At 34.3% G+C, this 57,671-nt stretch carries 52 protein-coding genes, 5 pseudogenes and 4 other annotated features (2 of these 61 cut by a window edge); of the genes and pseudogenes, 16 read left to right on the top strand and 41 right to left on the bottom strand.

Translation table 11 applies throughout. The features are described 5' to 3' along the window. From JFU23_RS26555 to JFU23_RS26525, 8 genes and pseudogenes are all read right to left on the bottom strand, one after another. Positions 1-595 (bottom strand): annotated as a pseudogene (locus tag JFU23_RS26555) (aminoglycoside phosphotransferase family protein); it reaches 264 nt to the left of the window's first position. An 11-nt stretch (positions 596-606) separates the two neighbouring features. Then, positions 607-755: pseudogene (locus JFU23_RS31370) on the bottom strand (VOC family protein); the annotation flags it as partial. A 43-nt stretch (positions 756-798) separates the two neighbouring features. Continuing rightward, positions 799-1,434: an HAD family hydrolase gene (locus JFU23_RS26550; protein ID WP_201033113.1), complete on the bottom strand. Its 636-nt coding sequence runs from the start codon at positions 1,432-1,434 to the stop codon at positions 799-801. Between the two features lie 156 nt (positions 1,435-1,590). Next, positions 1,591-2,748 carry an RNA-guided endonuclease InsQ/TnpB family protein gene (locus tag JFU23_RS26545; RefSeq protein ID WP_201033112.1) on the bottom strand — a complete coding sequence of 386 codons (1,158 nt, stop codon included), beginning with the start codon at positions 2,746-2,748 and terminating at the stop codon, positions 1,591-1,593. Further along, positions 2,745-3,011: a hypothetical protein gene (locus JFU23_RS30290; RefSeq protein ID WP_201062928.1), complete on the bottom strand. Its 267-nt coding sequence runs from the start codon at positions 3,009-3,011 to the stop codon at positions 2,745-2,747. Before JFU23_RS30290 ends, JFU23_RS26545 begins: the two co-directional genes overlap by 4 nt. A gap of 142 nt (positions 3,012-3,153) precedes the next feature. Beyond that, positions 3,154-3,741 (bottom strand): YpjP family protein, encoded by a 588-nt coding sequence (locus tag JFU23_RS26535; RefSeq protein WP_002031682.1) that lies wholly within the window; start codon positions 3,739-3,741, stop codon positions 3,154-3,156. Positions 3,742-4,023: 282 nt separating this feature from the next. Continuing rightward, positions 4,024-5,223: an ABC transporter permease gene (locus JFU23_RS26530; RefSeq protein ID WP_201033110.1), complete on the bottom strand. Its 1,200-nt coding sequence runs from the start codon at positions 5,221-5,223 to the stop codon at positions 4,024-4,026. After that, complete coding sequence (locus JFU23_RS26525) at positions 5,216-5,926, bottom strand: ABC transporter ATP-binding protein (RefSeq protein ID WP_201033109.1); 711 nt, start codon at positions 5,924-5,926, stop codon at positions 5,216-5,218. Before JFU23_RS26525 ends, JFU23_RS26530 begins: the two co-directional genes overlap by 8 nt. A gap of 166 nt (positions 5,927-6,092) precedes the next feature. Here JFU23_RS26525 and JFU23_RS26520 point away from each other — a divergent pair, with 166 nt between their 5' ends. Together JFU23_RS26520 and JFU23_RS26515 are read left to right on the top strand one after the other, a co-directional pair. Further along, positions 6,093-6,524 (top strand): GNAT family N-acetyltransferase, encoded by a 432-nt coding sequence (locus tag JFU23_RS26520; protein ID WP_201033108.1) that lies wholly within the window; start codon positions 6,093-6,095, stop codon positions 6,522-6,524. 29 nt (positions 6,525-6,553) lie between these two features. Further along, positions 6,554-7,081 (top strand): HAD-IIIA family hydrolase, encoded by a 528-nt coding sequence (locus tag JFU23_RS26515; protein ID WP_201033107.1) that lies wholly within the window; start codon positions 6,554-6,556, stop codon positions 7,079-7,081. Between the two features lie 55 nt (positions 7,082-7,136). Here JFU23_RS26515 and JFU23_RS26510 read toward each other — a convergent pair whose 3' ends face one another. The 6 genes from JFU23_RS26510 to JFU23_RS26485 all read right to left on the bottom strand — a co-directional run bounded on the left by JFU23_RS26510 (position 7,137) and on the right by JFU23_RS26485 (position 12,745). Next, positions 7,137-7,577, bottom strand: coding sequence for a GNAT family N-acetyltransferase (locus tag JFU23_RS26510; RefSeq protein ID WP_016094139.1), 441 nt, complete (start codon positions 7,575-7,577; stop codon positions 7,137-7,139). Next, the gene (locus JFU23_RS26505; protein WP_201033106.1) at positions 7,574-8,047 is read right to left on the bottom strand and encodes an SAM-dependent methyltransferase; all 474 of its coding nucleotides are present in this window, start codon (positions 8,045-8,047) and stop codon (positions 7,574-7,576) included. The genes JFU23_RS26510 and JFU23_RS26505 overlap by 4 nt, the downstream gene beginning before the upstream one ends. An 88-nt stretch (positions 8,048-8,135) precedes the next feature. Then, a complete protein-coding gene (locus JFU23_RS26500; RefSeq protein ID WP_002065165.1) occupies positions 8,136-8,834 on the bottom strand; it encodes an aspartate/glutamate racemase family protein in 699 nt (232 codons plus the stop codon). 146 nt (positions 8,835-8,980) lie between these two features. After that, on the bottom strand, positions 8,981-10,183 hold the full coding sequence (locus JFU23_RS26495) for an iron-containing alcohol dehydrogenase (RefSeq protein ID WP_201033317.1): 1,203 nt from the start codon (positions 10,181-10,183) through the stop codon (positions 8,981-8,983). An 87-nt stretch (positions 10,184-10,270) separates the two neighbouring features. Next, positions 10,271-11,710, bottom strand: a complete 1,440-nt coding sequence (locus JFU23_RS26490) for a GntP family permease (protein ID WP_002065163.1) — start codon at positions 11,708-11,710, stop codon at positions 10,271-10,273. Between the two features lie 369 nt (positions 11,711-12,079). After that, positions 12,080-12,745 carry an HAD family hydrolase gene (locus tag JFU23_RS26485; RefSeq protein ID WP_201033105.1) on the bottom strand — a complete coding sequence of 222 codons (666 nt, stop codon included), beginning with the start codon at positions 12,743-12,745 and terminating at the stop codon, positions 12,080-12,082. A 191-nt stretch (positions 12,746-12,936) separates the two neighbouring features. Between JFU23_RS26485 and JFU23_RS26480 the strand changes: the two genes are divergently transcribed. Together JFU23_RS26480 and JFU23_RS26475 are read left to right on the top strand one after the other, a co-directional pair. Beyond that, positions 12,937-13,734: a lipid II flippase family protein gene (locus tag JFU23_RS26480; protein ID WP_002141610.1), complete on the top strand. Its 798-nt coding sequence runs from the start codon at positions 12,937-12,939 to the stop codon at positions 13,732-13,734. A gap of 24 nt (positions 13,735-13,758) precedes the next feature. Then, positions 13,759-14,334 (top strand): nucleotidyltransferase family protein, encoded by a 576-nt coding sequence (locus JFU23_RS26475; RefSeq protein WP_201033104.1) that lies wholly within the window; start codon positions 13,759-13,761, stop codon positions 14,332-14,334. Between the two features lie 39 nt (positions 14,335-14,373). Here the strand turns inward: JFU23_RS26475 and JFU23_RS26470 are convergent, their stop codons facing one another. The 3 genes and pseudogenes from JFU23_RS26470 to aspS all read right to left on the bottom strand — a co-directional run bounded on the left by JFU23_RS26470 (position 14,374) and on the right by aspS (position 18,496). Continuing rightward, complete coding sequence (locus JFU23_RS26470) at positions 14,374-15,288, bottom strand: alpha/beta fold hydrolase (protein WP_201033103.1); 915 nt, start codon at positions 15,286-15,288, stop codon at positions 14,374-14,376. 36 nt (positions 15,289-15,324) lie between these two features. Continuing rightward, positions 15,325-16,664, bottom strand: a pseudogene (locus JFU23_RS26465) (sodium-dependent transporter). Between the two features lie 116 nt (positions 16,665-16,780). Then, positions 16,781-17,029 (bottom strand) — a binding site (T-box leader). Positions 17,030-17,197: 168 nt separating this feature from the next. Then, positions 17,198-18,496, bottom strand: a complete 1,299-nt coding sequence (aspS, locus tag JFU23_RS26460; protein WP_201033102.1) for an aspartate--tRNA(Asn) ligase — start codon at positions 18,494-18,496, stop codon at positions 17,198-17,200. Between the two features lie 105 nt (positions 18,497-18,601). Beyond that, positions 18,602-18,813 (bottom strand) — a binding site (T-box leader). Between the two features lie 252 nt (positions 18,814-19,065). Between aspS and JFU23_RS26455 the strand changes: the two genes are divergently transcribed. Further along, entirely contained in the window at positions 19,066-19,545 is a 480-nt protein-coding gene (locus tag JFU23_RS26455; RefSeq protein ID WP_201033101.1) for a hypothetical protein, read from the top strand. Positions 19,546-19,649: 104 nt separating this feature from the next. On the opposite strand, the gene JFU23_RS26450 is transcribed toward JFU23_RS26455, so the two are convergent. Continuing rightward, entirely contained in the window at positions 19,650-21,161 is a 1,512-nt protein-coding gene (locus JFU23_RS26450) for a M36 family metallopeptidase (RefSeq protein WP_201033100.1), read from the bottom strand. Positions 21,162-21,488: 327 nt separating this feature from the next. Between JFU23_RS26450 and JFU23_RS26445 the strand changes: the two genes are divergently transcribed. Further along, the gene (locus tag JFU23_RS26445) at positions 21,489-22,073 is read left to right on the top strand and encodes a TetR/AcrR family transcriptional regulator (RefSeq protein ID WP_201033099.1); all 585 of its coding nucleotides are present in this window, start codon (positions 21,489-21,491) and stop codon (positions 22,071-22,073) included. Position 22,074: 1 nt separating this feature from the next. Then, a complete protein-coding gene (locus tag JFU23_RS26440) occupies positions 22,075-23,160 on the top strand; it encodes a DUF418 domain-containing protein (protein WP_137058518.1) in 1,086 nt (361 codons plus the stop codon). A 52-nt stretch (positions 23,161-23,212) separates the two neighbouring features. On the opposite strand, the gene ileS is transcribed toward JFU23_RS26440, so the two are convergent. The 10 genes from ileS to JFU23_RS26390 all read right to left on the bottom strand — a co-directional run bounded on the left by ileS (position 23,213) and on the right by JFU23_RS26390 (position 38,023). Then, the gene (gene ileS, locus JFU23_RS26435; RefSeq protein ID WP_201033098.1) at positions 23,213-26,314 is read right to left on the bottom strand and encodes an isoleucine--tRNA ligase; all 3,102 of its coding nucleotides are present in this window, start codon (positions 26,312-26,314) and stop codon (positions 23,213-23,215) included. A gap of 54 nt (positions 26,315-26,368) precedes the next feature. After that, positions 26,369-26,607, bottom strand: a binding site (T-box leader). A 98-nt stretch (positions 26,608-26,705) separates the two neighbouring features. Continuing rightward, positions 26,706-30,908 carry a bacteriocin-processing peptidase family protein gene (locus JFU23_RS26430; RefSeq protein ID WP_201033097.1) on the bottom strand — a complete coding sequence of 1,401 codons (4,203 nt, stop codon included), beginning with the start codon at positions 30,906-30,908 and terminating at the stop codon, positions 26,706-26,708. Between the two features lie 418 nt (positions 30,909-31,326). After that, positions 31,327-32,205, bottom strand: a complete 879-nt coding sequence (locus tag JFU23_RS26425) for a class I SAM-dependent methyltransferase (protein ID WP_201033096.1) — start codon at positions 32,203-32,205, stop codon at positions 31,327-31,329. A 222-nt stretch (positions 32,206-32,427) separates the two neighbouring features. Then, positions 32,428-32,646 (bottom strand): hypothetical protein, encoded by a 219-nt coding sequence (locus JFU23_RS26420; protein WP_201033095.1) that lies wholly within the window; start codon positions 32,644-32,646, stop codon positions 32,428-32,430. A gap of 29 nt (positions 32,647-32,675) precedes the next feature. Beyond that, entirely contained in the window at positions 32,676-33,005 is a 330-nt protein-coding gene (locus tag JFU23_RS26415) for a DUF2085 domain-containing protein (RefSeq protein WP_085310836.1), read from the bottom strand. Between the two features lie 171 nt (positions 33,006-33,176). Then, entirely contained in the window at positions 33,177-34,865 is a 1,689-nt protein-coding gene (argS, locus tag JFU23_RS26410; protein WP_201033094.1) for an arginine--tRNA ligase, read from the bottom strand. Positions 34,866-34,910: 45 nt separating this feature from the next. After that, positions 34,911-35,125 (bottom strand) — a binding site (T-box leader). A 40-nt stretch (positions 35,126-35,165) separates the two neighbouring features. Further along, a complete protein-coding gene (locus JFU23_RS26405) occupies positions 35,166-35,942 on the bottom strand; it encodes a class I SAM-dependent methyltransferase (protein ID WP_137057478.1) in 777 nt (258 codons plus the stop codon). Positions 35,943-35,991: 49 nt separating this feature from the next. Continuing rightward, entirely contained in the window at positions 35,992-36,426 is a 435-nt protein-coding gene (locus tag JFU23_RS26400) for a BrxA/BrxB family bacilliredoxin (RefSeq protein WP_025149348.1), read from the bottom strand. Positions 36,427-36,508: 82 nt separating this feature from the next. After that, positions 36,509-36,892 (bottom strand): thiol-disulfide oxidoreductase DCC family protein, encoded by a 384-nt coding sequence (locus JFU23_RS26395; protein ID WP_085310828.1) that lies wholly within the window; start codon positions 36,890-36,892, stop codon positions 36,509-36,511. A 3-nt stretch (positions 36,893-36,895) separates the two neighbouring features. Then, complete coding sequence (locus JFU23_RS26390; RefSeq protein ID WP_137057477.1) at positions 36,896-38,023, bottom strand: conserved virulence factor C family protein; 1,128 nt, start codon at positions 38,021-38,023, stop codon at positions 36,896-36,898. 258 nt (positions 38,024-38,281) lie between these two features. Here JFU23_RS26390 and JFU23_RS26385 point away from each other — a divergent pair, with 258 nt between their 5' ends. The 3 genes and pseudogenes from JFU23_RS26385 to JFU23_RS26375 all read left to right on the top strand — a co-directional run bounded on the left by JFU23_RS26385 (position 38,282) and on the right by JFU23_RS26375 (position 40,550). Next, positions 38,282-39,415, top strand: coding sequence for an FAD-dependent monooxygenase (locus JFU23_RS26385; protein ID WP_201033093.1), 1,134 nt, complete (start codon positions 38,282-38,284; stop codon positions 39,413-39,415). Between the two features lie 28 nt (positions 39,416-39,443). Then, a complete protein-coding gene (locus JFU23_RS26380; RefSeq protein WP_235661789.1) occupies positions 39,444-39,884 on the top strand; it encodes a hypothetical protein in 441 nt (146 codons plus the stop codon). Positions 39,885-39,960: 76 nt separating this feature from the next. Next, positions 39,961-40,550, top strand: a pseudogene (locus tag JFU23_RS26375) (TetR/AcrR family transcriptional regulator). 49 nt (positions 40,551-40,599) lie between these two features. On the opposite strand, the gene JFU23_RS26370 reads toward JFU23_RS26375, so the two are convergent. The 5 genes from JFU23_RS26370 to JFU23_RS26350 form a co-directional block, all read right to left on the bottom strand. Continuing rightward, the gene (locus JFU23_RS26370) at positions 40,600-40,938 is read right to left on the bottom strand and encodes a single-stranded DNA-binding protein (protein ID WP_085310818.1); all 339 of its coding nucleotides are present in this window, start codon (positions 40,936-40,938) and stop codon (positions 40,600-40,602) included. A gap of 161 nt (positions 40,939-41,099) precedes the next feature. Beyond that, on the bottom strand, positions 41,100-41,354 hold the full coding sequence (locus tag JFU23_RS26365; protein ID WP_201033092.1) for a DUF4318 domain-containing protein: 255 nt from the start codon (positions 41,352-41,354) through the stop codon (positions 41,100-41,102). Between the two features lie 93 nt (positions 41,355-41,447). Continuing rightward, positions 41,448-42,179, bottom strand: coding sequence for a Bax inhibitor-1/YccA family protein (locus JFU23_RS26360; RefSeq protein WP_016126856.1), 732 nt, complete (start codon positions 42,177-42,179; stop codon positions 41,448-41,450). Positions 42,180-42,254: 75 nt separating this feature from the next. Further along, positions 42,255-44,150 (bottom strand): ABC-F family ATP-binding cassette domain-containing protein, encoded by a 1,896-nt coding sequence (locus tag JFU23_RS26355; protein ID WP_201033091.1) that lies wholly within the window; start codon positions 44,148-44,150, stop codon positions 42,255-42,257. Then, positions 44,147-44,794 (bottom strand): HD domain-containing protein, encoded by a 648-nt coding sequence (locus JFU23_RS26350; RefSeq protein ID WP_201033090.1) that lies wholly within the window; start codon positions 44,792-44,794, stop codon positions 44,147-44,149. Before JFU23_RS26350 ends, JFU23_RS26355 begins: the two co-directional genes overlap by 4 nt. Positions 44,795-44,903: 109 nt before the next feature. Here JFU23_RS26350 and JFU23_RS26345 point away from each other — a divergent pair, with 109 nt between their 5' ends. After that, positions 44,904-45,581, top strand: a complete 678-nt coding sequence (locus JFU23_RS26345) for a hypothetical protein (protein ID WP_085310810.1) — start codon at positions 44,904-44,906, stop codon at positions 45,579-45,581. A gap of 220 nt (positions 45,582-45,801) precedes the next feature. On the opposite strand, the gene JFU23_RS26340 is transcribed toward JFU23_RS26345, so the two are convergent. Next, the gene (locus JFU23_RS26340) at positions 45,802-46,317 is read right to left on the bottom strand and encodes a DUF3231 family protein (protein WP_201033089.1); all 516 of its coding nucleotides are present in this window, start codon (positions 46,315-46,317) and stop codon (positions 45,802-45,804) included. A gap of 344 nt (positions 46,318-46,661) precedes the next feature. Here JFU23_RS26340 and JFU23_RS26335 point away from each other — a divergent pair, with 344 nt between their 5' ends. Continuing rightward, a complete protein-coding gene (locus tag JFU23_RS26335; RefSeq protein ID WP_201033088.1) occupies positions 46,662-46,967 on the top strand; it encodes a WGxxGxxG family protein in 306 nt (101 codons plus the stop codon). A gap of 720 nt (positions 46,968-47,687) precedes the next feature. Here the strand turns inward: JFU23_RS26335 and JFU23_RS26330 are convergent. From JFU23_RS26330 to JFU23_RS26315, 4 genes are all read right to left on the bottom strand, one after another. Beyond that, complete coding sequence (locus tag JFU23_RS26330) at positions 47,688-48,641, bottom strand: nucleoside 2-deoxyribosyltransferase (RefSeq protein WP_201033316.1); 954 nt, start codon at positions 48,639-48,641, stop codon at positions 47,688-47,690. Between the two features lie 195 nt (positions 48,642-48,836). Further along, positions 48,837-49,379: a site-specific integrase gene (locus JFU23_RS26325; protein WP_201033087.1), complete on the bottom strand. Its 543-nt coding sequence runs from the start codon at positions 49,377-49,379 to the stop codon at positions 48,837-48,839. Further along, complete coding sequence (locus JFU23_RS26320; protein ID WP_201033086.1) at positions 49,376-49,846, bottom strand: ArpU family phage packaging/lysis transcriptional regulator; 471 nt, start codon at positions 49,844-49,846, stop codon at positions 49,376-49,378. Before JFU23_RS26320 ends, JFU23_RS26325 begins: the two co-directional genes overlap by 4 nt. 201 nt (positions 49,847-50,047) lie before the next feature. Continuing rightward, positions 50,048-50,650: a DUF6944 family repetitive protein gene (locus JFU23_RS26315; RefSeq protein ID WP_201033085.1), complete on the bottom strand. Its 603-nt coding sequence runs from the start codon at positions 50,648-50,650 to the stop codon at positions 50,048-50,050. Between the two features lie 390 nt (positions 50,651-51,040). On the opposite strand from JFU23_RS26315, the gene JFU23_RS26310 reads away from it, so the two are divergent. The 3 genes from JFU23_RS26310 (at position 51,041) to JFU23_RS26300 (ending at position 54,643) form a co-directional block, all read left to right on the top strand. Beyond that, a complete protein-coding gene (locus tag JFU23_RS26310) occupies positions 51,041-51,325 on the top strand; it encodes a DUF4183 domain-containing protein (protein WP_137058269.1) in 285 nt (94 codons plus the stop codon). Between the two features lie 1,581 nt (positions 51,326-52,906). Next, entirely contained in the window at positions 52,907-53,482 is a 576-nt protein-coding gene (locus JFU23_RS26305; RefSeq protein ID WP_201033084.1) for an exosporium leader peptide-containing protein, read from the top strand. 294 nt (positions 53,483-53,776) lie between these two features. Next, the gene (locus JFU23_RS26300) at positions 53,777-54,643 is read left to right on the top strand and encodes an exosporium protein D (RefSeq protein WP_201033083.1); all 867 of its coding nucleotides are present in this window, start codon (positions 53,777-53,779) and stop codon (positions 54,641-54,643) included. Positions 54,644-54,762: 119 nt separating this feature from the next. Here the strand turns inward: JFU23_RS26300 and JFU23_RS26295 are convergent, their stop codons facing one another. Continuing rightward, positions 54,763-54,939 (bottom strand): DUF3954 domain-containing protein, encoded by a 177-nt coding sequence (locus JFU23_RS26295; protein ID WP_307838480.1) that lies wholly within the window; start codon positions 54,937-54,939, stop codon positions 54,763-54,765. A gap of 35 nt (positions 54,940-54,974) precedes the next feature. Between JFU23_RS26295 and JFU23_RS26290 the strand changes: the two are divergent. Beyond that, a pseudogene (locus JFU23_RS26290) lies at positions 54,975-55,652 on the top strand (site-specific integrase); the annotation flags it as partial. A gap of 360 nt (positions 55,653-56,012) precedes the next feature. Here the strand turns inward: JFU23_RS26290 and JFU23_RS26285 are convergent. Next, a complete protein-coding gene (locus tag JFU23_RS26285) occupies positions 56,013-56,288 on the bottom strand; it encodes a stage V sporulation protein S (RefSeq protein ID WP_002035358.1) in 276 nt (91 codons plus the stop codon). 324 nt (positions 56,289-56,612) lie between these two features. Next, a protein-coding gene (locus JFU23_RS26280) for a lipase family alpha/beta hydrolase (protein ID WP_374191761.1) crosses the window boundary here: on the bottom strand, positions 56,613-57,671 show its 3' portion. Its footprint extends 552 nt past the window's final position; only the last 1,059 of its 1,611 coding nucleotides appear in the window; its start codon lies off the right edge, out of view; its stop codon occupies positions 56,613-56,615.

The raw sequence follows: 57,671 nt of genomic DNA, 5'->3' as shown, positions 1-57,671 counted from the left end.
TGCTATTTTTACGAAATCATGAAGTGGGTCGCCCCAGTCGTAGCCATTAAAATCAACAACACCTACATATTTCGCATCACGTACAATTATATTTTCTAAATGAAAATCATCGTGTTGAAATCGATTTGGGCGGTTCTTTAAATATTTTTCATTTTCATCTATAAACTTTATGATTTCATCATCATTTTTAATTTGTATTCCGCATGTTTTATATGCCTCTACATATTTTTGATGTTTTTTCATTGCTCTTTCATACCATGGGAGTATATCCTTAGGAGCTTCATGTGTATGCATTTTTGCTAAGTCTTTTCCTGCTGCTATACCAATATCATATTGTTCTCTTGGCGTATATGTAGGCAATAGCTTCTTAGCATCTTCTCCTTCTAAATATGAAAAAATACTATAACATAAATCTTCTTCCTCCAATATACCGAGTTCAATTGGTCTTTGAGCCTGTCCGTAATAAATATTTTTTATCATCACTAGTCGTAATAATATATTTTTTATCAGGTGAGAAACCTTTAGAGATTTCTTCAATATTTGCAGCATCTTTTACTATTTGTATATTGTTTTTCCACGTTGTAATTATCTTCATGTCTATTCTCCTTACATTTCTGTATTCGGTGTATACGCACCCTCTACAATAAAGCCCTTCGGGTTATAAAAGTCTATTGTATAGTAACATCCGAATAATGATTCATTTCAATTGGACCACGTATAACCTTCACCTTATTGCCAGTAAGAAACTTTGCTACCCAAAATTCAATATGATGAATACCTGCTCAAAGTTTATTTATATTAAGAATGTGCCGCCTGTACTACTTGCACAATTTCCCCTGGCGTATTAACCATATAATCTGGCGCGTCTCCTTTTACTGTCTCAATTACGTCATACCCCCACGAAACCCAAATGACATTCACACCAGCTTTTTTACAAGCTACAATATCACGTTGTTCATCACCGACATACAACATATCTTGTTCTGTTAGCTTTTTCGACTTTAAAAATCTTTTAATCATTTTATCTTTACCAAACAAATTTTTAGAACAATACACTTCTTGAATATTTTCTATGCCATTACTATGTAAAAATGCCCTAATATGCTCTTCTGAGTTCGAAGATATAACCGCAATCCCGTAGCCTTTTTTATGTAATTCATCTAATACATCCTTCATCCCATGGAATAAAACGAGATCTTTTATGGCAGGCTGATATAATTTATAAAACTCCAGCGCTAATATCGGTAGTTTATACAGTGGTACATCGAGTTGCTTACATCTCTCTGGCATCGTTAATTTACGTAAATACTCAATTTCTTCTTCCCTTACCGTTTTATATCCGTGCTTTTCAGCAAGTTGATTATAAATCGGTACAAATATATTTTGTGAATCTACTAATGTGCCATCAAAGTCAAAAACAATGTATTTTTGCATTCCCCTACTGCTACTAAAAATATAGACAAATGTACATTCTTAGAGTATTCCTGCTTCTACGTGTCCTGTCTCGCCACTAACTCGCTACTACAGTTTGCTGTAACACTCCACAGGCGTAAATTCCGATGTAGCCCACCGTACATATATACAATTTATTTACGTTAGTATTGTATATTTTTTTGCTTGTAAAAGATTGATCGCTGCGTTCAAATCTCTATCCATAACATTGCCACATTCACATTCATAAACTCGGTCAGATAGTTTTAAATCTGCTTTTTTTTTGCTACAACATGAGCACAACTTTGACGAGGGATAAAACCGGTCTACTTGACGTAATTCAATTCCATATTCCTCACATTTAGTCAAAAGCCACGTTTTAAAAGCATAAAAAGACTGCTTGGCAATTGTTTTAGATAGATGTTTATTCTTTAGCATACCTTTCACATTCAAATCTTCCACTGTAATAAACGTTGGCTTGGTTTTCACCACAGCATTTACAACAGACTTTACATACGCTAATCGAATATTTGCTAGCCTGGCATGTAGTTTTTGCACCCTAAGAATATTTTTATCTATATTCGCTCTTTTGTTAGTAGTAGATTGTTCACCTCTCTTTTTTATATTTTCAAATTTATGTGATAAAGAGCGTTGTTCACGTTTTAACCGTTTTTCTATCTTTTTTACTTGTACTGTTTTATTTATATTTTTGTGAATTTTCCCATCGCTACGTACAGCGAAATCCTTCACCCCTAAGTCAATCCCTAAACCTGTTGAATTAAGCGTTGGCTTCGCTTTTGTTTCATGCAATTCGCAAAGCACAGATACAAAGTATCTTCCTGCTCTTTTACCTATCGTTCCGCTTTTTACAACCGCATCTTTTGGGATATATCCATACTCTTTTAATCTCATCCATCCAATCGTAGGGGTTTTTACTCTATGTCTTTCCACTGTCCAATCTGTTTTATTGTTTTTAGGGAAATAACATTTTACATCTTCATTTTTCTTTTTCTTGAAGCGTGGAAACTTAGACAAACCGTTAAAAAACTTCTTAAAAGCTTTATCTCCATTCATAATGGCTTGTTTTACCGCTTTACTTGATACTTCTTTTATCCACTGGTCGCACTCTTTTGTATGAATGTTGTTTAGCCATTTAGAAAATTCATAGCCACTAAGAAACTTCCCCTCGGATTCATATATCTCTTTATTTTTAGATAGATATAGATTATAAACATACCTGCACACTCCAATCGTTTGATGGATCTTGGTTATTTGTTCATTTGTCGGTTTAATCTCTATTAGATATGCTTTTTTCATAGCTCTTCATCCTCCGACATTTTCTTTTTGTATTCCCTCAATCCATATATACTACGACTACATACATGAATGATAGATATCAAATACTGAGCAAGTTCTTCTTGTGGAGACAACTTTTCATTAGTAACAATGATAACTTCGACTCCCATCTTATGAAGAAACCTCTCAAACCGGGCGTAACCAAAACGAACAAACCTATCTTCGTGTGCGATGATGATGGTTGAAACATTTCTCTCCATGCAGTCATCAAGCTTATATTTCACTACGTATGTCCACTTTTCCCTATGTTTTCACTTACTGTTGTTTCCTCCCTTTTCTTCTTTTTTCCTAAACATATGTTATTCAACAACATAAATGTCGTATCCTTTCATTAAGAAAAAAAGAACAAGATTTCTCTCGTTCTTTTTAAGACAACCATTTCGGCGGTACATTCGTATTCCAATAAATATTTCCTAACTCATGGTGTCCTGAATATCCATCATCAAAACGATGATAGTGGAAATTAAAATAATATCCATCTTGCGGTGGATGATCTCTCCTCACATGAAATCGCAGTAAGTCATTTCCTGATTTCGTGTCATAAACATGAAAAATCTTTTCATTATTTCCGCCAGCCGGTCTTTGAGAAATCGCTAATGATTGCAAAGATTCTTCTGGCACATCATTTGCAAGTTCCGCAATTGCCTCTTCAATTTTAGGTAATACAACATCTTTAAATTCATCTTCAATTACAGGCCCAATTTTAGAGCCGAATTTTTGCATAGATTGCTTCTCTGCTTCTTGCATCGCATAGTTAACAAAAGTATCGGTGGTTAACCTATCATTTGTTTCTTCATATGTATAGGACGTACTCTCCAAATTTTGTTGCCCAGCTGTGCTCGTAGGCTTGTCCGCAGCTTTGGCATTATCAAGTAATATGGAAGGAGGCGTCACTAAACCAAACGTAAATACGGTAATTAATGCGACTAAGGTTTTTCTAAACCAATTTGGCATTTATGTTCCCTCCCCTTTCACTCATTATATTTTATATAACGGTTGTTTCTTCTATTATACAAAATGATTGTAATTTTTGCACTTTACAATTTTGTTAACGTTCACATATTTTTCACTTGAATATGAAATTGTAAGATTTCATACACTATAAATACAACAACAATGAGGGGGCAATCAGATGACTTTAGATGTCGTGTACTCCGCCGCAAGCATACTCCTTTTAGTATATTTTATTTACCAGTGTGTTACAGACTAGAAAAAGAGCCGCTTCCAGCTCTTTTTCTATGGTAAAAATACAATCCAACCAATGAACACTATAAAAATAACTCCAATAATTACTGCTGGTAATAAATAAAACTGAGAAAGGATGACCGTCCCGTATATGAATACGACTGGAAGGAGCAAATAACGATCCGCCTTCCACCTTAATAATAGTAATTCTCCTTCATCACAATATAAATGTAGAAACATTTTCTTCGTAAATTCATCCCAATAATCACGCGCATAGCGAGAAATAGCAACTATAGCAAATACAAGAATAATAGCTGTTATCCACTGCGGAGTCACGATAATACCTACAGTACTTATACATACAATTTGAACATAAAACATTAAAGCACTACTTGTACGCAAAAATTCTTTTAAAAAAGCTTCTACAATACGCGAATCAGAATTTTTTCCTAATATCTTTTTAGACCGAGGGAACATCCACGGTTTTTTATTCGAACTACTTGGCTTAGCTGCATGACCACCAACTTGCATAATCCCTACAGTCCAGCGCATACTTTCTTCTTTTTCTTTCTCAACTTCTTTAAAAAAGAATTTTTTATAATTCATCTTTTCTTTTACTAAGACTACAGTAAGTACAGCTACTAGGCCGGTAAATAATATGAAATACAATGGATTTTTAAAAATGAAAAATACACTGATTCCAAAATAGACTAAACTTAAAGAAAATATAACATCTTTTATAATCAATAAAACCCATCGTTTCCCCACACGTACATTTATGAATCTCGTCAACAACGATAGCATAAATCGAAAAACAGTAAAGAACATCCAGAACAGTACGATTTGTATAATTGTCGCTCCCGTACTTTTCATCAGTATAGGCAGCATAATGAATAATACAATTGCGTTCGTTATTGCAATCCGAATTAACGTATATACCATGCCAAGCTTCATTAATTTTCGCATATGATTTGGGTACGAAATTAAAAATAAACTATCTGCTTGTTCAAAAAATGAGCGAACTCCTCTTGAAAATGTGACAAAATAAAACGCGAGTAAACCTAACCCAAAATAAATGGTCTCTTCCATCGATAATTCTTTCATCCATAGTGAACGATAATAGATCCCCGCAAATATAAGTGCTGGAATAATAATATATAATGCGACTGTCCAATCTGTTACAGAACGAATCGCTTTCCATTTTCTTTGCAATTCATGACGTAACCTTTTATTAAACTGTTGTTTAATCATGTTGTTCCCGCCTTACAATTGCATCGAAACAATCTAACAGTGTACTTCCTGGCATTTCTGCTAACGATTGGATCGCCTCTAAATGCCCATCTGCTACTAATGTACCTTGCGAAATGAGTAAAAATCTTTCACAAATTCTTTCAGCTGTATCCAGTACGTGCGTACAAAGTAAAATTCCGGCTCCTCGCTCTTTTTCTTTATATAAGTAGTTCAAGAATTCTTTCGTAGCTACTGGATCTAAACCAATAAAAGGCTCATCAATAATATAAAAATCTGGCTCTGTTAAAAATGCTAATATAAGCATCGATTTTTGTTTCATACCTTTTGAAAACTTTGATATGTATTCGTGTATATGTTTTTCCATTCGAAACGTATGTAATAATTCCCTTGCTTTGTCCTCCCAATTTCCTACTTTACTTCCACGAGCAGCCATTAACAATTCAATATGCTCCCATAAAGTTAAATAATCATAATAAGTGGGATGCTCCGGTACATAGGCATATGGATTTTTCTTTTCACCAAACGAAATTTCACCATCCATATTGACAAGCAAACCGAGTATCGATTTAATTGTCGTACTCTTTCCTGCACCATTTGCACCAATAAGAGCCACTAACTCTCCTTTTTCAATTGCAAATGCAATATCATGAACTGTCTTTTCACCAATTTCATATCCGGCTGAGCGGATATTCACTTCTAGCATACATTCCCCTTCTTTCCATTTACAATACAATCAAGGAAAATGATAACATATCCCTCCTAATATAGTATTATATCATTTCTAAAATATTTGTTTCGGTAGCAGGAAAAAACATACTTTAACAGAATATTTAATGTTTGAAGATTTTAAAGTAAATGGGGTTGATCATATGTCAGTTCAAATTCGTGAAGCGACTATAGATGATATAGATTCACTTTGTTCTCTTACAAAAGAATTAAAAGGATCCTCTATCTCTAATGAAGATATGAATAATCGTTTACAATTCGTAAAAATGAGCCCTTTTGATTTTTTATATGTTTATGAGGAAGAGAATACTATTTTTGGATTACTAGGATTTCGTATACGTGAAAATTTAGAAGATGTAACTCGTTATGGAGAGATTTCAATTATTAGTGTTGATTCTACAATACGTCGTAAAGGTATTGGACAAGTGTTAATGGACTACGCAGAACAATTAGCAAAAGAGCATAACTGTATTGGTACTTGGCTTGTTAGTGGAATGAACCGAAAAGAAGCACACCCCTTCTATGAAAAATTGGGCTATGAAGTGAATGGGTATCGATTTGTAAAACATTTTTAAACTACTGGTACAAAGAAAGGACTATAACTATGAAAAACATTGAAGCAATATTCATTGATCGTGACGGAACAATTGGCGGTGATACTACAATACATTATCCAGGTTCTTTCACCTTATTTCCTTTTACAAAGGAATCTTTACAAAAGTTAAAAGCTCAAAATATTAAACTATTCTCTTTTACGAATCAACCAGGTATCGCGGATGGAAAAGCAACTGCGAATGATTTTACGAAAGAATTAAAAGAGTTTGGTTTTGATGATATTTACCTTTGTCCTCATAGACATGGTGATGGATGTGAATGTCGAAAACCGAGCGCAGGTATGCTCCTGCAAGCAGCGGAAAAACATGGGCTTGATTTAACAAAATGCGCTGTAATCGGTGATCGCTGGACGGATATTGTTGCTGGGGCAAAAGTAAATGCAACGACTATATTAGTTCAAACTGGCGCTGGATATGATGCTTTACATACATTCCGAGATAAATGGGCACATATTGAACCAAATTACATCGCAGAAAACTTTGAAGACGCTACAAATTGGATTTTAAATCATCAATAAAAAAATTAAATGAGACGTCTTCACTTTGAAAACGTCTCATTTAACTATATATATTTCAAAAAGTTAATTCATAATGGAAATAACGATTATCTCTTAAATATCCATTTTCAGCATATAATCGTTGTGCTGATAAATTATCAATCTCTGTTTGTAATTTTACACCTTTTGCACCATTTTCTAATGCAAATTCTTTTGCAGCTTCTAACAATTTTTTACCTGTTCCGGCTCCGCGCTTCGCCTTTTGTACAAACAGATCATTTAAAATCCATAACTCTTTCATCGAAATAGAAGAAAATGATGGATATAGTTGCGTGAACCCGATATATTCTCCCTCTTCAACTGCCACGAAAATAATGGATTCTTTTCTCTCGATTCGATTTCGTAAAAATACTTTTGCTCCTTCAATATCGGAATCTTGTCGATAAAATACGCGATAGTTATTAAAAACAGATGCTAGTCCATCTAAATCTGCAATTGTTGCCTCATATATTCTCATTTTGTTTTATTCCCCTTCCAATACTGTTTCATAATATCCGTTACCCATTTAGGCTGTAGAATTTCTTCTTTCGGCATAAACTCTTTCATTATCGGCTTTATATCCAATATAGGGGTGCCATCAATAGCATCTAACCCCTCAACAATAATTGATTTACCTTCTCTTTTGACCACCTTTACAATTGTAGCTCCTATGCGATTCGGACGATTTTTCCCGCGCTGTGCAAAAATGCCTACTTTAGGATAATCATTATTATTTCTAGGATGTCTAGCAAAATATTGAATTTGTTCATCAGTTACTTTATGAAAATAAAAGAAAACTTCAATATGAGAAAAATCTTCAATCCCTTGTATACTTTCCTCTGTATACATATCAGTTAAAGTAATATAAGATTTTACTTCTCCCCACTCATCATCTTTTATTTCCTTTCTTTCATTATGTACAAATGCGATTGGCTGAAATGAAAACATCCGCATTCCCCCTTAAATGTAACCACTTACATTATAAAATATTTTCTGAATGTTTTCCAGACAAATGAGTTAAGTTTACATAATATAATTACAATCTATTATCTAAAGCGAAATTGACTGCTTCAATCGCATGTATATGCGTTGTATCAAATATCGGAACTGATATGTCTTCCTGCTTTATTAATAACCCTATTTCTGTACACCCTAATATTATTCCTTGCGCCCCTTTTTGCACTAACTCTTCTATAACTCTTTTATAATACTCTCTAGATTGAGATGTTATCTTTCCTAAACATAATTCTTTGTATATTACTTCATTTATTTTTTCTCTATCTTTTCCTAATGGTACTATTACTTTTATATCATTCTCTTCTATACGTGATTTATAGAAATCTTGCTCCATCGTATATTTTGTTCCAAGCAGACCAACCGATTGAATACCTTTTCTATTTATTTCTTTTGCAGTTGCATCCGCAATATGTAGTACTGGAATGTTAATATTCTCCTTTATTTTCTCAACTACTTTATGCATTGTATTTGTGCAAATGATTATAAAGTCTGCTCCTCCTTTCTGCAATGAATACGCCGTATTCCCTAATACTTCTCCTGCTCCATCCCAATCTCCGCTAGACTGGAATCGTTCAATCTCTTCAAAATTCACACTATTAATCAGACATTTTGCTGAATGTAATCCACCTAATCTACTTTTTATTTCTTCATTTAAAATTCGATAATATTCTGAAGTTGATTCCCAACTCATACCACCTATAAGACCTATCGTTTTCATAGTAAACACCTACCTAAACTATTTTTATAAAACTAATAACAATATTTTATTATGTATATTATACACAATAAAACAAGACTTTAAATTTATAATATAAAGTCTTGTTTTAACTATTTCCAAGGAAATTTTATTATAATATTCTGAAATTAAAACCCTGATGTTTTTATAGAATCTTCATATTGATAATTAAAACACTCTCGATACAACTGTTTGATTTCATCATAAGAAGGAACTCGTGGATTATTTCCTGGGCTACCACTTGCAATTGCATCTTTCGCCATTTTAGAAATAGCATTTTCAAATTCAACTTCGTCAATTCCGTATTCTCTTAAATTAGGAATACGAAGATCAAAACAAAGTTTCTTAATTTCAGCAATCGTGTAGTTCGCTACTTCTTCATCAGAATGAGAATACAAATCTTTGTTTAAGCTACGTCCTACTTCTGCTAACCTTTTTATTGCACTCATTTTTGTAAACTCTAAAACTGTAGGTAATAGTATTGCATTCGATATTCCATGTGGTACATGGAATAATGCTCCCACTGGACGGGACATACCATGCACTAATGTAACAGATGCATTTGAAAAAGCAATCCCAGCTTGTAATGAAGCAATCATCATTGCTTCCCTTGCTTCCATATTATCTCCATCTTCATATGCAATACGTAAATATTTCATAATACTTTCAATAGCCGAAAGAGCAAGTACATCTGTAAGTGGTTGTGAATATTTAGAAATATATGCTTCAATTGCATGGCATAATGCATCTATACCTGTCGCTGCCGTAATATGAGGTGGTACCGAACTTGTTAATATCGGGTCAATAATCGCTACTTGCGGGGTAAAACTCGGATGCTTCATCATCATTTTCACATCTGTTTTTTTATTCGTAATTACTGCTACACTTGTTACTTCTGACCCAGTACCTGAAGTTGTTGGAATTGCAATGAGTGGTAGTGGATCATTTTCTATTTCAACATCTTTTTGGACGTAATATTCAATTGCTCCACCATTAGTATGTAACACCGCTACTGCTTTCGCAGCATCAATACAACTTCCACCACCAATACCGATAATAAAATCACACTTTCCTTCTTTACAAATCATTAACGCTTCTAATACGTGTAAATTTGTAGGCTCAGCATTCACTTTGTTATATGTAATAACAGTAATACCTTTCTTATTTAGCTGTTTTATGCACCTTTCAACATACCCTAATTTCTCCATAATTGTATCAGTAACTATAAAAGCTCTTTTCCCAAACTTCTTTGATTGTTCCCCCAGATTTTCAATTGAATTTCTTCCATATAGTACAGACTTCGGCATACGAAACTCAGCAACTTCTTGCAAGTACTCCACCCCTTCTTCCCCTTATTAATGTTTTAGTTTATAAAATATCAACTAAATAAATCTTTACAATTCATATAGTATCTATTTTTAATAAATTCCTGTAATAGTATAGAATGCGATAACTAAAAACACAGCGAGCGTTTTCAAAACTGTAATAGCAAATATATCTTTATATGACTGTTTATGTGTTAAACCTGTTACTGTAAGAATAGTAATAATAGCCCCGTTATGTGGTAATGTATCCATTCCTCCTGATGCCATTGATACGATACGGTGCATAACTTCTAATGGAATATCAAATTGATTGGCTGCTGCAATAAATTTATCACCCATCGCACTTAAAACAATCCCCATTCCTCCTGATGCAGAACCTGTAATACCAGCTAAAATATTCGTCGTTACCGCTCCATTCACTAAAGGATTTGTGAACGTTGCAGAAATGCCGTCTCTCATAATTGCAAAGCCTGGAAGTGCTGCAATGACACCACCAAAACCAAATTCTGCTCCTGTATTCATTGTTGCAAGTAGCGCACCACCAATACTTGTATTCAATCCAGCTTGAAATCCTGTTACTACCCGTTTCCAATATAATAAAAGAGTTGTTAAAATTCCTATTATAAGTGCCAATTCTACAGACCATATTCCAACTACCGCACTCAATTCTACTTTTCCAAATGCTTTCATACCAATTGCTGAAAAGTCAAAACCGTTCGGATACCACTTCGGTATCATAATAGTAAACACTTTATTCATTACACCTACTAAAATAAGTGGTATAAAAGCAATAAGTTGTTGTGCCCTCGTAATTTCTAAACTATTTAACAGCGGTATTTCTTTCTGCTCTAATTCCAAAGATGCTGCCATTTCAGTATTCCCATCGTTAAAACCAAAATACCCTTCACCTGCTGCTTTTGCCTTCTTACGCCTACTCTCTAAATATAATAAACCTAACGTGAGAACAAAAATTGCCCCCACAATACCAAGTATCGGTGCAGCATAAATGTCCGTTTTAAAAAATGTTGTAGGTATTACATTTTGAATTTGTGGTGATCCAGGAAGCGCATCCATTGTAAATGTTACTGCTCCAAGGACAATCGTTCCAGGTATTAAGCGTTTTGGAATATTAGCTTGTCGAAAAAGCTTAGCTGCAAACGGAAATATAGCAAATACCACTACATATACACTAACACCACTATACGTTAAAATAGCACCCATTAAAACAATCGCTAAAATCGTACGTTTTTCTCCAACCAACTCTACAATCGTCTTTGCAATAGAATCAGCAATTCCTGACATTTCTACTACTTTCCCAAAAATTGCTCCAAGTAAAAACACCGGGAAATATAGTTTAATAAACCCTACCATTTTCTCCATAAAAATATTAGAAAAGAAAGGTAATACAAAACTAGGTTCTGTCAAAAATACCGCAAACAATGCAAAAATCGGTGCAAATAAAATAACAGAAAACCCTCTATACGCTACAAACATAAGTAAGCTAAGTGCTAATAATATAATAACTAGCTCCAATTATACCTCTCCTTTAAACTGAAAATTCAATCTTTTAACAACGAACTTTTACTCGTATTTCGAACCCTTTTATTTCATGACATTCCGCCTCTTTTTATCCCGATATTTGCGAGCAGTAAGACTCCCACCTTAAAATTCAGCAAATGTGCAGAAGCTAGGCGGGATTTCAACTGCTCGTAACAGCCCGATTGGTGAGGGCTGATAATCAGTGCCTGATGGACAAAACTTCCACTAATTAAAGTTTTACTTTATTACAAATCTTTCATGCTAAAATTGTCTAATTATAGTATTCGATTACATATGTAAAATCCCTTTAAACAAAAACGATTTCATCGTCATATGTTATAAAGGGATTTCTAGGTTCTATTTCTATAGTTTTATCGTACTATTCTCTATACAAAATCTTTGTAACTCTTCGACATCTTTCACTATATGAATCGCCCCAGCATCACTCAATTCAATCTCACTACCATATCCATACAATACACCTATTGAAGCAATTCCGTTACTGTTCGCACCGATTACGTCATGCTTTCTATCACCAATCATCACCATTTTTTCTTTTTTGAGTTCTTCATTTGTTTGTAAAATATGAGCAATTATTTCTTCCTTTTTTATTCTTGTCCCATCTAAATTACTCCCAACAATCTCTTCAAAAAAAGATGTTAACTGAAAGTGCTCTATTACTTGTTTCGCAAATACAGTAGGCTTTGAAGTTGCTACAAACAAACGATTGCCAGCATCCTTTAATTCTTGCAATAGGGCTGTAATTCCATCGTATACTTTATTCTCTAATAAACCACTTTGCTTTAAATATTCCCGAGAGTAAAACACCGCTCGTTCTACTTCTATTTCATTCATATTATATCTATCTGCAAAAGATTGTTGAATTGGTGGACCGATAAATGAATCTAACTCACTTATATTCACTTCTTCAATCCCCATTTTTTCTAACACGTATAGAACAGCATTGATTATCCCTTCTTTCGGATCAGTTAATGTTCCATCTAAATCAAATAGAAATGTTGTATACATATTTAATTCCCCCACTGATTTTATATGTACCCCATTAAGGCCATGCTCCTACTTATCCCTTTACTATACTATCATCATCTAACTTTTCAGAAAATTACTTTTTCTAACCCTTATACTTTCAGTTACAAAATCACAAAAGATATGATAAAGTAAAAAAGTTACAATTATTTTAATAGAAACTGGTGAAACAAATGTCAATTACATTAATTTTTATAATGGCTTTCACAATTGTCATCCACGCAGTCGAAACTAGTTCTTATAGTATTCGATTAGCTGGTGTTCGTTTAAAAAAGATTGTCGTTGCCTTATCTGTCGTAGGAATGGTATTACTTATTTCAAGAACGTCAAATTTACTACAAGCCTTTTTAATTGGCGGGATTGTCGATGACGCAAAACGAGATGCTTCTATTAATTTAGAGCATACTATACGACTTGTACTATTATCTGCTTCCATCGGTACATTACTTGCGATTATTCTTTATCCAACTTTGACAAAACTATTTGGATATGTCATTCAAAACTTTGAAACAGATGGTTCTTTCATTCGAATGATGAAAACAAATAACATTCAAAAATTAAAGTACACAAAAAAATATGTGCGCTTTCCAAGATTTGAAATGATTCATAGATTGCGTATCGGTGGTATCCCAAAGCGTATTATGCTTATTAACATGTTTGCTACTGCAATTTATACAGCAGGTGTTCTTTCTGCCCTTTATGCTTCTTTTCTAAATCCAGATTACGCAACAAATGCAAGTACAGCTTCTGGCCTTGTGAATGGTTTTGCTACAATTTTATTAACAGTGTTACTCGATCCACGTATAGCACTTTTGACAGAACGTGCTTTACAATCAGAAAATGGCGCTGAATCTATGAGTAAAATGTATGGTTGGCTAATGATTTCTAGACTTCTCGGCACCTTATTAGCACAACTTTTATTTGTACCAGGTGCTCACTGGATTTTATGGATTATTGAGCTGATGCATTAATCTACTAGGAAGGTGTATTTATCAATGAATATAAAAACAGAGCAAGATTTAATTCACTTAATAGAAAACGACGAATGGATGATGAATGTATTACAATTGGCAAAATCACTAGAGCTACCTGATTGGTGGATTTGCGCTGGGTTTGTCCGTTCTAAAATTTGGGATACTTTATATAACTACGAAGTAAGAACGGCTACGCCAGATGTCGATGTCATTTATTATGATCCATTACATAAAGATGAGGCGTACGAACAATCATTAAAACAGAAGCTGGCGAATATGGATGCCTCTATCCCTTGGTCAGTAAAAAATCAAACTCGCATGCATGTAGTGAATGGAATGCCACCATACTCTTCTTCTGTTGATGCTATTTCTAAATTTCCTGAAACAGCAACCGCTTTAGGAGTTACGCTTGACGAGCAAAACAATGTCATATTAACAGCTCCATGTGGAATTGAAGATGTACTTTCATTACAAGTGAAACCTACACCTCATTTTCTGGAAACGAAAGAACGAATACATATGTACAACAAAAGAGTTAATCAAAAGAAATGGCAAAGTAAATGGCCTAATATTACAATCACTTATCCAGAAATTTAAAATAGAGCGCTTCGCATTATACGAAGCGCTCTTTCTTTTTTAGTTCAAAAAATGAATGACTGTTTCAGCAAATCGATCAGCTTCCTCATAATGTGGTGTATGGCCACTCTCTTCGAATATGATATGCTTCCCATTTCGAGCATCTTTATTAAATGTTTCAATTTGTTTTTCACACGTTACTACATCATATTTTCCTACAATTAATAACATTGGATTTTGTATATCTTTTATTTTAGATAATAATGACGTATGACATGCTCCCTCTAATTTTAATCTATCAAAATGAATTTTGGAGCGATTTGAAAATACTTCCCACTCTTCATCACTATATAAACTATCGTCTGTCTCATCTTTTTTATAATTGTAAATCTCCATTCTTTTTTCTTCTAATTCAGCACTTAATCTTATATAAGCTTCTAACAACTCTTCTGAACTAGCATTATTAGATAAATAAGCAAAGCAGTCTTCTGCTGCCGCTTCTTTTCCATAATTTGTTAATAACGTTCCTGTCCTTTGTAATAGAGCCCTACTTGTTAATGCAAAATCGAAAGTCGGACCTTCAAATATTATTTTCTCTATTGAATTTGGATACGCCCTTGCATATAACAATGCTACATATCCACCGAAAGAGTGCCCGATTACAGACCATTTCTCAATTTGTAGTAGTTTTCTTATTTCCTCACAGTCTTCAACTAAATCATTTAATCCAAAAGATTCTTCCTCAGTAATTCCTTCTGATCGACAAACTCCTCTTTGATCTATCATAATTACATATAAGGAATCTTTTAATCGTTCCGCTTGATGAAATGAAAAATCATAACAGCTTTCACCTGGACCACCGTGTAAAAATAATACTGGTTTATTTTTAGGACTTCCATGTGTTTCAACGTATAGCTTTTTCCCTCTAATGTTCATATATTTCCCAACTTCAATCAAATTCGTTTTTATGATCATCACCTTCTTTTTTACCGAATATTATAACATTTAATATTAAATAATCCCTATTACATTTAAAAAGACAATAATTATTGCAAGTGGTGCTACAAACCGAAGTAAAAATGCCCAGCAAGTAAATACTTTCTTTCCGTAATTTCCACCTACAAAAAATTCAGCTTCTAGCACTTTCTTTTCCATCTTGAATGATACGAAAATACTAATGAATAGCGCTCCAAGCGGCATTAATATATTACTAGATAAGAAGTCTACTGCATCAAAAATATTCTTCCCAAAAATCGTAATATCACTCCATACTCCAAATGATAAGGCCGATGGTATACCTACTAGAAAAATGCAGAAACCGATGATCCATGAAAGTTTAGCTCTTCTTTCTTGTTCACCATTTGCTAATGCTGAAACAACCGTCTCTAGTAGAGAAAATGCCGAGGTTAATGTGGCAAATGTAAATAGCGCAAGAAATACAGTTAAGAACAATCCTCCGAATGGAATTTGGCTAAATACAGATGGCAATACAATAAATAGTAAGCCCGGCCCCTCTGTCGGCTCCATTCCTAATGAAAATACTGCTGGAAATATAGCAAGACCTGCAAATAAAGAAACGAATAAATTCAATCCGACAATCGTAACTGCTGATTTTGGTAAACTTTCTTTTTTATTTAAATACGAGCTATACGTAACCATAATCGAAATCCCTATACTAATCGCAAAGAATGATTGGCCCATTGCGAATAAAATACTTTCTGAAGTAATCTTCGAGAAATCTGGTTGTAAGAAAAACTTCACGCCTTGCATCGCATTATCCAGTGTTAATGAACGAATAATAAGAGCGACAAATAAAACAAACAATGCTGGTAGCATATATTTACTTGCTTTTTCAATTCCATTTTGTACACCTTTTGATACAACCCATATCGTAATGAACATAAAAGCGAAATGTCCAGTAATAGCCCAAAGCGGATTTCCAATTGTTTCAGTAAATAACGAACCGTAATTTTGTCCCGGAGTAATAAGTTGTCCAGTTACTCCTCTGAATAAATAAATTAGTACCCATCCACCTACAACACTATAAAATGAAAGTAATATAAAACAAGTTCCAACGCCAAGACGTCCAATCCAGTGCCATCCTGTATTTGGTGCGATACTTTTAAATGCTCCAACTGCTTGTTTCTGTGTACTGCGTCCAATCATAAATTCAGCTATAAGTAGCGGTAGTCCAATTAATACAGTAAATAATATAAAAATTAAAAAGAATGCTCCTCCCCGCTCTTCCCAGCGATATAAGGAAATTTCCATATTGCGCCAAGTCCAATTGCTGATCCTGCTGCTGCCATTATAAAACCTAATTTCGAAGTCCATTGCTCCGTCTGTTTCATCCTATTTTCCTCCTGTTAAAATCATTTTATATTAATAAATAAATATTATTGATCAATCTGAATAAAACCTCCATTTCTTTTTCTATAAAATAAAAAAATGGCCCAACGTCTCTATATAAAGAGACGCTAAGCCATTTACTTAACGCGGTACCACCCTTATTGATTCCATTATGAATCCACCTTAGTAGTAATCGTTTGATTACAAACCTAATATCGAAGGTTAACCGTTAAGATTTACTAAGAATGTGATTCCGTTCCACCTTACTGCTCCTAGGCGAGTTCAGGATGTCATTTGACTATGTCGCACCAACCCATAGCTCTCTGCACAAATACATGACCTTACTACTCCTATTCAACACATTTTAATATTTAGAATATATTTTCTTTTGAAATTAATATGAAGTATATCGGTTATATTTATAACTGTCAAGGGATATATTATTTTTTTGTCGAAAAGGATTTTTATAAACTTTCAATGTAAAAATGAAAGAACAGTAAAAAAGCATCTTCGCGATAATCGCGAAGATGCTTTTTTATGGTATAAGACGTGTACAATCTCTCGGAAAAGCACTCGCCTCTCGGACGTTTGTTAATTCTAAAAGTTTATATACAACCCTTTCTAATCCTATCCCAAAACCACCATGTGGTGGACAACCGTATCGGAATGTATTTAAATAAGATTGAAATTTCTCTGGATGTAATCCTTTTTCTTTAAAAGAAGCAAGTAACATGTCATAGTTATGAATTCGCTGTGCACCTGATGTAATTTCTAATCCTTTATATAATAAATCGAATGAATCAGTAATAGTTGGATTTTCTTTATTCGGTATCGTATACATCGGTCGCGCTTCTTTCGGATAATGTGTAATGAATACAAATTCACTATTATATGTTTCCTTCACATATTTCCCTAATAACTTTTCACCTTCTGTATCTAAATCCCCTTCAGGAGATTCTTTCCGATACTTCATTTTCAAAATTTCTTGCGCTTCTGCCAATGTGATTTTAGGAATTTCTGTAATGACAGGTACTTCTATTTGTAGTAGCTGTAATTCTTTTTCACAGTTTTTTGCTACTTGTTGAAACATATATCGTAAAACATCCGTTTCTAATTGCATCACTTCATGAAAATCATGAATAAATCCGAGTTCTACGTCTAACGATATATATTCATTTAAATGTCGTGACGAGTTATGATGTTCAGCCCGGTACACAGGAGCAATTTCAAAAACACGTTCGAGTCCTCCCGCTACCATCATTTGTTTATAAAACTGTGGTGATTGAGCTAAATACGCTTCTTTTTGGAAATATGGAAGCTTAAAAACATTCGCTCCTCCTTCTGCCCCTTGCGAGACAATTTTCGGAGTAAATATACGTGTGAAATCGTTCTCTATTAGAAATTCACTAAAACTTTGAACGAGTGTAGATTTTACTTTAAATATCGCCGCGATTCGCTCATGTCTTAACGATAATACTCGCTCATTCAACAGTTGATCTAGGCCAACTTGTAACTTTTTTTTATTTATTTCAAATGGGAGTGATTCTGCTCCATTTAGTACTTTCACTTCATGTGCAAGTACTTCAACACCTAATTCTGTTTTCGGTGTCTCTACTATTTCTCCAATTATTTGGACGACACTTTCAACATCAACTTTGTATCCGGCTAACTCGTTTTCTAATACACATTGAATAACTCCCGTTCGGTCCCTTAATAATAAAAAACTAACATTCCCTAGATGACGAATCTTTTTTACCCATCCTTGTAGTAATACAACCTTCCCGCCATGTTCCGTACATTCTCGTGTGAGTGAACGCTTCATTATTTGATCCATTACATTTCCCTCCAATAGTTTTATTTTTATTTACATTATTGTTGTCATCGTCATCATCCACAGTCACTCACCTCCTTTCAAAGAATACAAAAATCCGCCCCTATAAATAGGGACGGATTTTTCCGCGGTACCACCCAAATTGTCATAATGACCATCTTAGCCCTGATAACGGTAGGTACCGTTTGCTTTTACTAATTATCACGTTCAAAGCAACACTCACAGGTGTCTTTCCATCATGCGGTATCGCAATCTTCCCAGCAACCGATTGCTCTCTGTAGACCCTTGCATCATGTACTTTTCCTAATCATCACTTTTTATATTTACAGAGTATTCTATCTCTTTTTTCTAAAACGCAAGCCCTTTTAGAAAAATATTGCGATTTCTCACTAACCAGACCCCTTCTAAAGATATGTAACATGAACATTGAACTCTATACAATTATCATTTGACAGCTTAGAAATGTTTTATCCTTCTCAAATTCTTTCAATCGAACTTATTTTTCCATTTTATTACATAAACCACGCATTTCCCACGCATATTATTATTAAAGTTTTATCGGAGGTGTACATATGAAAAAAACAATTAGTTTCTTTCTCCTACTATTATGCTTAGTTGTAGTTAATGAAGCATATGCCTATTCACCAAAATCTTTACCAATCTCTCAAAATTCTGATCAATGGCAAGTAAATATTGATGAAGTAAAAAGAACGAGTGAAAAATTGTTACAACCAAAAAAAGGTGTATTTCAAACATATCATTTCTCTGTAAAAAATCTTGGGAAAAGTGAAGTGTATAATGTACAAGTTGAAGTTTTTCGGAATGAACCAAATATGAAAACAAAATATGAACTCTTTTCCCTAAAAGAAAGTCGTCTAGCGGGCGGAAAAACTGGATTTGAACACGCTAATTTTCCAGTTTCTACAAAAGCGGATAAGGTTGACGTGATCATTACGTGGCAAGAACATCCTTTCCGCTCCATGAGAAACGGTCAAAAAGTTGAATCTAGAAAATTTAAAGAGCATTTTGTTTTTAAAGAAGCAGTAAAGTGAACTTATCGGTATATGTACATTATTACCGCTACCAATAAATTTTCCAGTACCAGTTCTTAAGCAAATAAAAAAGTCGTGGCTTTTAAACGCCACGACTTTTTATATTAATTCGTACTAATCCCTCTCGCTGCCCAAATACGATCAATTTCAGTCGCGTGTTGTCCGCCGTATAAAAGAGCATCCGCTTGCTTAATTGCTTTCGCTCCATCACGGAATTTCGCATTTGGCGTTAATGACCAATGTGATTGTAAAATAATTTTTGTTGCTACATCACGTCCAAAAGATTGCGCCATTTCGTATTGACCTTGAGCCCAAATTTCCCCATCATTATGCACTTCATTCGTTATATCTTTCGGGTATACTTTATTCGTATCTAATCGGCGTAAGCACGTCGGATCTGAACTAGAATAAGCAGCCGCATCCCATTCTCCAATACATGCTTTCCCGTATCCTGTTGTCGATACTGCATCTTCATAAGTAGCACCTAAGAAGTCTCCAAATCCTTCTCCCATCGCTCCACCTTCTGGTGAACTTCCGAAGCCTGGCACTTGATTATCTTGAATAGAATGTCCATATTCATGCGCGATAATGCCCGCATCTTCTGCATCATCTACTCCGCCAGTACCGAAAGTTAAAGCTTTCGTTGATGGTGAATAAAATGAGTTATCATCAGTTGTACCATTTACATTCACTTTAATAGAACGATTATTAATATTGTTAATGCCTAATCCTTGAATGTAACGCTGTAATGTATCAATATGATAATATGACATAACATCTTCAAAACTATCATTTGCACGTGTAAAATTAAATTGTAAGTTTGTAGATTTCGTCTTCGCTTTTGAAGAAATCGTAACATACTCACCAATTAAAAATCCTGTACCATCTAAACCTTTTAACGTAACAGTTTTCAATTGATTCGTTAATGCTGTTGAATCTGCATCATTATTATCTTTTAACCCTGCTAAACTTCCACTAGATACGACAGGGTTAGGTAAAAATACTTTTCCTGTTCCTTCTGCTTTTCGGTTTATATCAACCTTTTTAATTAACTTTCCATTTTCCGCATCAATGAATGTTTCCCATGCACCGAATGGATTATTAGAATGGACTACCACTTTATATACAGGAATAGCGACTCCCTCTTCAACAATATATCCGAATTCTTTTTCTGTAGGAGCCCATAAGTTTTGCTCACTTTCTCCTCCAACATACGCCATCGATTTTTGTTCTGCATCTTTTTCACTAATTTTTTTCGTAACTTCCTTCACACCTGTAACAGGCTGATAATCAGAAACCGCAAGTAAGCCTTTTCCCTCTCCGTTAAGAGTAACTGTAATTTGTTTTGAAAATACAGGCGCACCATTGACCACTTGTTGGAACCTAACATATGAAGCTACTGATGTTTCTGTTGTAGAAATATATTGCAAGTCTGAAAGGTCTGCCTTCAATCCATATTCCGTAGCATGTCCTTTTAAATATTCAATTGCTTTTTTCTGTGGTGAATAAGCTTCTAGCTTTACTTGCTGTTGTTTTTCCAATGCCGAAACCGTAGAAATCGTCCCCATTACTAATGGCACAGTCATTGCCATTGCCACCATTTTTTTGTTTAACATAAAACCACTCCCCCTAATAAATTGAATCCTTTACCCCATTCCTATAAAGCTATTACTGTCCACAAGTAACGAGATAAATTGAATCTACGAGTAATTCTATACGAGCAATTCTATTACCTTCACATTTATGGTGAGTGAAATTTTCTCAATAATTATGTATAAAATGAGAACAATACTTTAGAAATATATTTATTTCCCACTTCGATTAACTATATTTCACCAAAATAATGTATTGAAAAATAGGTTATTTTTTACCTAACGGTAGGTTGAAAAAGACCTTGATGAATGATACACTTTAATTAACCTTTTTTATTGGGAGGATTTATTATGAGTAAAAGTGAAGAAACACTCTCTTCCATAGTCGAAGCAAGTTATCGACTATTTGCCGGTCACGGCATTGCCAAAACGACCTATACAATGATTGCTGAAGAAGTTGGTATTGCCAAGCCATCTATTTATTATTACTTTAAATCTAAAGATGCATTAATTGAAAGTATTTTTAATGAATTATGTGCAGCGATGCAGTTCTCCTCATTCTTTCATACAGAAGAATTTACGAAAGAGAATTTCATTGAGAAATGTGTTGAAATTGGCTTTAAAATGATAGACGAACAACAGAAAGATCCTTATTTTAATCGTGTATTACAAGAATATGTATTACTATCTTCAAGAAACGATATGTACAAAGATCGATTACTAACTGTACAAACAGAATATTTAAACGGATTTGAATCACTCCTAACAAAAGCAAATGAACTTCAACTCATTCAAAATAAAAGTCTAGTTTCAAAAGCTCATATGTTAGCATTAGTTCTTGATAATATTGGGAATTTTATGATGTTACATTTAGATATGGATTATAAACAAATATGGATTGAAGCTGTAAATAGCATTTTTGAAAGCAGGGATTGAAGTGAATACAAAAAAGCGCATTATCGGCTTAGATTTTGCTAGAGCGTGGGCAATGTTTGGAATGTTACTAGTTAATTTCATGGTGATAACAGGGGCGGAAGGAAATGGACCTCCTCTGTTAAAAACCTTTATGACACTTTTTGAAGGTAGAGCTTCTGCCTTGTTTGTTATACTTGCTGGGATTGGCATAACTTTAATGACTAAATCATCTGTTGCTAGCCAAGAGAAAATAAAAATCAATACCAGCCGAATATTGATTTGGAAACGATCACTATTCTTATTTATTTTAGGGTTATTATTGTATGTAATGGAATGGACGGGTGATATTTTACACTACTACGGCGTTTACCTTTTCATCGCTGCATTACTAATTACTGTACGAAGAACTATACTAATATGGCTTTCTATCATTATTTTACTTGCTGCACAATATCTCCAACTTACTTTCAACGCCTTCGAAGGATGGGGAGGCACAATCCCATTTATAAACTATATAGACTTTTGGACCTTAACAGGTTTTCTTCGCAACTTATTTTTTAATGGCTATCACCCTATTTTCCCATGGTTTTCTTTCTTCTTAATCGGTATGATAATTGGCAGGTTAGATCTTCATAATAGGAAAATTAGACATTGGTTGTTCTTACTGGGTTTAACAGTAACCGTAATTATAGAGCTATTATCAAAAGGGTTAACACACCTTTTTATCCCATACATTGGTGAAGCAGCCTCTACATTTTTGTTTAACACAGGACCCATTTTACCCAATATATTATACGTCGCATCCGCTACAGGATCTGCTATTGCTATATTAATAATTTGCCTCTACATTGCTGAAAAATATGAAAATAATTGGTTTGTTACTTCCATTATACAAACAGGACAATTAACATTAACGCATTATGTAAGTCATGTATTTATCGGTATTGGCGCATTGATTGTATTAAATCGTATGGAACATCAAACACTACTTTTCGTTTTATTATTTGCTACTGCATTTTTCATTTTCAGTATTTTATTTAGCGTATTATGGCGAAGGAACTTTTCTAGAGGACCTATCGAATGGATTATGCGGAAAATAACTGATTAATTTATCTTCATACAAAAAAGGAAGTTGGAATGATTCCAACTTCCTTTTTTCTTTAATTAGCCGCGTTTAATTTAATTCGGATCTTTGTCTCACCTAAAGAAAGTTCATCGTCCTCATTCGTTAAGTGACCAAATGTAAATTGCTTGACGAGTAAGTTTTCTTCCAATAAATCTTTATGATTCGTTAACGTTTGCTGTAGTTCTTCTTCTGTATCAAGAATTACATCCACTCGTAAATTAACTGGTAAATTCAACTGCTTACGATATTCTTGAACTGCACGAATAAATTCACGTGCTACTCCTTCTTGTAACAATTCTTCCGTTACATTCGTATCTAACATTACCGTATATTGACCGTTAGTCGTATTTGAAAATCCTGATTTCGCAACTTTCTCTACTAATACATCTTCAGCTGTTACAACTACTTCTTCTCCTAGTGCTACTTCGTAAACTGCTCTTTCTGTAGATACAAAGTGTTGTACTTCTTCTTTTGATAATTGTTTTAGCCAGCCATTTACTGCATTCACACTTTTACCAAACTTCGGCCCAGCCGTTTTAAAATTCAGCTTTAATTGATAGGACGTGTATTTCGTTTCATCGAGTTCAACATGGAACGCTTTTACATTTAGCTCATCCATGATGATATCACGATAAGATTCCCAATCCATATCATTTTCATTATGCGCTAGTAATACAAGTTCTGCTAACGGCTGTTTTACTTTTAATGAATGTTGATTACGATTACTTCTTCCAAGTTCAACAACTTGTAAAACAGCATCCATTTCTGCTTCTAACCCAGGCTGGATAAGTGATTCGTTTACAACCGGATAATCTGCTAAATGAACGCTTCTTCCTTCTAAATTCAGATGAATATCCTCAGCTACAAACGGTGTAAATGGTGCGATTAATTTACTAATTGTTACAAGCACTTCATGAAGTGTTTCATACGCAGCTGCTTTTTCAGGATTCATACCAGATTCCCAAAAACGATTGCGTGAACGTCTTACATACCAGTTACTCACTTCATCTACAAGAGCAGCAATTTCACGAGCTGCATTTGTGAATTGATAATCATCAAGTGCAGTTCTTACCTTTCTTGTTGTGCTATGCAATCTTGATAATACCCATTCATCCAATTTCGTTCGCTTTACATCATAGGTTTCATTCGGATTATACTCATCTAAATTTGCATATAAAACGTAGAAGCTATATACATTGACTAACGTATCTACAAATTTAGATTTTGCTTCCAGTACTGTTCTTTCAGAAAAACGCTTCGCATTCCACGGAGCACTGTCAACAAGTAGAGCCCATCTTAAAGCATCTGCACCAAACTGATTTACTAAATCAACTGGATCTAGTGCATTTCCTTTACTTTTAGACATTTTCTGTCCTTCCTCGTCTAGAACATGCCCTAGTGATAACACTCGTTTATAAGGTACTTTTCCTGTATATAGTGCTGATACTGCTAATAAACTATAAAACCAGCCGCGTGTTTGATCAATGCCTTCTGCAATAACATCCGCTGGAAACTGTTCTTCAAATAACTCTTTATTTTCAAATGGATAATGATATTGTGCAAACGGCATGGAACCACTATCAAACCAAACATCGATTACTTCTGGTGTACGATTCATTGTACTTCCGCATTTTTCGCAGCAAACTTGCACTTCATCTACATATGGCTTATGCAATTCTAAATCTTCAGGTGTTTCTTTCGTACTATGCTTTCTTAATTCAGCAATACTTTTCGGTGAAAATTGATGATCGCAGCTTTCACATTCCCACACGTTTAACGGTGTTCCCCAATATCTATTCCGGCTAATATTCCAGTCCACCATGTTTTCTAAAAACTTACCAAAGCGTCCGTGCTTCATATGGTCTGGATACCACGTAACAGAATCATTATTCTGTAAAAATGTTTCTTTAATCTCAGTTGTTCGGATTAACCAGCTTTCTCCTGCATAATAAAGTAATGGTGAATCACAGCGCCAACAGTGCGGATAGCTATGCTCATATTTTTCTTTATGATATAGCAAACCTTCTTTAGCTAAATAACGAACGATATCAACGTCACATTCTTTTACAAACTTTCCTTTTAAGAAGGGTACTGCTTCTGTATACTCACCTTTCTCATCTACAACATGTAAGAACGACAATCCTTCACTTTGAACGACTTTATAATCGTCCTCCCCATATGCTGGAGCGATATGAACGAGTCCTGTACCACTATCTGCAGTTACAAAATCTGCTGCAATTACGTGGTACCCATTTGTAACTTCCTTCATCGAAAACGGTGCTGTATAAGATGTGTTTACTAATTCTTCGCCTTTATGAACGGATAATACTTCATAGTTTTCTTTTAGTACTTCTTGTACACGCTCTTTCGCAACAATGTATACATACCCTTCTTGTTTCGCTTTAACGTATTCCATATTTGGATGTACGGCAAGTGCAACATTCGCTGGAAGTGTCCACGGCGTTGTCGTCCATCCAAGGAAATATTCATTTTCACTATCTTTTACTTTAAACTTAACCGTTGCGCTTAAATCTTTAACCGTTTTGTACCCTTGTGCAACTTCATGTGAACTAAGCGATGTTTGACAGCTTGGACAGTATGGAGAAACTCTATGTCCTTTATATAACAAACCTTTTTCATGAATCGTCCCTAAAATATTCCATACACTTTCGATATATGGATTCTCTAGAGTAACGTATGGATCATCCATATCTACCCAATATCCAATGCTCTCCGTAAATTCACGCCACTGCTTCTCATATGTGAATACACTCTCTTTACACTTTTGAATAAATGGCTCAATGCCGTACTCTTCAATCTCATGCTTACCTGAAATACCAAGTTGTTTTTCAACGCCTAATTCTACAGGTAATCCATGTGTATCCCAGCCAGCTTTTCTTAACACTTTATATCCAGCCATCGTTTTATATCTTGCTACTAAATCTTTAATTGCCCGACCAAGTGCATGGCCGACGTGTGGTAAACCGTTCGCCGTTGGTGGTCCTTCATAAAACACAAACGATTGTGCGCCTTCTCTATTCTGAATTGATTGTTCAAAAATGCCCTGTTCGTTCCACTGCTTACGAATACGTGCTTCTCTCCCTACAGCCGACTCTTTTACATCTACTTTCTTCATCTACAATCACTCCTTTGAATGTTTTAAAAGCACACAAAAAACCCGCCCCTATGAAGTAGGGACGGGTTTACCCGCGTTACCACCCTAATTCTATTAGCTTTTCACTAATAGCACTTAGCAACGTACTAATATACGCGTTCTTTGTAACGGTAGACATCCGTCCGAGCTTACTTTATTCAGCCACGGCTCCTCGGAGATGATTTTCAAATAACGTCTGCACACCGACTTTCAGCAATACACCGGCTCTCTGGAGAACAGCTCACTATTTTACTCTTTCTCGTCTTCAGATTTGTATACTTTATTAAAAGTTATTTTATGCCATTAAACAATTAATTGTCAACTAATTCGAAATATATTTTTATTTATACCTTTTTTCTCTATTCTTATACAATTACTTTTCAAATTCTCGCAATCCTGCTAAATCTTCATCTTCCTCTGCAAGTTCAGCGAAAAATCCTGTTTCATCTTCACGAAGCACAATTTCAAGTTCATCTCTTGCCTCTTCATTTCTGTTTAATGATGTTAAATAACAAGCATGATCGTATCTTGCTAGCAAGTCAGTAGCATCAATTGCTAATATTTCACTTGTTATTTTTTCTGCCTTTGTCGTTTGCCCAGCTCTATGATACGAAGATGCTAAAGCAAGAAGAATTGCTGTTTCATTTGGATGATGTACAGACGCGTCTTCTAATAACTGAATCGAGTCCTCAATTCTCTCTTGACTTTGATATATTTCTGCTAAAGCAAGGAATCCTCTACTTACAAATGGTGTTTTCTCAATTAATTGCAAGTAAATTTTTTCGGCTTTTCTTTCTTCGCCTAGCTTACATAATACATTCGCTTGTAAAAGAAGTGTATCATAATCATCCGGTAGCTCGCGAACCATTTGTTTCGTTAATTCAAAAGCATCCCGTAACATATCTTCTTCTTCACACTCAATGAAAAGATTTACAAGTTGCTTCGCTACATCATAATCCCACTTATTTTCTAACGATGTTTGTAAAACCTCTATAGCTTCTTTATTCATCGCCGCATTCTCATAAAATATTGCGAAACGCTGCGCTGCCATACTATTTTTCGGATTTAACTTTAAGGAGATTTCAAATAAATCGATAACAACTGTAATCATTGAAATTTCCTTCGCACGATTTTTCATTCGATAAAATGCTCTTGTAAATATAGATTTTTTCGGTTGCTCATTTTGCTGTCTTTCTACTAATCTTTCGGCAACCGCAGTAGCTGCATACATAAACGCTGTACTTCTTTCTGCTTTTTTCACCTTTAACGTATGAAGTACGTCTCGTATTTGGGATAATTTTTTATGTTGCTCCATTGCTTTTACGTACACACCAAAAATACGTTCACTTTCCAAATCTTTATGCATTACTTTCAGCGCAACTTCGATTGCTTCTGCACTCTGCTTTTTAACTAGCAATTTCGCATAATGATATAGTACTTCCACATGCGCTTCATCTATTTTCATTGCGCATTCGATATATTCTTTTTCTTTATCTATGTCATTCATCGCGCCAAACACGTATGCAATCGCATCTAAACGCCATGTTTCAGGAACTTCTTCCTCCAATTTTTCTAGTTCAACTAGCAATTCTTCCTGAAGATTCATTTCTACTGAAAGCTGCGCTAAATATTCCATATTTATATGCATTGGTTCTTCTTTCATCGCCTGGACCATATGATTTTGTTCTTTGGAACGATTCTCTTCTTTTTCGTATATTTCAGCAAGCTGCAAATGTACACCTAAGAAGTTCTTATCCATTTCTAAACATGTTTCATACGCATGCTTTGCTTCTTGAAATTGCCCTAACGCCATGAATGTTTCACCGATACGGAAATACGGCAATGAATCTTGTTTTTTCTTAAGTGCATCATTATACCGTTTTATCGCCTGATCATACTGTCCAATAGATTCATATAAAACACCTGCGTAACAACCGTATTCAATTACATCCTCTTTTTCTTTTTCTAACGTTCTTAAAAATGCTATACCTCGTTGCACAAAAGCTGTGTCTTTTATTCGATTTACATACTCATCCAACACACTCGCTATATTAGCGTATACGCTTCGTATACCGTTCTCTAATTTAGAAAGTGCAAGTTTTAACTCTTTTTCATCCTCACCTAATGCCATTTCAGCATCCCATAACACCATACCAGCATTCATAAGGAAATCTTGATTGTCTTCAAATTGCTTATTAATACTGACAATATAGTTTTTTGCATCCTTATATTGTTCCTTTGCCATATAAACTTGAATTAAACCGAAATGAGAATATACATCTTCATTATTTTCTTCTAAAGAACGCTTATATATAGTTTCCGCTTCTTCAAGTTCATCATTTTGAAAATGAAAATCTCCTAAACGAACATATAAAGACGCCTGATCTTCACAATTTTGAATTCCTTGTAATAGAATTTCCTTCGTATTTTTCTCATCATCCAAATCCGATTCATAGATTTCCGAAAGCTTCGTATATAAATAGGCTGCTGTTTTATCTAATTGAATCGCCACTTTAAGTCCTTTTACCGCCAAATACACTTTCCCTAAATACTGAGCACATCTTGCACGTTCATACCATATGTGCGCTTCATATTTATATTCTTTTAATAAATCATTAAAGAATCCATATGCTTCTTCATATCGTTCTAAATCTATTAAAATTAAACCGTGATTTACAAGTGTAAACCTTTCTGGACTACGTTCTATAGCTGTTAGAGAATACTCGAGCCCCTTTTCGGATTGATCCATATACATGTATGATAATGCTAAGAAACTCCACGCAACTGGTTGATCTGCATCCAATTGTAATGATGAACGAAAACTAGCAATCGATTCTGCATAATTATCTTGCTCAAAAGAATAACGTCCATTTATAAAATGATACAACGCTTGATTGCTTTTCTTCTCCACACTTTGAAGCATCTGTCCTGCTTTTTCCATATCCTGCAGACGAATAAAACACTGTGCACTATGCAATTTCACAAAGTCAGAGCTCGGAAACTTTTTCATTAATTTTTCTATACAAAACTGAATAAAATCTTTATCTACTTCAGCATCTAAATGTTTAATCGTATATAACCAAGTGTTTGGATTTTCACTTGTTTCTTTTAAAAATAGTACTAACTTTTCAATTCCCTCTTTATCTTGCTCACCTAAATGATCTGTAAGAGAAAAGATTGTTTTATAATAAGTGTGTTCTTCCTCATTTAAAAATGAAAGTTGTTCCATTCTATCTTTTGGTATAAACGTAATAGCTAAACAATCTGTATAACGATATTTTTCTTGCAACTTATCATATTCCACAAGAATCGGTTCCAAGAAATTCGGATCTTGAATATAAAAAGCTTGCAGTACATCGTCATAACCAGAAAGCACTTGTACATGGGAAGCGTGCTCAATATCTATACTTAATAAAACGGGAATACCTTGATTGAGTAATCTCTTATAATTTTCCTCATTCCCTTGAAAATAACGATATTCGTAACCTTGCTCTTCTATATATGTAACTGTATCTGAAAACTTAGAACCTGTTACATCAAAAATATGTTGTGCAATTTCATCTTGCGTACGTTTTTCTCCCCATACCCCTAACATCATTTCCAAACTTGTCGGAACGCAATAGTTATCCTTTTGTACAACCGGAACTATCGGTAAACGCACCTTTTTTCCATCAGGATTTTTTTCTATATGATGATATAGAGAATTTTTCAAACTCTTTTCACTTTTCAATAGTGCTTGCAAATCGTGAATATTATTCATTTTATAAAATGCTTCTGCACGTAAATGTATAAAATAAGTTGTATATGCATGATGCGGAAGCATATGATTAATTTTATCTATTACCGCTAACATTTCTTCATAGCGCTCTAAATCTAATAAATATTTTACTTTTTCAAAATAGAAATATGGTACTTGAGGAAACTTTGCAATCGCATCATTAATGAGTTGTAACGCTCGCTGCTGTTCACCTTTATATGCATATAACTGCGCCAATAAGTACGTAGCTAACTCTTCACAATCTTTATGCTGCTGACCGGATAAAAGTTGTTCCTCTGCCTTCTCCCACTCACCAGTCTGTATATATAAGTAACCCCATTTGTCAAAAACTGCACGCGTACTATGCTTTTCCGCCTTTTGCATATAGGCATAGGCCTCTTCATTTCGCTTCATATCTAGCAAACATCTAACTAACGTAAAGTATGCTTTCGTTAAAACATCCGCATCAGTTTCCTCTTCATTTACCTTTTCCAAAGAATCTTTTAACAATTGTTCAGCATCAAGGATTTTACGCTCATCAATTAATTCATCACAATATAAAGAGAGCGTTCTCATATTTGGGAATTTTTTATAAGTATAACGAATTAAAAAGGAGCTATATTGATGCATCAAACCTTCATCAGCAAGACGAATTAATGTATCAAACTCCTTAGGTGACGAGACGTTAGAAAGCCAGTTCTTCACGTATGATAACTTATTCGTTTCTTTTATATGCGCAATTTCATTATTTATCTCATGTAATCCATCTAGGAATCTCTTTTCTTTCAAACAAATCTCTAATTGCTTAAAATCTAGCATGCATTCACCTCAAATTATTATTTATACTGCCATTTGCAAGCAGTATTCTAACCTACTTGCTTAGATTTTACACATCATATAGTATGCATTCAACTAAAACCTCATATAATGAACGATATTATTTAATATTATTCAAGTTTATAACTAAATATCTTAAAAACGATACTTTTTCTCGTTATTTTGTTTAATTTGATGAAATAACATATATTATTCGAAGATGGGTTTTATCTTCTTTTTTGAGGCTTCATTCAGTGGATGAAATTATATTAACGATTTCCTGAATATATATCGTAACTTACAATATATCAACGATTTGATAAGATATATCGATTTACCGGCAAGCCTTGATAATAATGGCAACCTATCCATATTAGAAATGTAGCAATTCTCCTTCTCCCTTACTTTTCTAATATGATATTTACTTCTTTATTTCACCAAATGTAATTTTCATATTCGGAGCATATACTAAAGATGCATGTATATGAAACATTTCAAAAAATCGTAGTTCTGCTTCATATTGAGCGAGTGCTTCAGCAAATGTTAAGCCCCGACTCATTAAACAATCTATAAATTGTTGTTTTTCACCTGGATTACTAGCAATCCCCTCTTCTTTTAGAGAATTATATAATCCTTGCTTATCATTTTGATTTAAATTAGGATCTAAAAAATTCACTTTATCACTTACTCTACATTCAATATTTTTAACACCTAATTCACTTAAATACATTGGTATTTTCATGCCAATATTGCCATCTTTACCACTTCTGTGTGCATCTTCTTCAAATAACTTCTGCAAAACACCAAGCTGGATAATTTTCGATTGAATTACTCCATCTAGCATGTATGAAGACATATTAGAAATCCAATTCGGCTCAAAACATATTATCTTTCCTCCCTCCTTAATTGAATTTATCATTTTTTGCAACATCGTTTTGGGCGAATTCATATGTAATAAGAAAGCATGACTGACAGCTATATCATATTTATTTTCCAATTCAATTTCTGTAGCATCTCCTTCAATAAATTCTGATTCATATGGAAGCGAACGAAACAACTCTCTCGCTTCAGCTATTAATGCTTCCCCGCTATCAATACCTGTATAATTTGATCCATTTGGAAGTAACGGCAACAAAATTAAACCTAAGTAGCCATACCCACAACCGTAATCAACAATATGTACTGGCTCAAAAATCTTCCAAACTGTATTTACTAAAAAACTTAAATAATCATCGTTATAATATAAATCTCTCGTATTTCTTAAATACTCTAGCTTACTATTCCAATCATACTCTTCCAATACAACACCTCCTTTTATATACAAAACTAAAGTTCTCCATTCAATAAACGTATTCCTATGTTTCTAATATTTTTAGAGATTTTTAGTTCTAATTATTGCGTTAAATCGTACATGTTCTTTACTCTCCACCTATTTGACAAACTAATTTTTTTAAAAAATAAAAAGGATTACATACCTGAAACGATATATAATCCTTTTCATAAAAAAGAAATACATAGAAGTTTAGATAGTACAATCAGAATCTGAGCAATCGGTACAATCTATTACGTCACAATCTAAATTTCTCTTTTTTTTGCTTCTTTTTAAATAAAAATATAGTAGCACCATAAATAATAGGCAAATAACAAAAGCTATTGTTGCTTCTATATATTTTTCATGAATGATAAAACCAATTCCACTTCCACCTGATATAAAAATTAGAATTATGTACATCCAAAACATGTAAGTAGCTACCTCCGTTGATATGTGGTTTAAGATGTAATCCATATAATACTAGATGCAATAAATAGTCCCATACCATTACCGCTTAATAAGCCAGTAGTTACTCTTAGCAAATTTGTGCTGCTTCGCCATTTCCACTTTTGGGTGAATCCATCAATTAATAATGGAATTTGAGCAAAAAAGGATAGCATTAATGAGAGACTAAACGAAGGTGTTATTAAAAAGTAAATTGGAAACATACATAAACCAATAAACATACCTGTGCATCGCGCACATAAAGGCATGTATTTTTGTAGTTTAAGAAAACTCCTTTCCGGTAGTCTATGACAAGGAATTTTTAAAATGAAACTTCGAATCAATACGGACCATCCTCTCTACAAATATTTTAATTGATTTAGTAACAAAATTATAGAATTCTTACACTTCGTAGCGTATAACACTTTATAAATAAGAATTTATTTAAGAAAATACAAAAAGACAAATCAGATTAATGACCGTCTGATTTGCCTTTTTGTTACAAAATTTTTATTTTACATCTCCTCAGGTGCCCCTACCCCAAGTAAACGTAATCCCTCTTTTAATACAACCGTCACAGCGTAAGCTAATGCGAGTCTACTCTCTTTCTCTTCGCTCTTTTCTAATATACGAACATTTCCATAATATTTATTGAACGCTTGCGCTACATCTAATACGTATTTTGAAATAATAGATGGCTCATTTTTGTTGAAGGCCGCTTCAATTGCTTGCGGGAATTTATTGAGTAATTTTACTACACTCCAGCTGTAATCGTCTTTTAATTCAAAAGTACACGTTTCAAATTCTACACTTTCTTTTCTTAAAATAGAGCAGGCACGCGCATGTGTGTACTGCACATATGGTCCTGTTTCTCCTTCAAATTTCAACATATTTTCTAATGAGAATTCGATATTATGCATACGCTCATTTTTTAAATCATGGAAGATAACCGCTCCAACACCGACTTGTTTTGCCACGTCTTCTTTTTGTTTTAAATTCGGATTTTTCTCTTCAATATTTTGTTCCGCAAGCGCAACAGCTTCTTCTAACACTTCTTCCAATAAAATAATTCTGCCCTTACGTGTCGACATTTTCTTACCATCTTTTAATATGAACCCGAACGGTACATGTTCCATTCCATCAACCCAAGTACAGCCTAGCTTTTTTAATACAGTGAAAAATTGATTAAAATGTAAACTTTGTTCTGGGCCAACTACATATAGTGCTTTATCAAATTCGTATGTGTTTTGACGATACAATGCCGCTGTTAAATCACGCGTTGCGTAAATAGTTGCACCATCTGATTTTCTAATTAAGCATGGCGGCATACCTTCTTTTTCTAAATTAACGACTAATGCGCCTTCTGATTCTTCAAGTAAATCGTGCTCTTCTAAAATCTCAATAAAGTCTTCCATTTTATCGTTATAGAAAGCTTCTCCTTGAAAGTTTGTAAATTCCACACCGAGAAGTTCATAAATACGAGAAAATTCTTTTAAAGACTCATGACGGAACCAATTCCAAAGTTCGACTGCTTCTTCATTTCCTTCTTCTAGTTTTTTAAACCATGATCGTCCTTCTTCTTCTAGTTCTTTGTTCTCTTTTGCTTCTTCATGAAACTGAACATATAACTTAAATAACTCACGTATCGGATCCTCTTTAACTACCTCTTCATTTCCCCATTTTTTATATGCGGTAATTAACTTTCCAAACTGCGTGCCCCAATCGCCAATATAATTGATTCCGACAACTTCATACCCACACTTTTCGGCGATATGTTTCAGTGAATTACCAATCATTGTAGAACGTAAATGCCCCATTGAAAAAGGTTTCGCGATATTAGGAGAGGAATAATCGATAACTACCGTTTTTTCACATCCAAAGTGATTTTGACCGTACTCTTCTTTCTCCGCTAAAATTATTTTTAATACTTCATCACTTACTGTTTCACGATTAAAAAATACATTTACATAAGGACCAACAGCCTCTACTTTCGTAAAGAACGGATCATTTAATTTCTCCGCCAATTCCTTCGCTATAATAGCTGGTGATTTTTTATATTGCTTCGCTAGTGAAAAGCATGGGAACGCTGCATCTCCGAATTCATCTTGTTTTGGTGTTTCGATTAAATCTAAAATTTGATTTTGTGTTAATTCATTCGTAAAAATATTCGATAAACTTTTCGCAAACTGCGTTTTATAATTCATACTATAACCTCCTTATTTTTTAAAACACAAAAAACTCGTCTCTAAAAAAGAGACGAGTTTTAACCCGTGGTACCACCCTTGTTGTTCATTTCGAACCACTTTCCCGTTTATAACGAGGACAGGGGGCCTCGGCTTACTCTACTATTCGTTCAAGAAGCGTCTCCGAAGTGCGCTTCATCTTTTTCTTCTGCACTAGGCTCACACCATCCCTAGCTCGCTTTCCTTCTGAAAAAGATTACTCTCTTCATCACAGACAGTATATTTAATTAATTATTGCTTATTATACATCTTTTCAAACAATTAGCAAGGGTCAATTACACCAAAGTGAAACTTAGCACTTTTTCTTTTGTATACTTGAAAATTATGTTTTTCAAATCTAGAACTACGGAAATGATCTTTCAGAACGACACGCTTTCTAGCCACACGCTTCGCTTCCGCAATTGTTTCGTCAGTAATATCATGATACAAAGCGAAGTGTTTTAATCCTTTAATTCCATCTGATTCTATGACAGTTTCTTCAAACATCGGATCAAGGTAAACGACATCATAACTATTATCTTCACATTGTATTAAAAATGCGTAATGCTCCGTTTGCTTTACATCGATTCTTTGCATTGCTTCATCGATTTCAGAAACGGATGAAGACCATGTTTGCAAGCCTTTTCCCATGATGTAAGACATATATTCGTTTCCTTCAAGTCCTGTTACTTTTCCACTTTCACCAACAACATAACTAGCTACAATACTATCTGATGCCATACCGAGCGTACAATCTAATACTGTCATTCCGCTCTCTAATTTAGCAGCTTGTACAAACGGATCGTGCTCTCCGCGCATTAACCTTTTCACACGAAACATCGCTGAGTTTGGATGAAAGAAAAACGACTCTTCCGTTCCTTTTGGATAAATGGCTAATCGATTTTTGCCTACAACAAGTACATCTTGTTCATACTGCTCATGCAGTTTATGTACTGGTATGTCATTACGTTTAACGAAAGAACAATTTAATTCTTCTGCTACCTTATTTGCATAAGCTGTCATTTCTTTATTTGTTCTTCCTGCTGTTGTTACTATCATTTTTTCACCTCTATATAAAGAAAAGAGGGAGATTCACTCTCCCCCTACTTTAGCAATTCTTTTCGAAAGCTTGTTCTAAGTTTGTAATAATTTCGTCCATTGTTGCGCCTTCAATTTCATGACGATGAATGAAGTGAACAACTTCTTTTCCTTTTAGTAATGCCATAGATGGTGAAGATGGAGGAATTTCTCCGAAGTATTCACGCATTTTCGCAGTAGCATCTTTATCTTGACCTGCAAATACAGTTACAAGATGATTAGGTTGTTTTTCAGCACGTACAACCGCTTGACCTGCTGATGGGCGTGCTAAACCAGCTGCACAACCACAAACAGAGTTTACAACTACTAAAGTTGTACCTGATGCATTCTCCATAAATTCTGTTACAGCTTCTTCTGTAGTTAACTCTTCAAATCCAGAACGCACTAACTCTTGGCGCATTGGAATTACCATTTGACGCATGTATTCTTCATATGCATTTGACATCTTGTATCTCTCCTTCAACTTTCATTCCAAATTTATCATATCACGCTCTATTAATAGGTGCAAAAGAAAGATAACGATGATTTCATTTTTTTGTAGGGATTTCACAAACCCCTTCACGACAGTGTCCAACTGGGACAAGTTTTCTATTGTTGGCAATATAATCGTATACTTTACTTCCAAATCCAAGTACGATAGATAGTTTTATAAAAGGTACTGCAAACCAATAAGATGGAACGGCCTTTGCTAATACGTTAATGCTATGAATTCCGTCATACCACTTATTATTTTTTAAAATATACAATCTTTGTTCCATCTTACTTTGTAATTTTTGAGATAGTTCATACCTCTCAACTACATCTTCATCTCGAAATGAAACAAATTTCATCTTACCCTTTTTATCTAATCTTTTCGTACGTTCTGCAACCGCCGTACACATCGGGCACCAACTATCATAGAAAACAATCATAAACTATTCCCCTTTACGAGACTCCGTCATTTGCTTCCATACTGATCCTTTTGCTTCTTCGCCGCCTTCAATACGTTCTAAAGCTAAACGTGCTTGCATCGCCACTTCAAACTCCGGATCATCTTCTGCTGCTTTTAGTGCCGGAATTGCACTTTCATCACCAAGTTCAAATAAGAACATTGCTGCACGCCAGCGTACTAATTTACTTGAATCTTTCAGAGATTTAATCATAACGAACATCGCTGCTGGATCACCTACGTCTGATAAGCAATCTCCTGCTGTACGACGAACACTTACTGAACGATCTAATAACGCTTTATATAATAACGGCAATACTCCTTCACCTTTTACCATACCTAAATAAGCTGTTGCTAGGCGGCGGATAGATACTTTCTCATCATCTAATGCCATTTTCAATACCATCATATCTTCTTCCGTTGGATCCATTTGTTCTAAAGCTGCAAAACGGTTTTTCCAGTCAGAATCTTTCATCATCTCTTCTGTTACTTTATATGGCTCACGCTTTTGAATCGTTACTTCAACAGCACCTGCTTGATCTAATAATTCTTTAACCGTTTCATTTACACGTTCTTCTGAATAAGCAGCAATAATTTCTTCTACTACTTCTTTCCCGATTTCTTCAAAATTACCGTAACGTGTACTTTGCTCTATCCACTTACGCTCTTTCACAACGTTAGGTGCAGACATTTGCACTTTCATAATTGATTCTTTAAAACGATCAGGTAAACCAACACGCTCTTCTGAGGTTCCATCTGTTAACTTCACTTGCATCGGAATTGTAAAGAACATTTGAACAAACACTTTCACTTCTCCAAAATGAGAAAGTTGTTGTTCTTCGCTTTCTTCCACTATTTCTTCACCGAAAACAGCACGAACTTGTTGTAATAAAACTTTCCAGTCATACTTCGCATTTCGCTCCACTGCTAAAAAGTCTGCAACATGATACACACCTTTAATGCCTTCAATCTTCAAGATTTCTTGCACTTGCACTGGTGCTTGTTCTTTATTTTCATTTGTATAATTATTACGCGCTCCTGATGGTAATACTTCATTCAAAATAACTTTCATTGTATTTGGACTTGGCGTCGGTTCAATTGCTTTAATTTTCACGTAAAAATACTCTCCTTTATTGCGTGTTCTTAGCTGTATTGTAACATGTTATCCCTCTATACTCCTACTCGGATGCTTAACTTTACTAATTCCTTTTCTACATTTCATATAAGTTTAACTATTTCTATTTTCACCTAATCATTCCGAAACTACAGTTAAAAGTCTAATTGACAATAACAAAAAAGGCATTAATCTTAACTCATAAAATGACCTCGGTCATTTTATGATCAAAGTCATTTGAAAGTGGAGGGATAACAAATGAATAATGTCATGATTATTGGTGGTGGTATTGCTGGTCTTTGCGCAGCAATTTCCTTACAAAAAATAGGATTAGATGTAAAAGTATATGATAAAAATACTGAACCTACTGTTGCTGGTGCAGGTATTATCATTGCCCCAAATGCAATGCAAGCACTTGAACCATATGGAATTTCTGAGCAAATAAAAAAATTCGGCAATGAAAGTAACGGTTTTAACCTTGTATCCGAAAAAGGAACTATATTTAGTAAATTGACCATTCCAGCTTGTTATCCAAAAATGTACTCCATTCATCGAAAAGATTTACATCAATTGCTACTTTCCAAACTACAAAAAGGTACTGTCGAATGGGGAAAAGAGTGCGTAAAAATAGAACAAAATGAAGAAAACGCCTTAAAAATATTATTTCAAGATGGTAGTGAAGCATTCGGCAATATACTCATTGCTGCAGATGGTATTCATTCTGTCGTTCGAAAACAAGTAACACAATGTGATGGTTATCGTTATGCCGGTTATACGTGTTGGCGCGGCGTAACTCCAGCTCATAATCTATCTTTAACAAACGATTTTATTGAAACTTGGGGAACAAACGGTAGATTTGGTATCGTCCCTCTTCCTAACAACGAAGTATACTGGTATGCGCTCATAAACGCTAAAGCTAGAGATCAAAAATACAAGGCTTATACAACAGCAGATTTGTATAATCATTTCAAAAGTTTCCATAATCCCATCCCAGCTATTTTAAAAAATGCATCGGACGTTAATATAATTCATCGTGATATTGTAGACCTTATTCCAATGAAACAGTTTTTTGACAAACGCATCCTCTTTATTGGAGATGCTGCCCATGCACTTACACCTAATTTAGGCCAAGGAGCTTGTCAGGCAATTGAAGATGCTATTATTCTTGCTGAATGCATCAAAAATAATGCCCACTATCGCCAAGCATTTACAGAATACGAACAAAAAAGACGAGATAGAATTGAAAAAATCTCAAACACTACATGGAAAGTTGGAAAAATGGCGCAAATAGAGAGTAAATCCTTAACTATACTAAGAAACCAAGTAATGAAACTTGTTCCGAAATGGGTTTCTGAAAAGCAAGCACATGAACTATACAATTTTCATTTATAAAAAACTACAACGAAAAGTGGCGAAAAGTATGACCAGATTTCTCTCTATCTTATTTTCAACTATATTACTTATTAGTTTACTTGGATGCTCTGCTTACACCTCAAATAAAGCAGACTCAAAACTAGCATTAAAAACAGATGATGTAACGGATGTAAAGTTATTAAATATGAAGGAAAATATTACAGTAAAAGCAGAAACAAATAATAATGGATTTATTGTACAAATGCTCAAATCTATTCAAGCAGGTACACCTAAAGAAATCTCCTTAACAAAACAAACTATGGAATCTGTATCGAGTAAAATGGAAATTGTATATGAAGATCATTCAATCAAAACTTTATTAATTTGGGTGAATGATGATGAGACAATTACAATAGCCGAAGACTCTAATGATACAACTATTAAAGGCGTTCAAGTACAACACGACCTAAAAACCCCCATGATTGTATTAAATTTTATTAAACAGTAAATTTGTGCATAAAATAAAATTTCGTTTGAGATTATCTAAGAAATAGATATAATTGTTTTTGTTAGGAGTAGATTATATGCTTAGAGAAACGAGAAAAAAAAATTAAAAGAACTCATATTCCTAAAAGCAGTACAGCTCTTCCAAGAACGTGGTTACGAAAATGTAACAGTTCAAGATATTACTACTGCATGCGGGATTGCAAAAGGAACTTTCTTCAACTATTTTCCGAAAAAAGAAAACATATTATTATTTTTAGGTGATTCTCAAATTGAACTATGGAATGAAAGCTTAAAAACATATGAAAATGTGGAACATCCAAAAGAACGAATCAAACTTGTTTTAGGAGACTTACTGGATCGCTTTACTGGACAAGGAGAATTAATGACGCATGCTGTTTTTGAAATTATTAAATCTAACTACTTAGTAGAAAATGAATTAAAAAGTATACAACAGCTACAAGAAAGTTTGTCTTCTATTATTACAGAAGCGAAAGAGACAGGAAAATTACACAGTCCATGGGATACAAATATCATCACTTCTACTATTATGAGTACTTATTTTTATACACTAATGTCCCACTCGCTATTACACGCTAATGAAACAAGTGCGAAAAATATACTTAATCAACAGTTGGATATTGTTTGGGAAGGTATCAATCAAAAATAATAGAGGGCTATGCTACAAAGCCCTCTTAACTTTTAATACTCTTTACGTTTTACCCCGATGCCCCCTCTCTCCTTCTCTCCAGAAATGTAATACTCTCTATCATAACTTCAGTTCTAAATATTCTCTTTCCTTGCTCATCATCGTAATTACTCGTATGAATACGTCCTGTAATCCCAACAAGTGAGCCCTTCGTACAATATTCTGTTACATTTTCAGCCGATTTTCGCCATACGACACAATTTATAAAATCGACTTGTTGTTCACCCAAACTATTTCGAAAACCTCTATTCACCGCAACACATATTCGCGCATAAGCGACACCTTGTTTTGTGTAGTATAATTCTGGCTCCTTTGTCAATCTACCAATTAATACAACTCGATTCATCATAAGTTATACCACCTCACATATTTTTCTTCATTGTAAAGAAAAAGGTTGGAAGGGTAAAAAGCGCAAAATGATATGTTTGTAAGCAAAAATTATTGCTTTATATCTTACAAATCAAAAAAAGAAACCCTACATAGTTTAAACATGTAAGGTTTCCAAAAATATTATACTTCACTGCAAGATATGTAATATCCTCCGCCGGCCATCTTTATTTCAGCGCGGTACATTACATTTTCTAAGTAGAAAGTAATCGGTTTAACTTTACTCTCAAATTTTAATTTCCCATTACATTCAGCCGCATATCCTTCAATAGCTGAACGAATGACTTCTGCTGATGGATATGTTAAAGCGTCATCTAGTTCTATGAAAAAACTTTTAGAAAATAGTTTTTTCATAATCCCTTTTTTCTCTTTCATCATATTCCATCCCCCTTCAATTTAAGTCGCCAACATCCATATTTTCAATTTATCTTTAAAAATAAAAAACCTGCACATTTCATGCAGGATTTTTTATTAGTCATTTTTCGTAAAGTAAGAAACGAAACGAAGAATTTCTAAGTATAACCATACTAGCGTCATCATTAGACCCATTGCACTGTACCACTCCATATATTTTGGAGCTTGGCTACGTGCACCATTTTCGATTAAATCGAAATCTAGTAATAAATTTAATGCAGCAACTACAATAATAACTGCACTAATGATCATACCAATTGTTCCACCTTGGTGAATATATGGAACAGAAACACCGAACATGTTTAATAAGAATACGATTAAATACATAACCATAATTCCCATTGTTGCTGCCATAACACCTGTGCGGAATTTATCAGTTACCTTCACTACGCGTGTTGCATATAAAACTAACATCGCAAATAGAATTGAGATTGTTAGTAATACAGCGTTTAAAACGATAGAATCCTGAAATTTCATTGCATAAACTGCTGAAATACTCCCTAACACTACCCCTTCTACTGCCGCATAAATCGGTGCACCAATTGGTGATATGCGCGGGAAGAAGATAGATGCAAACGCAACGATTGCCGCAATAACTAAAGCACCAATTAATACTGGCATTTTCATCGTACCATTTGACATCTGTATGTATGAATAGACAGACGTTGCAAGCAGCAAGATAAGCATGATAAACGTTTTGCCTACTGTTCCGCCAATAGTCATCGCAGAAGTATTTGCTCCCTCTTTACGGAATGCCTCTTTTTTCAACATTGGATTAGATGTTCTCATTTTTTCCCTCCTAAAATAGGTTCTACCAATAGTGTAAAGTTTTTCTCTTTACTTTTCAATATATGCAGCTTGTTTTTATTTTAAACCTTCAACGATGTCTGATAACTCGCTCCATCTTTCCATCTTTTTTTCTAGCTCTTCTTCTGTTTTCTGCTGTGCTTCAGATAATTCTTGTGCCTTTGTGAAGTCAGATCCAACTTTCGCAAGTTCTTCTCCAATTGACTCAATTTTCTCTTCTAGTTCGGCAATTGTATCTTCAATTGTTTCCCATTCACGCTGCTCATTGTATGAAAGTTTACGTTTACGTTGTTGTTTTGGAGCTTCTTCTACTACTTTTTTCTCTTTTTGAACTTCCGCTTTCTCAATAAGTTCTTTCGTTTTTTCCATTTCTAAATAATCTGTATAACTACCTAGGAATTCACGCACTTCGCCCTCACCACTAAAGATGAACAATTCATCTACTACTTTATCTAAGAAGTAACGGTCATGCGATACAGTTAAAACGACACCTGGGAAATCTTCTAAATAATCTTCCAGTACTGTTAATGTTTGTGTATCTAGATCATTCGTAGGTTCATCAAGTAATAGTACGTTTGGTTCTCCCATTAAAATACGTAATAAATATAAACGTCTTCTTTCGCCACCAGATAGTTTACCAAGCGGTGTACCATGTGAATGCGTCGGGAATAAGAAACGTTCTAACATTTGAGATGCACCAATGACTTTTCCATCTGTTGTATGAATAACTTCTGCAATCTCTTTAATGTATTCAATCATACGCTGATTTAAATTCATCTCTTCATTTTCTTGCGTATAATAAGCAACTTTTACAGTTTGTCCTACTTCAATTTCACCACTATCAGGAGAGAATTTTCCTGCAAGCATATTTAATAGTGATGATTTTCCGCTTCCATTTGCTCCGATGATTCCGATACGATCACCAGGCTTCACAATATGATTAAAGTTATGTAATACTGTTTTATCACCAAATTTTTTCGTTACATCTTTTAATTCAAGTACTTTCTTTCCTAAACGACTTCCACTTAGTGCAATATCAACTGATTGCTTCGCTGCTGGTCCTTCTTGTCCCTTCAGCTCATCAAAACGCTGAATACGCGCCTTTTGTTTCGTAGAACGGGCTTTTGCACCACGGCGAATCCAAGCAAGTTCACGACGATATAAATTTTGGCGTTTTGATTCTTGTGCCGATTCTTGCTCTTCACGAAGTGCTTTCGCTTCTAAAAATGTACTGTAGTTTCCTTCGTAGCTATACAGTTTACCGTTATCTAATTCAAAAATACGGTTTGTCACACGATCTAAGAAATAACGATCATGGGTTACAAGTAATACCGCACCTGTATATCTTGCTAAATATTCTTCTAACCATTCAACTGTCTCATGGTCAAGATGGTTCGTAGGCTCATCCAAAATTAATAAATCAGGTGTTTCAATAAAACATTGCGCCATTGCAATACGCTTTTTTTGTCCACCAGATAGGTTTCCAACAGTTGCTGTAAAATCAGTAATTCCTAATTTCGTTAATAACGATTTTGCATTCGCATTTGCTTCCCATGCACTCATTGCATCCATACGTTGCTGCACTGCAAATAATTGTTCCTGTACTTTTTCATTACTTGGATCTTTTTCGATATTTAATAACGATTGTTCATAATCACGAAGAAGACGAATTAAAGGTGTATCACCATGGAACACTTGCTCTAATACTGTTAGTTTTTCATCAAACTCTGGTTGCTGTGATAAATAACTAATTGTATATCCACGTGAATGCGTCATATCACCTGTATCAGGAGTTTCTAATCCTGCAATAATTTTTAATAATGTCGATTTACCAGTACCGTTTACACCAATAATTCCGACACGTTGTCCTTCTGTAATACTACATGATAATCCATCAAATAACGGTTTTTCTCCATATGATTTCGATAAGTTCTCCACAGTTAACATTTTCATATTTGTGCATTCCACTCTTTCATAAATTGTTCAATAAACTGTTCCATATAACGATGACGAATTTCAGCCTCTTGTTTTGCTGCATTCGTGTTCATCAAATCTTTTAGCTTCAAAAGTTTTTCATGAAAATGATTTAAAGATGGATCATTATTTTTTCTATATTCATCTTTCGTCATCACTTCTCGAGGCGGAATAGTTGGATCATACATTAATCTCCCTTTCGCCCCTCCGTATGCAAATGTACGAGCTATTCCAATTGCACCAAGAGCATCTAAACGATCCGCATCTTGAACAATTCTCCCTTCAAGTGACTCAACTGTGCCACCATGACCGCCCTTGTAAGACATATTGGCGATGATATGAAGAACATGTTTACTTTCCTCTTCTTCAACACGTAACTCTTCTAACCAATCAGAAACTTTTTTCATTCCTGCTTCTTCACTCTCATTTAACTTCTCATCTGCTACATCGTGAAGTAATGCTGCCATTTCAATTATAAAACGATTTCCCCCTTCTTGCTCGGATAAAGAAATCGCCAATTTATGTACGCGTTCAATATGATACCAATCATGCCCACTCGCATCTTTTTCTAAAATATGCTTTACGAAAGTTATTGTTTTTTGTATTTTTTCTTGTTTTATCATTTTATCTTCACCCAGTTACTTATTGTAACACGCCCGCATTTTTTCATCACATATTTTCTTGTCCGCCCATACACTAGGTGGTAGGCATCATTATGAAGGAGGAATAAAAATGTTCTATAATAACCAACCGCCTTACCCACAACAACCTCTTTATCCTCAACATCAGGAACAAAGATATGCTGAACAATATGAGGAGCAAGAGACACAACATCAAGAGCCACAATACGAACAAAATCCATACGCAACACCGCAAAATCAAGAAACTGAATATCCTCAAAACCCCTATGACACACGTCCAAATTATGAATATCCTCAAAATCCATACGTAGCACAACCTAGCCAAGAACCTCAATTTCAAGGTAATCCATACGAGACGCAACCACAATATCAACAAAATCCATACCAACAACAAATGTATCAACCAAACTATGACGCACGTGTCTCACCACCTAAACCACCAACTATCGATCCGACGCAACCACAAATTTTACCGCCTGGTCCAACATTCGATATTACACAGCCACAAATTTTACCACCAGGACCTATTACAGAACCAACGCAACAACAAATCCAACAAGTTGTCGGTACACAGTTTTTACCTTTAAAGAAACCTGTACTTGATTTCGTAAAACCTTGGGTAGATTACGGTTTAAATGAAGCGAAACATACATCACATCAACACGCTTTAACTGAGGTTGCTGCGATTATGTTCTTAGTTGGTAAAGGATTTAATCCTACGATTGCGCATTATATTGTAGAATCTTGGGAGAAGAATGAGCAGTTTTAAGGTTGTTTATTTTGTATAACACAAAAATATAAAAGTGCTATAAACGCCCATTAAATAAGCGGTTATAGCACTTTTTATTTATTGCGCTATATTTCGTTATGAAAATTCACTTCATATTTTCTCACGTATTTCCATAGCATTTGTGAGCAAAATATGAGCGAAAAATAGTCCTTTAATTAAACTGTATTCACTAAAGAACAAATTGAATTTTATTTAGGTATTATGCTTGATCTGATTGTAGAACATGTAATGGAGGCGGAATAATCCAACCTTTTTTCTTATTCAGACGAAGTAATATAGCTCCAGCTTGTGCTTTTTTCATATGAAATTGACCAAACATCATTCCTACATCTTCTCGAAGGGATTGTCCCATAGCTTGGCTACATGCTACTAACCCAGCGGCAAGATCCATAGAAACTTTAGCTGCAATTTCCGCATCATTAATACGAGCACCAGGAGGAATCGTTTCAATAGATGCAACTGGTCTTTCTGGAGGTGCTGGTGGTAATGCAACACCATTCAATTTTAATATATTTTTTAATTCTTCAACTTCTGATTGGATATCATTCTCTACAAGGTTTTCTAAAAATTTCTTTAAATCCTCGTCTCCTGTGTGGTTAATAAGAACTTGATATCCAGCAATTGCACCTTGTGCCGCTGCAAGATAACTCCAAATCCCAAAGATTTCTCCGTAGTGCATTGGTTCATTTTGTGGATTTCCACTTAAAATACCCATAAAAATATTCCTCCTTAAAGAAATTAGACTTTTAGCAACAATACTTACTATAGAAAAAATTTTCCCAATCATGTTCTGGATTAGAGAAAATAAGTTCTTATAACTCATAAGGAACACCTTACCCAAATATAGTAATTACCTCTCATAGAATGTACCGTTACCAAAAATTTATTCTTATAAAGAATAAATACATTCAATTAACTTAATCCATTATTATAAGTGCTTTTAATAATAAAAATTAAAGAAGTTTATCGGAATTTCAATTCAAATGGTTTTATATATTTTCAACCGAATATTGTCTAAAGGAACTGGAGACATTACTAAATACGAAAGGAGGGAAAACTATGAAGAAAAAACTTTCATCTATTTTAGGTGCCCTATTACTAACTATTATGGTTTTTGGTACAAGCGTCCATGCTGAATACGATGGATATAATACGAATAGAGTTAACAATAATAATATTACAACTCGAGTTAATGACAATAACATGAATAGAGTTAATAATGATGTGAGAACTCGAAATGTAAATACGACAAATGATTTAAATGATAATCGTGATAAAAATAATAATTGGACTTGGCTTGGTTTATTGGGACTATTAGGATTATTTGGTCTTAGAAAAAAAGACAAAGATCCAGAAACACGTTAATGTAGAAAATTGCATTTAATTTTAAAAGATATTTATTTATCAAAAGAATGCAAAATGAATAAATTACAAATCGCCTTTAATGAGGCGATTTGTAATTTTTTAAAATCAATAACAATCGCATAAAAACAGATACTATTAATCGAAAACAATGAATTTCTTAACTTGATGGTAATGGAGCGTTACGTCCATTTGACAAACTACGCTTCTTTTTTATGCCTTTTCTTCACATACCCATATCTTATATTTCACAGATATTCAATGTTATCTCTCCCTTCTCTCTATCTATTCGACAAAAAAGGAGAATACAGTAAATGAAGTTTTATCATTGATAATGGAAAACACCACTACCATAAAAGATAGCGGTGTTCCAAATAGACAAGTCATGTTTGTGCGCTTCATATTCTTTTAGTTTGTTTGGTTGTGAGATTGTACACCTCTTTCAATCGCCGACAATACATCACTCTCCCGTAGTTGCTTCTACTTGTCTCGGAGTCAGCGATTGAAAGAAGAGCAAAAACTCTCCTTATTAACGGTAACATCCAATCAGTACCATCTGCTGGTTTCGGATTTTATGTGCCGTCATTACGAACCGTTTAGAATTTCAAAAACAACATAGTGAGTTGTGTTTTCCGCCACTTCTCACAATACAAATATATCACGTTAACTCCAAAACGACCGGCACATTTACTGCCAAAAAGCGGTCACGACTCTGCCATGTTTTTAATTAATTGCTGCTTTAATTCTATTTAATAATTTTTGGTATAATTCGTTTTCTGTTGACCACTTAATATGACTAAATTGTCTAGTATCAAAATGAATATCTTTAAAATCGTCATCTTTACATGTCCATATAACAGTCTTACCTAGTCCCATCGCATAACCAGCTTCGAAATAAACTCCACCTCTGTGTCCGGTAAAATCTGCAATTACAAATTTACTTTGTCTTATTTTGACTATAATTTCATCAGTTATGTCATTATTATGTTCCGCTTCTTCAATTCTGATAGGCTGGTATCCTGCCTCTTTTATAGCTTTTGTGATTGCATTCTTATATGGACCATCCATTTTTGGACTAAACGACATCGCGACAAATGCCTGCTTATTATCCGCTTCTCTTCCTTTTTCTAATTCTGCAATACGATTCCACCCTTTCGCTGTAACTGTAATATGCGCAGGGAAATCCGCTGCCGATAGCTTAGATATCTCAATCAGTTCGTCCTGAAATAGTTGGTTCGCTATATATTTCATTTCCAACAAGTGAACACTCTGTACAAAAAATAGAGATTTATCTGATTCACGAATATATACTGGGTCACCTGGAAATTTGGACAATTTAGCCAAGTTTATTAATGACTCATCCAACCTATCAGAAGCACTATCTGGATATTCACTTAATAGATCCTCTAAAAGATAAATAGGATACGGAAATTCTGAAAGATTTTTATCTGGTCGATTAAGAAAAATCATTATTTTTCCCATCCCTCTAATGGTTCTCTTTCTTAAAATTGCAGAAAGTTTTCTCTTCTGCTCTACATTTAATTCAAATCTCGCTTCTTCAGCCATGGAAAATGTACCACAATTCTCACATTTATATTGCTCTACACGTCCTCCTCCCACTCCCACTAATTGTTGTTCCTCAATAGATTTTTGACAAACCGGACATCTTTCACTCATCACAATCACTACTTTCTTTTTTATAGCATAATCTTAACATATAAATAATCGACTTACCCATATCTTATATTGTGTGTAACTGACCCTATCGCTGAAGTCCTTGATATTCATAGCTTCATAACACTTTCCATTTTGAGTTACACAACACAGAATAAATGGGTAATTATAAAAATCAAAAAAATAAAAAAGACGTTGCTATATTTTAAATCCAGTCATAGCCTTATCCATCGCATCTTGGTTTACTCCAATATATCTTAATGTAACTTTCTCTGATGAATGATTGAATATCTCCATTAGTAAAGCAATATTCTTTGTTTGCATGTACATATGGTACCCGAATGTTTTTCGTAACGTATGGGTCCCTATTTCCTTCAATCCAAACTCTTCCGCTGTACTTCTCAGTATCTTATAAGCCATGCTGCGTCCGATTGATCTATTAGTACCTTCGCGGCTCTTAATTACATACTCACTGTCATCTCGTTCTTCAATATACCAACGTAATTCTCTCTTTAACACTGGAGTTAATTGAATACGTTTCTGTTTTCCTGTCTTTTTTTCTCTCATTGAAATATGGCTATCCTTTAAATCGCCTATTTTAAGCTTTAGAATATCACTTATACGCAACCCCGTATTAATTCCCATCACAAACAAAATATAATTACGTTCATTGTTTTCCTTTAAGTATTCTTTAATATGTTGTATTTGTTCTGGATCACGAATAGGTTGAACAAAGTTCATAGATACTCCCTCCTATTCTGCTCTTCTGTCTCATATACTTCTAATCTAAGAGCGAAAGCTAATTTATAAAAAGCATTAGATTTATTTCTTCTATATGTACGTTCACTCATACCAATATCGTTATAAACCATGTAATCAAAGACTTCTTCATCTTCTAAATATCGCTTTACGATGATGTCTCTTTGATTCTTGCTAAAGCGGCTTAACGCCTTATCAATTTGAAATGATAAACGTTGTAATTTTAATTCTCTTTCACTCATTGCAACATTTGCTAAAGCAACATCTTCAGCTGGCTTTCCTACTATGTTTGTTGGACCATGATATCTTACCTCGCTAGAGGCTGTGACCCTCATCTCGTTTCTAATCATCCCAAATTGTCTGTAAATACGAACGTTTTCTAAAGTCTCTTCTAAACGAACCTGTGTTGCTTTTCGGTCAATTTTAGGTAAGAAAGTTAATTGCATCATATATAAAAACACCCCTTATTTATTTTGTTAATGAAAAACAAAAAGCGGACACCAAACTACAGAGCAATATCACTAATACTCTTTATAGTTTGATGCCCGCTGGTTCTTCCAGTAGGACTAAATGTTTAATTGGTATTATTATATCATTTTCTCATATTTTAGTAACTTTGTTATTAGAAAAGGATTATTTTATTAGGTTTTCTATGAATTATTTTCCTCTAACTCTTGGATTTCTTCTCTTATTTGACCGATTAATGAAACTACTGAACCGACCGCTTGGACCCAACTCCCCGTAATCACTATAAGCTGTCCATTCTCCTCATCACCTTCCGAAATTCCCTCCACTTTATCCCGACTAGCTTTCAATTCATCTATTCCACCTATTGCCTGTAATGAATTACCAGTCGCTTGTAACAAATTCCCGACAATGTTATACGATTCATCTATATTGGAACTATCCTCTATTTCCCCACCTATTGATGTAACACCACCTAATGCTTGTATCCAATTTCCTGCAATCACTATTTTTTTTTGTGTTTCATCTTCAAATTCTATAATGAGTCCTGTTAGAACCGTTACATTACCAATTGATTGGATTTCGTTCCCAATCAATTCAAGGGATATTTCTCCTTGTCCATCAGCTTCCAGACCATTCCCCGTTGCCTGTAATACATTCCCCCATACGTTCAAGTCTTTTCTTAATTCGCTGTTCAATCTTTTTAAAGGTGTACTCCCAATCGCAGCAATAATTGTCCCTACTGCAACAAACCAAGCGCCAACTATCTCCTTAATTGGATCATCCATTCTCCATCTACCCCGTCATTAATTTAGTACTTATAGGGTATGAATTGGCACATCTTCATGTTAATGGCCTACTTCTCTCCCTCCTCCCTCCTCGAATAAAATAAATAATTCGGCATATAATATCTATACATCTAGGTTATTTCCTCTGCATCGAGCAGTTAGACTGGGCTAACTGCTCTTTTATTTGCGACAAAATTAAATTTTTGCATGTAAGATACTTTTTTAATCACTTAGAACAAACCAACCTATATTTTATAAATACATAAGAATTATACTTTTTTACTAGTGTACAAGCCGTATCTTTTAAAGGAAGCACAACATAGAATACAATACAGGACAAGACTTTCAAAAAACTTGTCTGAGTTAATTCTCAAAAAGGGGTGAACATAAATGCCTATCGTTAAGCCTTTTATAGCTGGAAGAAGATTTGTAAGTACAGCAGCAACAGGAACTGCCGCTGGAGCGGATTTAACTTTTGCTAACACAGACTTCACTGATGACACTGGTGCTGTAACAACATTCCCTGCTTCTTATGCTTTTTTTACGCTTTATATTAATGGCATTATTCAAACAGGTGATACTATTACTGGTGTGACTACTACAGCTGCTACTATTGTAGGAGGAGCCGTCCTAGATGGAGGTACTCCTATTGCAATTGAATTTACTATAACGTAACTTTAGTTGTCTTTTTAGAGGTTTCATTAAAAGAAACCTCTAATTTTAAAAACTGACATTAACTTTAGTAGCAACTACATAATACAGTGCATATACTAGTATAGAATGATAGGAATTTATACTCACTCTCCAAAAGGGCACTTATATATAGTGCTCTTTTTTAGCTTCCTCTTTTCTACAAAATGAAATTTTTGTCACCCTCCAATAACTCACAATATATTAATATATACACATATTAACAATCATTATTTTTAGACATTTAAGAAAGGATGATAAAATGGCTATTTTCCAATGGATAGAATCCTGGTTATCTAGTGATATTCTTCATTTTAATTTATTTGTAGGTATGACAACCCTTCTCTCTCTAGCGTCTGTTATCTTATTCTCTATAATATTTAAGAAAATAGGTACCAACGATATAGAAAGACTTAGAATCAAGCTCCAAATATCTTATACAATGTACACTTCACTACTTGTCTTATTAGCCATATTTATTCTATGGATGCCTACAAATACTATCTATTTAAGACAGTATCTCATCATGATAATTTCCATTTCACTTCTTTTCGGATCGATATCAGGTCTGTACCATTATAGAAAAAAATACTCCCTGAGAGTTGAGTTAGACTCCTTTTTTAGAACTCGTTACAGTTAGCGGATTCTTTTTTTATAAAATAGCGTTTTTATTAAAAACTTCTCACATTTAAACCGGACAAACATATGTTATTGTATGGAAGCTTTCCATTCATAGCATTCTACCTTTCTTATTTGAGAGCACACTTATATATGTGCTCTTTTTTATTTAAGCTAAAATAACGATTTTATTTAGTTTTCTAACCTTTTGCCTACTTTTACATTTACGAATTCAGTTATAATAAAATATATAGTTGCAAAAATTTATTATTAGGAGGTTTAATTATGTCATTTGCAGCATGGAGTGCAATTTTTATGACTTTAATCGGAGCAATGTCCGGAGCAATATTTGGTACAATCTCTTCTAGAAATAAGAGCAAAAGTCCGAACTAAAAAACCTAATAATAAAAGTTAATATCTATTTCAGCTGTCATTTTCTATTTAAATAAGGATTTTGTTAAAATTTCATCAATCTTATTGATTCCTTTGCATACATTATTATCACAAAGAATTTCACAGGTTTCTCTGGTCCAATTACCTTGAATTTCTTGCACACCTTGTGGGAATAACCCGTTTTATATAGCGGGTTATTTTATTTTTGATCATAAAATAACTATTTTGTTCGTCTCAAACCAATTTACTTTTTTAAAAAAACGTAAACATTTATTCAATGTTTTTTCTGAATACTCATATTATTATTTAATCGCTGTTGTTCACCATCCCAAGAACTCAGCTCCCTGTACTTTCTATAGGAGGAGAGTACAGGGGTTATTTATAAGTTTATCCTTCAACCATTTCTGTATATTTATACCAAATTAAAAACCTATAACAATCCAATATAACGCTTTTATGAAATTTCCATTGTCTAATTCCTCACTTGTCCATTTCGCTTTTCTCTACCCCTGCATTTACTATTAGTAATACTAACTCTTCAGAGGTGAAAATATAATGGACGAGTTTTTATCTTCTGCTGCAATAAATCCTAATTTAGTTGGACCTACTTTACCACCTGTTCCACCATTCACACTACCGACTGGACCGACTGGGCCGACTGGGCCGACTGGGCCGACTGGATCACTATCAGTAGCTTACGGAACTTTTTGGCAAACGGAAATCATTACAGTCCCTTTCGAATCCCCTTTTTCTTTTAATCAGGCTGATCCTATGGTAGGGGGAATTTCTCTGTTAAATCCAACCACAATTAATATCACACAAGCTGGGGATTATCGAATTTCTTTCATTTCCTCAATTAACTTGACTGTAGCCCTTTCATTCCCTTATTCGCCTACCATTTCTATACTATTAAATAACAGTCTGATTCCAAATTTCAAAGCTACTTTCGGTCTTTTAATACAAGATTCAGAGGATGTAGATTGCGCTCAACTCATCGGGGACACTATTTTATCAGTCCCAGCCAATTCAACACTTCAACTTATAAATAATAGCTTTGTAGGCGAAACAGCCATTCGTACATGTGATAATGGAATAAATGCTTTGGAATTAAACATTATCAAATTAAACTAGTACAAGTACTCCTTTAAAACTAGATGCTATTATGGCATCTAGTTTTCAGTTTCTAATGAATTTTTCGTACAAAGAATACACACAAAATCAAAAAAACTTCATAAAATATTTTATATTCTTTTCTTTTTAGATTGGATAGTCTTTACAGAGCACTTTCCCAAGTGCTCTTACATTTACATATCAAATAACGTTTTTAATTAATTACGAGAGCGGATTTTATTATTTTGTACAAGCACTCTATTCTTTTTTTAATAAAATATACAGATATCTCAAAGAAAGGAGAGCAACATAAGTATGGCTGATTATTTTTATAAAGATGGTAAAAAATATTACAAAACACAATCTTATTCTCACCATCAAAAAGACAACTGTTTTATTGAAACCCATACAATAACTGGTTCGAATACAGCTTTAAATTTCAGCGTACCAGCTAACACTACAAGAACTGCTTTTGAAGATTTCACCAATAACCACAATAAAACATTACTTGATCTTCGCATTCCCGGTACTTCCCAACCAATTGAAGTAACTATCCGAACAAGAAGTTCTCGTCTGCCGATTACTGTAACAATAGTTGCAGGTGAAACCAAGGTATTCCAAGTAGAGGATTTCCATAGCCTCACTCTCACAAATAATACTAATATCAATAGCAATATTGGTATATTCATTCAAAAAACATTTTGTATCTGTTGCAATAATCAAAATGATTCTCGTAACAAGTATTATAAAGAACAATCAAATTCTCACTATCAAAAAGATAACTGTTTCATCGAAACTCATACCGTGGCTGGTTCAGAAACTACCCCAACCGAAAATGCACCTTTAACTATTATCGTACCCCCTGACACTTCAAGAAGAGTTTTTGAAGATTTCACTAATAATCACAACAAAACATTACTTCAAATATCTGTTCCCGAAGATGTCTCCCCCATCGAAGTCACTATTCAAACAAGAAAATCTCCCACACCAATTATCGTGACTCTTGCTACAAATGAAACAAGAGTATTTCAAGTAGAAGATTTTCAAAGCCTTACTCTCACAAATAATACCGAATTCCTTAATTTCATTGAAGTATTGATCAAAAAGACATTTTGTATCTGCTGCAATGATAGGAATGATTCATGCGATGAATATTACCGTGATTACGAATGTGAATGTTAGATTGACTCCCCAAAAGAATCCTTATAAAGGGTTCTTTTTCTTTTACCTTAGTATCATCTAATCATTCACATTTGTTCAACATTTCATCTCTTAACAAAATTCAAATTTGATTAAAGTAACTATGTTTTTCGTTCTTCCATACGAATTACTTTTCCACTTTGATATACAAATGATTGTTCACCAAATCCACCTTGGGGTGATTCTATTAGTTGGACCTGACCATTTTTAACAACATATATTCCGTTTATTTTCAAATCTATTTCAGCTGTCCTTTCTACAAGATTTTCTTTAATAATTCACATTAAGACCACTCCCGTATGTTATGATTATTTTAATGAATAAGGTTAAAAAACCACGTGAAGAGCAAGGTCAGATGAAAACATGGTCTAGCGAAGAATGTAATCGATTCCTCCAGTATCTAATAAAAAAAAATACTAAGTACCATATGTTCTTTTTACTCGCAATCTATACAGGTATGAGACGTGGAGAATTACTTGCACTAACGTGGAAAGATATTGACTTTGATAATAAACGTATCCTGGTTAATAAATCACTTGTAAAAACAGAAAAAGGACTATTTAAAGCTGCTACAAAAACTAAGTCTTCAAATAGAAGCATTAGTATCTCTTCTTTTGTTATAGAGAAGTTACAATCCTACTACTCCTATAAAAAGAAAGAATTTTTCCGCTGGGGTATACACTTGAATGCAGAGGCATTTATTTTCACCGGCAATACGATACATTCGCCCTTACATATAGATGCTCCTCATCGTTTTTTGAATGATCATTATAAAAAAGCTGGTGTTCCTCGGATTCGTATACACGACTTACGACATACTCACGCTACACTCCTGCTTCAGGCTGGGGAACATCCTAAAATCGTACAAGAACGCTTAGGGCATTCATCTATTCAAATGACTTTAGACAAGTATAGTCACATCACACAGAATATGCAGCAACAAGCAGCAGAAAACTTCGAGAGCATAATAAAATCTAATGAAAACACCTGATAAAAAATGAACAGATTTAATGTGAGAAAAATGTGAGCATCGAGGTAAATCACCACTTACAAACCTTGATATAATAAGGTTTCTCATACTATATCGTTGAATCTTGGGAGAAGAATGAGCAGTTTTAGAATTGTTGATTTTAAAAAACATAAAAACCTCAAAAATGCCAAATCCCTTATGTCACAAAGGATTTGGCATTTTTAAGTTTCTAGAAAAATCCGCTAAATATAAAGAGGAATTAAAAGTCATAAATCCGGTACAATACTGTATCCACGCCCAAGGAACTGTCAAATGAAATAACGTGTCTAACTTTTTGGAGTCTATTGACCTTTTCAAATCCCCTTATATTAATGCTCGCTATTAAGACCTTCTCCTTCTAGGACCTACAATTAATTTGATTGCTGTTCTTTCTTGATTATCGATAGTAACCTCTTGAAACGCTGGAACAAGAACCAAGTCAATGCCACTTGGAGCTACAAAACCTCTTGCAATCGCAATCGCTTTAATCGCTTGATTTAAAGAACCAGCTCCAATTACTTGGATTTCTACTTTGCCACTTGCTCTTAGTACACCCGCTATTGCACCTGCCACTGAATTCGGACTTGATTTTGAGGATACCTTTAATATATTTTCCATGTAAGTTGCTCCCTCTATTATTTAATCTCTCTTTTCTTACTGTTTGAACTATAACTAACGTATCTTTAACTACTATTCATACCAAATGCAAACAATTCTGTATAATTACATTCATTCGATATTTTTTGCCTTCTTCCTGCTCAATTGTATAAATAAAAAGCGATGACTAAGTTTCCATAACGTTTTTTTCATGCCTATCGTCCTCTTATAGAACATAAACTCCTATTTCACTTTTCTATTCATCTAATAAACATGAAAAAGTGCCGAAATCCTTCTACCACAAGAATTCGGCACTTTTTTTTATTAAAACAGATTCATTCTTTCCTACTTCTCCACATAAACCGATTTAACTATCGTACGATTATAAGGTTGTCCTTCCTTATTCATCCCTTTCATATCAATTGTAACGTTATATACACCTGGCTGTTCTATATTTTTCAAAGCACCTGTAAATGTAGTTGTATTAATATTTTGCGATTCATTTGATTCAGAAACTAATTTTCCATCTTTATTAATTACTCTTACTGTTACTGAAAGATCGCCTTTCATTTCTGGAGCTGCAGGTGATTTTTTGAGTTTATACTCTGCTTTATTTACTTTAACCTTTGCCGGCATTTGAAGGACGAACGGAGCATCTTTTTTGTAATCGGTCACGATTAAATATGCATCTTTCGGCTGCTTCGCCATCATTTTAACTTGCCATTCTCCTGCTTCCATTTTATCAAATTTAAATGTTCTTATAGTCGCCCCTTTAAAGAAAGATTCATCTTCACCAGTAGATACAGCACTATCTTTATTTGTATAAACTTTTCCTTTTGGAGATATTAGTTGTATTTCTACATCCGAAGAAGCTGTTAAAACAGAAACTACCCCTTCTGCTTTTTTATCAACTGCGACAGTTTGTCCTACCCACTGATTTTGTGACAACTCTCCTCCTAAAATAGCTTGATTAGAAGTTGTGTTTAATTGTTCTACCTTTTCCTCTGAACTATTACTCGGGGCTAATAAAGCTGGTACTGGTACATTTGCTGTCCGTAAATATGGTTCAATTCGTGCAAAAACGGCTGAACCTTTTCGTATATTATCATGATCAAATCGTGAATCTGTAAATAAATGTGTTCCATATGGTAACTTAGCACTCCATTCGTTCACTAATCCATCATTCGAACCGTATGATGACAAATACAACCCGCCCGTAGATAGTGCTGAAAAAACAGGTCCCCAGCTTGTCCCAGTAGCCGTATAGTAACGATTTAATTTAGCTGCAGGATTATTATCTATTGTAGAACGAAACTTTGCCATCTCACCTATTTGCAATGAATATGTCCCATCATCTTTTTGACCTAATATAGAGGCAAGCCATCCTGCCCACCAACTATATGA

The sequence above is a fragment of the Bacillus sp. TH50 genome (genome assembly GCF_016650565.1).
In the GTDB taxonomy this organism is placed as follows: Bacteria; Bacillota; Bacilli; order Bacillales; family Bacillaceae_G; genus Bacillus_A; species Bacillus_A mycoides.
The sequence above is the reverse complement of the archived record's forward strand: the minus strand, read 5'-3'. Positions and strand labels throughout refer to the sequence as shown.

What these genes read in the sequence shown, in the direction of transcription:
- JFU23_RS26550 (WP_201033113.1), bottom strand. Translation starts at nt 1,434, where the DNA reads ATGCAAAAATACATTGTTTTTGACTTTGATGGCACATTAGTAGATTCA.
- JFU23_RS26545 (WP_201033112.1), bottom strand. Translation starts at nt 2,748, where the DNA reads ATGAAAAAAGCATATCTAATAGAGATTAAACCGACAAATGAACAAATA.
- JFU23_RS26535 (WP_002031682.1), bottom strand. Translation starts at nt 3,741, where the DNA reads ATGCCAAATTGGTTTAGAAAAACCTTAGTCGCATTAATTACCGTATTT.
- JFU23_RS26530 (WP_201033110.1), bottom strand. Translation starts at nt 5,223, where the DNA reads ATGATTAAACAACAGTTTAATAAAAGGTTACGTCATGAATTGCAAAGA.
- JFU23_RS26525 (WP_201033109.1), bottom strand. Translation starts at nt 5,926, where the DNA reads ATGCTAGAAGTGAATATCCGCTCAGCCGGATATGAAATTGGTGAAAAG.
- JFU23_RS26520 (WP_201033108.1), top strand. Translation starts at nt 6,093, where the DNA reads ATGTCAGTTCAAATTCGTGAAGCGACTATAGATGATATAGATTCACTT.
- JFU23_RS26515 (WP_201033107.1), top strand. Translation starts at nt 6,554, where the DNA reads ATGAAAAACATTGAAGCAATATTCATTGATCGTGACGGAACAATTGGC.
- JFU23_RS26510 (WP_016094139.1), bottom strand. Translation starts at nt 7,577, where the DNA reads ATGAGAATATATGAGGCAACAATTGCAGATTTAGATGGACTAGCATCT.
- JFU23_RS26505 (WP_201033106.1), bottom strand. Translation starts at nt 8,047, where the DNA reads ATGTTTTCATTTCAGCCAATCGCATTTGTACATAATGAAAGAAAGGAA.
- JFU23_RS26500 (WP_002065165.1), bottom strand. Translation starts at nt 8,834, where the DNA reads ATGAAAACGATAGGTCTTATAGGTGGTATGAGTTGGGAATCAACTTCA.
- JFU23_RS26485 (WP_201033105.1), bottom strand. Translation starts at nt 12,745, where the DNA reads ATGTATACAACATTTCTATTTGATTTAGATGGAACATTAACTGATCCG.
- JFU23_RS26480 (WP_002141610.1), top strand. Translation starts at nt 12,937, where the DNA reads ATGTCAATTACATTAATTTTTATAATGGCTTTCACAATTGTCATCCAC.
- JFU23_RS26475 (WP_201033104.1), top strand. Translation starts at nt 13,759, where the DNA reads ATGAATATAAAAACAGAGCAAGATTTAATTCACTTAATAGAAAACGAC.
- JFU23_RS26470 (WP_201033103.1), bottom strand. Translation starts at nt 15,288, where the DNA reads ATGATCATAAAAACGAATTTGATTGAAGTTGGGAAATATATGAACATT.
- aspS (WP_201033102.1), bottom strand. Translation starts at nt 18,496, where the DNA reads ATGGATCAAATAATGAAGCGTTCACTCACACGAGAATGTACGGAACAT.
- JFU23_RS26455 (WP_201033101.1), top strand. Translation starts at nt 19,066, where the DNA reads ATGAAAAAAACAATTAGTTTCTTTCTCCTACTATTATGCTTAGTTGTA.
- JFU23_RS26450 (WP_201033100.1), bottom strand. Translation starts at nt 21,161, where the DNA reads ATGTTAAACAAAAAAATGGTGGCAATGGCAATGACTGTGCCATTAGTA.
- JFU23_RS26445 (WP_201033099.1), top strand. Translation starts at nt 21,489, where the DNA reads ATGAGTAAAAGTGAAGAAACACTCTCTTCCATAGTCGAAGCAAGTTAT.
- ileS (WP_201033098.1), bottom strand. Translation starts at nt 26,314, where the DNA reads ATGAAGAAAGTAGATGTAAAAGAGTCGGCTGTAGGGAGAGAAGCACGT.
- JFU23_RS26430 (WP_201033097.1), bottom strand. Translation starts at nt 30,908, where the DNA reads ATGCTAGATTTTAAGCAATTAGAGATTTGTTTGAAAGAAAAGAGATTC.
- JFU23_RS26420 (WP_201033095.1), bottom strand. Translation starts at nt 32,646, where the DNA reads ATGTTTTGGATGTACATAATTCTAATTTTTATATCAGGTGGAAGTGGA.
- argS (WP_201033094.1), bottom strand. Translation starts at nt 34,865, where the DNA reads ATGAATTATAAAACGCAGTTTGCGAAAAGTTTATCGAATATTTTTACG.
- JFU23_RS26405 (WP_137057478.1), bottom strand. Translation starts at nt 35,942, where the DNA reads ATGATAGTAACAACAGCAGGAAGAACAAATAAAGAAATGACAGCTTAT.
- JFU23_RS26400 (WP_025149348.1), bottom strand. Translation starts at nt 36,426, where the DNA reads ATGTCAAATGCATATGAAGAATACATGCGTCAAATGGTAATTCCAATG.
- JFU23_RS26395 (WP_085310828.1), bottom strand. Translation starts at nt 36,892, where the DNA reads ATGATTGTTTTCTATGATAGTTGGTGCCCGATGTGTACGGCGGTTGCA.
- JFU23_RS26385 (WP_201033093.1), top strand. Translation starts at nt 38,282, where the DNA reads ATGAATAATGTCATGATTATTGGTGGTGGTATTGCTGGTCTTTGCGCA.
- JFU23_RS26380 (WP_235661789.1), top strand. Translation starts at nt 39,444, where the DNA reads ATGACCAGATTTCTCTCTATCTTATTTTCAACTATATTACTTATTAGT.
- JFU23_RS26370 (WP_085310818.1), bottom strand. Translation starts at nt 40,938, where the DNA reads ATGATGAATCGAGTTGTATTAATTGGTAGATTGACAAAGGAGCCAGAA.
- JFU23_RS26365 (WP_201033092.1), bottom strand. Translation starts at nt 41,354, where the DNA reads ATGATGAAAGAGAAAAAAGGGATTATGAAAAAACTATTTTCTAAAAGT.
- JFU23_RS26360 (WP_016126856.1), bottom strand. Translation starts at nt 42,179, where the DNA reads ATGAGAACATCTAATCCAATGTTGAAAAAAGAGGCATTCCGTAAAGAG.
- JFU23_RS26355 (WP_201033091.1), bottom strand. Translation starts at nt 44,150, where the DNA reads ATGAAAATGTTAACTGTGGAGAACTTATCGAAATCATATGGAGAAAAA.
- JFU23_RS26350 (WP_201033090.1), bottom strand. Translation starts at nt 44,794, where the DNA reads ATGATAAAACAAGAAAAAATACAAAAAACAATAACTTTCGTAAAGCAT.
- JFU23_RS26345 (WP_085310810.1), top strand. Translation starts at nt 44,904, where the DNA reads ATGTTCTATAATAACCAACCGCCTTACCCACAACAACCTCTTTATCCT.
- JFU23_RS26340 (WP_201033089.1), bottom strand. Translation starts at nt 46,317, where the DNA reads ATGGGTATTTTAAGTGGAAATCCACAAAATGAACCAATGCACTACGGA.
- JFU23_RS26335 (WP_201033088.1), top strand. Translation starts at nt 46,662, where the DNA reads ATGAAGAAAAAACTTTCATCTATTTTAGGTGCCCTATTACTAACTATT.
- JFU23_RS26330 (WP_201033316.1), bottom strand. Translation starts at nt 48,641, where the DNA reads ATGAGTGAAAGATGTCCGGTTTGTCAAAAATCTATTGAGGAACAACAA.
- JFU23_RS26325 (WP_201033087.1), bottom strand. Translation starts at nt 49,379, where the DNA reads ATGAACTTTGTTCAACCTATTCGTGATCCAGAACAAATACAACATATT.
- JFU23_RS26320 (WP_201033086.1), bottom strand. Translation starts at nt 49,846, where the DNA reads ATGATGCAATTAACTTTCTTACCTAAAATTGACCGAAAAGCAACACAG.
- JFU23_RS26315 (WP_201033085.1), bottom strand. Translation starts at nt 50,650, where the DNA reads ATGGATGATCCAATTAAGGAGATAGTTGGCGCTTGGTTTGTTGCAGTA.
- JFU23_RS26310 (WP_137058269.1), top strand. Translation starts at nt 51,041, where the DNA reads ATGCCTATCGTTAAGCCTTTTATAGCTGGAAGAAGATTTGTAAGTACA.
- JFU23_RS26305 (WP_201033084.1), top strand. Translation starts at nt 52,907, where the DNA reads ATGGACGAGTTTTTATCTTCTGCTGCAATAAATCCTAATTTAGTTGGA.
- JFU23_RS26300 (WP_201033083.1), top strand. Translation starts at nt 53,777, where the DNA reads ATGGCTGATTATTTTTATAAAGATGGTAAAAAATATTACAAAACACAA.
- JFU23_RS26285 (WP_002035358.1), bottom strand. Translation starts at nt 56,288, where the DNA reads ATGGAAAATATATTAAAGGTATCCTCAAAATCAAGTCCGAATTCAGTG.